The following is a 57158-nucleotide window of genomic DNA, read 5'->3' on the forward strand; positions in this document are numbered from 1 at the left end:
ATCCAGGGCTCGACGCCGGAACTCCGGCGGGTGGGCAGCAGGCATCTCACGGACTCCTTCCGAGACGATCATCGCCTCAACTCAGTTGTCCGGGAAACCGGGTCAGGCTCCGATGCTCTGGGGCTAGTTCTCAGACGGGCCATAGCATATGGGCATGACCAGCAGCAGACGGCGCCCAATCATCTGGCTGCTGGTACTTGTACTTGCCGAAGCTCTCTTCGGAATCGGCGCAAACATCGCTTCCAACGTGCTTCCTCAGGCGTTGCCCTGGCTTCTCGCGCCTGTCGTTCTTTGGCCCGCTCTCGGTTTGATCTTCCTGGTGGTTCTTGTCTTGACGGTGATCATCATCCGGCGTGAGGATGCAGGATCCGATCTGGGGGCGATGCCCTTGACCACCGTGGTTGGCGCCTTGCCAAGCAGACCAATCGCGTGGGTTCCGCCGCGGGCTCCACTCAAGCAGCTTCGGAAGGATGGCAGGAGCACGCGGCATGGACCGCGCACAACTGTACTGGCCGGTGAGAGCGGGGCGGGCAAGACTCAAGTCGCCGCTGAACACGCCCGGCGCAGAGCTCGAGACGGGTGGTTGGTGATCTGGGTAGATGCTTCGAGTGTGGCGGGAACAGAACTCGAACTCGTCACCGCGGCACGGGCCATTGGGATTGCCACGAAGAAGTGGGAGATCCAAGTCGCCGCTGATCTGCTTCGTGACCATTTGCAGTCAACTAGGCGGCCGTCCATCGTTGTGTTCGACGGTGTGATAGACCGAGACGTGTTGGAACGCTGGACTCCGTCTGCCGGGCAGAGCCACATCGTTGTCACATCACGCTTTCATCGCCTGGAAGATCTCGGAAATGTGATTCAGATCACTGGCTTCACCCAACGCCACTCCGCCAGGTATCTGCGGGCTCGCCTGCCAGAGGCTTCCAGCGCCGATAGGCAGTCTTTGGCAGCTACTGTTGGATTACTTCCCGCCGCGTTGTGGGCTGCAACTGGAGTCATTCGAAGTGAGAAGCTGCCGATCAGCGAGTACATGGCGCAATTTGCCGCCGAGGAACTCGCCACGGTCTTGCGGGACCCAAGTCGTACCGATACCGCCAGTAGCATCACGGCAGCCGTTGGCCGGTCAGTCGAGTCGTTCCGAGTACATAAGGATCAGCTCCATAGGGATCTTTCGTCTCGGGACTTCCTTTCAGTCGCTTCTTTGGTTGCGCCCGTGGAATTCGACCCGCGCCTGCTTGATCCACACCATACGGGCGAGGGCACGCGGGCGCTTGCGGGTCTCGTGGACTGGTCTCTAGGCGTTTGGAATGTCAACGAACGCAGCGTCACTCTTCACGAATTACCGGCCAGGTTCGTTCGAGAACAGGTGACTTCGCAGGAGATGACGAGGATCTCGGCGCGCTTCATTGAACTCGTAGAAAGTGCTCGGGGTGCTGAGGGCGCCAAAGGTTCCGGGGACCGCATGCCGCTCGCCCAATACCTCATGAGAGCGACGGAGTCGTTCTGGCGCAATGGGGTCGCACTGATGCGTGATGATGCGGCGAAAGAAGAGCTCCTGGAGCTACGGCTGTCGTTCGCCGAATGGTCCTTCGATCAAGGCGATTTCGCAAGCTCCCAGGATATTTCGATGTCCATAGTCGATAACTCGAAGCCCGCTTCCGATCGGCAAAGTTCGGCCCTCCACCTGTCAGCGCTGGATCGTGCTTCCCATGCTCAACTCGCTGCCGGGCACAAGCAAGCTGCGATCGATCTCTACCGGCTGAGCGTCGTTCGCCACATCGCGTCTGTCGGCAAGTCAGCGCCGACAACGGTGCGGGCCGAACTGGGACTGGGCAACGCGCTTCGCTCCGACGGCAAGACACGTGAGGCGGTCGCTGTGTTCAGCTCGCTTCTTCGTCGGCGGCTTCCAGCGGACCTCAAGAGCGAGGCAGAGGGAGGACTTGCGTTCGCTCTCCTCCGAGATGGGCAACCGGAACGGGCAGCGAGGCTTCTCCGAAAGGTGGTCGCTGAGCGGAGGCTTCGCTTGGGCGACGACGATCTTTCGACGCTCATCGCGATCAATAATCTTGGTCGCTGCCGGCTCGAAATGGATGACCCTGCTGCTCTTCCGTTGCTCGAATCTGCTTACAGTGGGAAGCGCGAATTGTTGCAAACTGACCACCCGCAGACGCTAATATCGGGTCATTATTTGGGACTCGCCGAGATTCGCTTTGGAGACGCTCGCAAGGGGCGTCTCCTTCTGCAGGAGGTTTTGGAGCAGCGGGCCAAGGTGCTCGGAGGGAATCATCCGGATACTCTCGAAACCCGAAAATGCCTGGGGAGATGAGAGGGGTCGTGCCTCGTCCCCGGGCGCGCTTCGAGATGAAAATGTAGGGTGGGATCGCAGCGAGTATCACATGGAATCGTTTCCATAGCGACCGGGGGCCGTAGCAACAGGAGCAGGGAGGCGCGCGACATGGCGCTTGGACGTGGCTTGCCTCACCTGGCAGGTGCTACCGAGCTCGAGCGGTGGGCCGATACTCGAGCTGCTCAGGATGAGCTCCCCGTCCTGGTGCGTCGCCTCGTCCGCGCTGAGAACGATCAAGTCCGGCGCGTGGAGATGCGAGGCGGAGAGGGAGTCGGATTGACCGGGTACGACGGCTTCGTTGAAGCGTCGCGAGCGACATCGTTCGTACCTGAAGGCCTGAGCGTCTGGGAGATGGGTGTCGGTGGTGATCCTGAGAAGAAGGCGCAGGATGACTACCGAAATCGACGCAAGGATGCTGGCGGGGTCGAGCGGTCTGAGACCACCTTTGTCTTCGTCACGCCGCGACGGTGGGAGAAGAAGAAGGATTGGGAGCAACGGCGTCGTGCCGAGAAGATCTGGCGTGATGTCCGGGTGCTTGATGGGGATGACATCGAGCAGGCGCTTGAGCTGTGCCCCGCCGTGCAGGTCTGGCTATCTGAACTGCTCGGAATGGATCCCTTCGGAGCTACGTCGATTGAGGATTGGTGGACTCGGTTCTCGCGTGGATTCAGTCCCGTCCTAACCAGTGCGGTTGTACTGGCCGGAAGGGAAGATCAGGCGTCGGCGCTCACGCGTCGTCTCACTGGTGAGGTAGGTCGCACTTTCATCCGAGCGGCCAGTGTCGACGATGGGCTCGCTTTCGCGGTCTGCTCGATGATGATGATGGAGCCTGAAAACTCAGAACCCATGTTGGCTAAGTCCCTTCTTGTGCATGATGGGGCCACGCTGAGGCGACTAGAGCAGACTTCGCGCCTCCTCATCCTTCTGCCGTACGAAGAGCACTTGCAGAGGGACGCGCATCTGATCAACAACCACCATGTTGTCTTCGTGACGACTGATCTCGATGGGGATGTCGACGTCGACCTCCCGCCCCTCGACCACCTCGCGCTTCGGACGGCCCTCCGCGAGGCTGGAGTGCCGGACGTCAACCTTGATCGGTATATGCGGGCGGGCAATAAGAGTCTTCTGGCGCTACGGCGTGTATCCACCCAGTTGCGGGATCCCGACGCGTGGCGCACCGATCTCGAGGATCGATCGCTTCGCCGTTCTTGGCTTGCAGGTGCATGGACCCGCACCCGCAGTGGCGATGTTGAAGCCTTGGAGACGCTTGTTGGAGCCGGGGTTGATGTCCTTGAGGAACGGCTGACGGCGGCCGTTCGGCAGCCTGACCCGCTATTCACAAAGGTCGGGAATACGTGGGCCGTAACTGCTCCGGAAGATTCGTGGAGGGTGGCGCGGAACGTAATCTCCGAGAAGGATCTTGATGCGCTCGAGCACGCGATTCAGACCGTCTTGGGCGCGATCGATCCTAGGCTCGAACTCCCCGCCGAAGAACGCTGGATGGCATCCATTCACGGTAAGAACCGGATCCACTCCAGCGATCTGCGTAAGGGGCTAGGTCGATCGCTCGCGCTTCTTGGAGCCCACGGAGATGAACTCCGGTTGTCCGGGGGCCGGACTGCTCGTCAGTGGGCAGAGCGGGTGGCTTGGAATCTGTTCGAGCGGGCGACCGAGGACGAGACAGCTCAACTGTGGGCGTCTATGGAAGACGTTGTGCCGTTGCTTGCGGAAGCCGCTCCCGATCCATTCCTTCGAGCGTTGGCCAAGAGCGCGAACGGGACGAACCCACCGGCTGTACGGCTCTTCCAGGACATCGGTGATCAGCACTGGAACGCAGGCAGTCCCCACACCGGATTCCTTTGGGCCCTGGAGGGACTGGCGTGGTCGGAGCAGTATCTGGGCTATGCGGCTGAGGTGCTGGCACAGCTGGCAGAACTCGATCCGGGCGGCCGACTGAGCAATCGCCCAGCTGCCAGTCTCGAAACGATCTTCAGGCTGTGGTATCCGCAAACCTCCGCACCTGTCGCTACTCGCGTACAGACTCTGGATGCGTTGCTCCGGCGTCACCCGGATGTTGCGTGGAAGCTGCTCATCGATCTGATACCCGAACCGTCGGCGTTTGGTGTCCAAAGCCATCGCCCCGAATTTCGCGCCTGGGGAGGACCCAGCGAGCCGAACGTCCCACGAAGTGCACTTGTCGAGATGGTGAAGGCGATCGTTGACCGACTTGTGTCGCTCGCATCGAAGGAGCCGAGCCGGTGGGTTTCCGTTCTTCCGAAGCTGGCATACATGCCACGAGAGTCACGACAGGATGCCCTACGCGCCCTCGGAACCGTTGATCCGCAGGATCTCAGCGGAGAGGAAGGGCTGCTGCTCTGGGAGGCCATCGATCGCCTCGTGCGCCACCAAGAGGAGCAGGAACGCCGTGACGCTGAATGGTCGATGGACGCCGATTCTCTTACTGGTCTGGCCGTCGTTCGCGACCGGTTGCGTCCCGCATATCCGAGTGAAACGCATCGGTGGCTGTTCGACGATTGGCATCCGAACATCGGAGAGAGCTTCGAGGAACACCTTCAAGCCTACGATCGCACGCTTGGCGAGGTTCGCGAGCGGGCGATCTTGGATATTCTGCAGCGCGAAGGTCGCGATGCAGTTGTTTCTCTCGCGGAACGCGTAAAGCTCCCCGCGACCGTCGGCTTCTCGCTGGCTCGTGCGAGTGATGACGATGATGCGGCTGTGTTGGCGCTTCTTGAGAGTTCGAATCAAGCACACCTCCAGTTCGCGGACGGATACGCTCGGGGGCGCTTCAGCTCTGACTTCACCCCCATCCGAGAGTGGGTCGATCGGTTCACTGGGCATCCATCCGTGCAGGCGCGGCTGCTTTTGTTGAGCGCAGATGTTCGGGATGCATGGGGGCTGCTGGGAGAGTACGGCGCAGAGGTCGAACGCGCGTACTGGGCCGAGTTCATGCCGTACGGACGCGGCTCAGACTTCCCATTCGTCAATGAGTCTGTGCGCCAGTTGATCGAGCACGGGCGTGTAGCGGTGGCACTGGATGCGTTGAGTATGTACGCCACACGTCAGTCCGACCTCGACACAGATCTGGTCATTCGCGCGCTGAGCACCTTCGGAGACGCCGAAGACGCAGAGTCGGCACGTGTATCCAGTTACGACATCTCTGGCTTGATCCAGTACCTGAAGCAGGAGGGCGTTAGCGAAGAGACTGTTGCGAGCCTGGAATGGAGATACCTCCCGCTCCTTCATGACGACGCCCATACGTTGTCCCTCGAAAATCTTCTTGCCCGTAGTCCTCAGACCTTCGTGCAGCTCATAGAACTCATCTTCCGACGGGCGGATGAGGACCCCGATCGTCAGCCGCGAAAAGCCAGTCCCACCGTTGCTTCTAACGCGTACCGACTCCTCCGCGCATGGAAAGTTGTCCCTGGGACCACCCCCGATGGCACCGTGGACGGAAGCGCATTCAACGAATGGCTCGACGAAGCTCGCAGGCTTCTGGTTCAGGCCGGCCAGATTGAGATCGGTGAGCTTCAGATCGGAGAAGTCCTCGCCCACGCTCCTGTAGACCCTGACGGTACGTTCCCGACTCTGCCTGTCCGGGACGCACTCGAAGCGGCTCCCAACGATCGGCTGGAGCGCGGATTCAGCATCGGTCTCTACAACAAGAGGGGCGTGACGTCACGTGGAATGACGGAGGGAGGGGACCAGGAATACGCTTTGGCGGATCGATACGACTCCTGGGCAGCTGGGGTGCAGGCGACACATCCACGCACGGCGTCCGTGCTACGTGACGTCGCAAACGGCTACCGAGACGAAGGCCGCCGCAACGACGAAGAGGTCAAGCGACACCTCGAAGGTCTCGACTTATGAAGAGTTACTCGCCCCTGACTGCACAGCAGAATGCTCCAACACGCAATCGTCAGGGGAGCCAATCTGAATCTGTGAACAGAAGCCGCGGTCAGAGCGCCGAGGCTGCACGACCAGGTTGGACACGAAGGCGTCGATAACGGTGCGCTGCCGACTGACGGATAACGACGTCAGCTCCGGCAGCTACCTTCGGCGGTATCAGTTTCGGAGCCGCACCCACTCTGTTCCGCGGAACCCCATTCCAGGGATAGGGCGCCGCTGCGACATCCCTGCGAGTCAGCCGCGAGGACCAGCGAAACTGGCTCCCCCGGTCCCCATCGGGAACCTCGGCGCCACGACCCGGTCGCCGTACTCTCGGTGACTCACTGCGTTTCCCTCGTTCCCACGATCGGCTCCAGTCACGCCAAGACGCCGCAGATGAACCCTGCGAAGATACTCATCCGTGTCAGCGCCCGTGTGACCGCCTGCTGCGACAGCGAATGCCGTCGCGAGCTCAAGAATCTGAAGGGTGACGGTCACGGCTATCTCGTTCCGGTCCATGAAAGGCGCTTCGTCGAACGTGCCGATGACGTTCGGCAGGAACCACCCTCGCCCGTGGGTTGCACCCGAGCCCAGCGCCCAGTCCCAGAAGCCGACCCGCAGGTAGCGTCTGTACGCGTCGGTGGCGTTGAACTTCACGTTCTCGGTCGCTCCGTCGAGGCGCAGGTTCACCGTGAACTCGGGACGTCGCGAGTCCGGCGTGCGCTCGACGCCGTGGCTCGTGAAGAACTCATGCATCGTCGGGATCTGTTCGCGTGCATCATGCGCGTCGCGCTTACCGTGGACGCCGAACGCCTCCGCCGTCCGGAGGTTGTCCTCGACAGATTCGATCTGGAACGCCGCCATACGCAAGAGTGTTCGCGCCGGCGGGACCTCAGGGTCGTAGATGTAGCAGAACCGCATCACGATCTCGCCCGCCGATCTGGCGAGGACCATCGCACTCATCGGCGCCGACGCGGCGGACTCGAAGATCGTGATGATCCCGTTCACGAGGTCAGCGACGGCCCGGATAGAGCGTTCCATGTCGATCTTGCTCTGAAGCACGACCGAGCCCAGGAACTCCGCGTGCTCTTTAGCGTGCACGTACTCGTTCAGCACTGTGCGCGGCGCGCCCGGTCGTCTGTCGCCGGCGACCGCGAGCACATCGGTAATGCACTGCAGCGAGTCATCCATCGTCGTCCGCAACAGACGCGCGCACCACTGAGGCGACCCGACTTCGCGACGAGTACTCGACGATGCCGCTTCCGACGAGGCATCAGTTGTCATGGCCCCTCCTGCGCTCGAACCTCAGCGGACAGAGCCTCCAGCGCCCGTGCCCCGTCCCAGAAGTGCGCATCGAGCCACTCACCAGCGTCCGTCGAACCGCGGTGTTTGACTCGGGCTCTCGTCGTCTTCATCGACAGGAGGGTATCGTGATGGTCGCTGCGAATCCGACCTTCTTCGTGAGCGGCATCGACGAGCTCTGCGAAGCTCATGCGCGTCGCCCTGGGGATCCCGAAGGACTTCAGCATCAGCTCCGCGGCAGTGTGCATCTCCTCCAGCAGCACCTCGGGCGCGACCTCGTCGAAGTGCCAAGACGCCAGCAGATCCATCGTCACGAGCAGGCGATCCATCAGATGGGGAGCGTCGCGAGGGAAGAGGTCATGAATGACGCCCGTGGCAGGCATCGTGCGCCCGCGCAATGTAGGGACCCAGTCCTCGTCGTACCGGTCGTACATCATGCCGCGGTATCGGTTGAGGATCTCGACCAGACCGTTGGCTGTCCGGCGCCGCGCTGCGGGGGAGCGCTCGCTCGGTGTCGCCTCCGCGATCGTCGGCAGGTCGCGGCGCAACCGCTCAAGGAGGATGTCCAAAACGTACGTGTTGGCGTTGAAGCAGATGTATGCGCCGTCTTCGTACACCTCAGTCTTGACGCGCGCGCCAAGCTTTCGAGCGCGAAGCCGGATGGCGACGAAGCACGCCCGAACGATCGGCATGTCGCGTTGAGATGCCCTGAAGGTCGCATCGAAGCCAGCCACTCAGCGGACCGCCATTCCCGGGCGCTGCCCAGGTCCACTCACGGAGCGTAGGGCGGTCTCGAAGAGGGTGGTGTCGAAGATGACAGCGAGCATTCTCCCATCATGGCGTGGCCAGCATCTTGGCGACGCGAAGTCCACCGCTTACGACCTGTCGACTCGCAAAGGAGCCCGGCTCCGGTCGCCCGGCGCGCGACACAGCTGCCCGATCGTTGGCTGTGGGACTCCGCGAATCGGGATATCCGGCAGGAGGACACGCCTTCTACGGTTGATCGCGTGAGCTTTTTACTCTGCCGCCCGAGCGGCGGTTCGAACGCTGCTGGCTGAGCGCCTGGTTACGGGCTCTCTTGTCTAGGCTCACCACACCACACCACAGCCAACGTGGGGAGGGCGGCATTCTGCTTGCGGCTGCTACTAGCGGGGCGGCACCTGGGCGTACAGCCGGAGCGCCCGACGTCGCTCGTACGCCACGAAGTCCGGGACGTAGCCCGGATGCTCGACCGACACTATGTGCCGCCAGCTGTCTGGGTCAAAGCCGATCATCCAGTCTGCTTCGTACCGTGTTTCGGTGAGCGGAGTCGCCCACGTCGTCGCGTCCTTCGGGCTTCGGAGAACAGCACTGTTCGGAGGCATGGGGAACCCCTTGGTGACGTTCTCAACGTTTGCCGCTACGTCTCCCTGGAGATAGGTGAACCCTGCAGCGATGTCACGATCCACCTGCTCGGGCGTTTCGACGAACGGTGAGAAGGAGAGCTGATCAGCGAAGGTAAACCCGACAAGGTAATGCGCCCCCTCCATGGAGAACTGCCCGACGACGACTCGCAGATCGCCGTTCGGGCAGCGCCCGTTGAGCCAGGCGTTCGCGGCCGCGATGTCGTCAACCGGCTCCTCGGGGTGCAAAGGGTCACCGACCGCCGGCTGGCTTTTGAGCGGGAACCCGGTCCACTCACCGCGGTGATCCCGGTGCACGATCTGTGGCGCGATGTCGGCGAAGAGCCGGAGCACAGTAAGCATCGTGCTCGTCAGCTCCTTGCCCTCCAAGTTCGCCTGATACGCGGGTTGCAGGCGCTGCGTACGCTTCTCCAGCTCGGCATGCGTTGCGGCAGGGATGGGGCGCCAACGGCCGTAGGTCCGCATGCCGTGGATACCGCCGATGATGACGTCCTCGCTCGGCGAGACCTCAAACATCAGGTGTTGGTCTACGTTGCGGGCGTACTTGACCGCATTGAGGAGCTCGGCGCCAGGCGTGGGCGTCGGCGTGAACAGCGCCTGGTAAGTGGCACTGTCACTGATCTGTTTCGTGAGCAGGTCGTTGAGGTTTTGCACCCGGCCGAGCCAGTTGCGAGCGCATACGCCGAGGTCACCGCCCCGGGCGGTCTCGGCGTAGTACGCGGCGACGTCGTTCTGGATGTCCTTCATGACCTGGCGGAGGCGTGGCTCTTCCCCAGGCGTGATGGTCAGCGGCGAGGTGCTCATCGGTCGTGTCCTCAGGGCTTGGGCGGGTTCGCTAATACTCCCAGACTTTTGCCGGTCTGGTAGAGCCGGGCTCCGCGGGACCTCCGGCCTAAGCCGGAAATGGGGGTTCCGAAAGCGCAACCCGACGTGTGAGACCAGCCCTCAACTCAGCCGTCGACCGCTCAAGCCGCTAGCCTCATGAATTGGCTGGTCAGATGGAACATTCTGAAGCGAAAATGTATGGGGATTGCAGCGAAGACGACACTGCTGGCCGCGCTCGTCGCGGAGTGCGGGCACCAGCGCGTGATCACGGTCGAGGAGACGTTCGAGCTCGGCGTGCGAGCACCCGACCTCGTCGCCCTCCAGGGGCGGCAGGCGAGCCTGGAGGGCGCCGGTGAGATCGCCCTGCGGCGCCTGGTGAAGGAGGCGCTGCGGATGCGGCCGGATCGGCTCGTCGTCGGCGAGGTGCGCGACGCGGAGGCGCTCGACCTCGTGCTCGCCCTGAACACGGGCGTTCCCGGCGCGGCGACCGTGCACGCGAACTCGGCCCCGGACGCGCTGGAGAAGCTGAGCATGCTGCCGCTGCTCGCCGGACGCAACATCGATCGGGCCTTCATCGCGCCCGCGCTCGCCGCGTCCGTCGACCTCGTCGTGCACTGCCGGCGGGAATCCGACGGGAGGCGCCGGGTGGTCGAGGTCATCGCCCCGACCGCCGTCGAACCCGACGGTCGCATCGGCTACCGAGCCGTCTCCGCGGGTACCCACGTCGACGAGGCCGTCGCGTGACTCTGCTGCTGGGTGCGCTGCTCGCAGCCGGTGTCGTTCTCGCAGCCAGCCCGTGGCTGTGGCCGGCCGGCGCGGGGCCGGTGCGGCTGCCGCGCGCCGGGGTGCCGACGCGGCTGCTGCGCGAGGCGGGATTCCGCGCCGACGTGCGGGTGTTCGCGCTCGTGGTGCTCTCCGGCGGCCTCGTCTCGGGTGCGGTCGCGTGGCTGATGACCGGCGCCGTCGCCTTCGTGCTCGTACTGAGCGTGGCGGGCGCTGCGGCGCCGGTGGTGTTCCTGCGTTCGCGCCGTCAGCGCCTGCTCCGGATACGGCGCGGTCTCTGGCTCGACGTGTGCGATCTGCTCATCGCCTCGATCCGTGTGGGCATGCCGCTGCCGGATGCCGTGGCGGCGCTGGAGCGGGCGGCGCCGGGGCCGCTGCGTCCGGCCTTCGCGGCGTTCGCGCGCGATCTGCACGGCACGGGGCGTTTCGATGATGCCGCCGCGAAACTCAAGGACGCGCTCGCGGATCCAGTCGGGGACAGGATCATCGAGACGCTGCGGATGGCCCGCGAGGTCGGCGGAACCGAGCTCAGCACCGTGCTGCGCGCGCTGTCGGGTTCTGTGCGGGCGGAGGCGGCACTGCGCGCCGAGGTGGAGGCGCGGCAGTCGTGGATCCGCGGTGCCGCGGTGCTGGGGGCGATCGCTCCCTGGGTGATCCTGGTGCTGCTCCTGCTGCGGCCCGAAGGCTCGCGAGCCTATGCCACTCCCGAGGGGATCGCCCTGATCCTGGGCGGTGCCGTGGTGTCGTTCGTCGCGTTCCGGATCATGCTGCGGATCGGTCGGCTGCCCGAGCAGCGGAGGTGGTTCCGGTGAGCGCGATCTCGGGGCTGGCCATCGCCGTGCTGTTCGGTGGCGCGTTCGCCGCCGGCGTCCTCCTCGTCCTCGCGGCCTTCCCGCGGTGGCGCTGGGCGGATCTGGGTGCGCGGATCGCGCCGCACCTGCGGGACATCGTCGACCTCGCCGAGCCGACCCCCCGGCTGCCGTGGCGGATGCCCGCGGGCGGGTCGTGGTCGACCCGGCTCAAGGGCGCCCTGGGACTGTTCGGCGGGGGAGACGCCGGGGTGACCCTGCGGATGGCGCAGGCCGGGCTGAGCGGCGGGTCGGGCGCCTTCCGCAGCCGACAGCTGATGTGGGTGCTGACCGGGCTGGCCGCGGGGGCCGCCGCCACCGTCGTCCTCGCTCTGATCGGACGGCTGTCGGCACCGGTCGCGCTGCTTCCGCTGCTGTCGGCGGTGACCGGCGGTGTGACCTGCGACGCGCTGCTCGGCGCCCGGGCGAGAGCGCGAGTTTCCCGTCTCGTCGAGGAGCTGCCGACCGTGCTCGAGTTCCTCGCGCTCTGCCTGTCCGCCGGAGAGGGCCTGCCCGACGCGCTGCGCCGCGTGGGCGCGGCCGGGTCGGGTGAGCTCAGCGCCGAGCTGCGCGGCGTCACACTCGCCGCGAACACGGGATCCTCGCTCGCGGACGCCCTCGGTGACGGCGCGCATCGGCTCCAGATCCGGCCACTGACCCGTGCCGTCGATCAGATCGTCGCCGCCCTGGAACGCGGCGCCCCGCTGGCTGCCGTGCTCCAGGCACAGGCCTCGGACGCGCGGGAGGAGACCAAGCGCGGCCTGATCGAACAGGCCGGCCGCAAGGAGATCCTGATGCTCCTGCCGCTGGTCTTCCTGATCCTTCCCCTCAGCGTCCTCTTCGCCGTGTTCCCCGGCGTCTTCATCCTGCGGCTCGGCATCGGCTGATCCGGTCCGAGCGCCTCCCTGAAAGGAACCTCACATGCTCGCTGAACGTGCGCCCGCGTCGCCCGCCCGTCCGGACCCGTCGTCTCTCGATCCGTCCGAGGACCCGGAACGGGGTGACGTCCCCGGCTGGGTGCTGATCACCTTGATGACCGCGGGGCTCGTCGTCTTGATCTGGGCCGTGGCGGGGCCCGCGCTCACCAACCTGTTCGAGCAGGCGATCGCGCGCGTGAGCGGGCTCTGATCCGACATGAACGGTGTGATGCGAGGGAGCGGTGCTCCCGGTGACGATCGCGGTTCCGGGCCGGTCGAGTTCGTGCTGGTGGGTGCGTTGCTGACGCTGCTCACCCTCGCCGTGCTGCAGCTCGCGCTCGCGATCTACGTGCGCAACGTCGTGCACGATGCGGCCGTCGAGGGCGCGCATATCGCGGCTCTCGCCGACACGGAACCCGGTGAAGGTGCTCAGCGCACCGAGGCGGTCATCGCCCGTGCCCTCGGCGCCGACGACGCCCGGGACGTCAGCGTGCGTGAGACGACGGCGCTGGGTGTGCCCACGATGGAGGTGACGGTGCGCACCACGCTGCCGGTCATCGGCCTGCTCGGGGTGCCGTCGGCACTGGAGGTGACCGGCCGTGCTCCCGTGGAGTCGTTCGCCGCAGCCGGGTGAGATGTCGTCACCGCTCTCGGAGAGACGTCGGCTGCGGCACTCCAGCGAGACAGGATCCGCAGCCGTGGAGTTCATCGGACTGGGCGTGATCCTGCTGGTTCCGCTCCTGTACCTCGTGATCGCCCTCGGTGCGATCCAGGAGGAGATGCTCGGAGTCGAGTCCGCCGCGCGGCACATGGCCCGGACCATGAGCGCGGCGACGGACGGGGCGGATGCGACCGCTCGCGCCGACGCCGCCGTGCGGTCCGCGATCGCGGAGTACGAGATGGATCCGGACACCGTCGAGGTCGACATCCGATGCGCGCCGCGCGGCGCGGAATGCCCGTCCGCCGGTGCGACCGTCGTGGTCACGGTCACCGCGAAGGTCGCGCTGCCGTTCCTGCCGCCGATGTCCGGCAGGGACCGGATCGGCGCCGTGCCGGTGCAGGCTTCATCGGCGTACAAGGTCTCGCGCACGTGGACAGGCGGATGAGCGTGGTGCGCGGATCGGAGACGTTCCAGGGACGGGCGCAGGGCGCTCGCCGACGGAACCTGCTCGCCGATGAGCGGGGGAGCACGGTGCCCCTCATCCTCGGATACCTGGTGCTCGCGATCGCCCTGATCTGGGTATGCGTGTGCGCCACGGATCTCTACATCGCGCAGAAGCGCCTCGACTCCGTGGCGGATGCGGCGGCGCTCGCCGGAGCGGACGGCTTCCGGCTGCAGGTGGACGGCGCGGGGATCCGTGCGCGGCTCGATGATGCGGACGTCGCGGAGCAGGCGGCCGCGGTGATCGCGGTGCTCGACGACGGCACGGAACTCGTCTCCGCGAGCAGTCCGGACGGGCTCTCCGCCCGCGTGACGGTGAAGGCCACTTGGTCGCCGCCGCTGCTCAGCGACCTCGTGCCGGCGGTGGTCTCGATCCGCTCCACGGGGACGAGCCGCACCTCGCTCGAGTGAGCCCGATGGCGGCTCGCAAGAGGCGCGACCGCTTCGTCGTCGCGCTCAGCTGCGATGCGCCCGATAGACCGTCAGCGCACGACGCGCCGCGCGCACACGCAGGTGATCGCTCGCCTCGCCCACCTCGCCGTCGCGCGCGATGCGCTCGGGTCCGCCGGGGAGGCCGATCTCGAACTCCGGAGCGGACACCTCGTGGTATTGCTTCACCCGGGCCAGCTGTCCGGTGAGTGTCGCGAGCAGGACGACGAAGCGCGACCAGCGGCCGGACACGTCGAGGATCCGCAGATCGATCAGGCCGTCCTGAAGGTCTTCGCGCACGGTGGGGGCGAAGCCGTGCGGCTGGTACTGGCCGTTCCCGATGAACAGCAGACTCGATTCCCGGGTCCTGCCGTCGACTGTCACGGAGACCGCGCGGTCCTTGCGCATCGTCCGCCACCCGGCGACGAGCGCCGCGAGCGGCTTGCCGATCTTCTTCTCCCTCCCCTCGCGGATGCGCACGAAATCGGTGTAGGCGCCGACGCTGGCCGTGTTGAGGAAGATCTGGTCGTTGAGGTAGCCGACATCGACCTTCGTCGCCGTGCCGCGCCGGATCGCGCGCACCGTGTCCTTCACGCGGTCGGCGCCGATCGTGCGGGCGAAGTGATTGAAGGTTCCGCCGGGGAACACCGCGAGCGGGAGATCCCTCTCGATCGCGGCCTGCGCGGCGGCGGCCACGGTGCCGTCGCCGCCGGCGACCGCGAGCACGTCCGCTCCGGCGGCCGCTCGGCGCATCACCGCCGCGACGTCGTCGGACTCGTGCAGCTCGACGATCCCCATGTCGGGCAGCGCCCGCCGCAGGACGCGCGTGAGATCTGCGCCGCGCCCGCTGTGGGACGCCGGGTTGACGACCAGCGTGACGCCCTTGCCACGGGGGCGGGGCTGCAGCTGGTCGAGCTCGCGAGGGGCGGACACGGCCGGCGTCGGCACGGGAGGCACGAGCCGTCGACCGATGGCCGCGACCGTGCTGCCCAGGACGAGACCCGCGGCGACATCCGAAGGGTAGTGCGCTCCGGTGGCGACCCGGGAGAAGCCCACGAGTCCCGCGAGCACCTGGAGCGGCACGCCCGCCGCCGGAAGCTCGGCGCTGACCCCGGCGGCGAAGGCCGCAGCGCTCGCCGCATGCCCGCTGGGGAACGAGGAGGAGTGCGGCGTCCTGCGGGACAGCCGGCCGAGCGGGACGAGCGTCTGGATCGGACGTTCGCGACGATGCAGGCGCTTGGCGAGCTGGTTCGCGATGAGGCTCGTCGCCCCGAGGGTCACGACCCCGCGCAGGCCGGCGCGCCGCGCGCGGCTGCGTCCGGTCAGATAGAGGCCACCCGCGATCCCGAGCCACAGCAGAGAGTGGTCGGCGGCGTTCGTGAGCCGAGGCATCCAGCGGTCCAGGACCGGGCTGGGCGTCGTCGCGACCGCGGAGAAGACAGCCGCGTCCAGTGCGCGCACCTGCTCTCGTGCCTCGGCAGCCGCGTCGCGGATCGGGCGGGGGCTTCTCCTGCGTGTCATCGGACACCTCCTCGATCCACGGTAGCGAAGAGCCGGTGTCGGAGCGCCCGCTGCGGGGCGCTAGAGCGTGGTCCGTCGCGGCACGAACCGGGGGATGAACCGCAGGAACCCGATGGCGCCGATGATCCCGATCGCGCCCATGGCGGCTGCTCCGATCGCGAGCGAGCTGATCGCCGCGATCCCCGAGAACAGCAGGGGAGCGATCGCGCCGCCGGCGTCGGTGAGCGTGCGCCAGGAGCCGAGGAACGCGGCGGGCTCGGACTGCGGGGCGACGTCGGCTCCGAGCGTGAGCAGTATTCCGCTGGAGAGCCCGTTGCCGACGCCGAGCACCGCGGCGATCATGCCGAACCAGAGCACGCTCGTGCTCGCGTCGTGCGTGAGGGAGAGCACGAGGAAGCCGGCGCCCATCAGCACCATCGCCGGCAGCGCGGCCCAGAGGCGGCCGAAGCGGTCCATGACCTGACCGCTCGCGTAGAACAGGGCGAAGTCGATCGCGCCGGAGACGCCGACCACCAGGGCGATCGACGAGGCGTCCAGCCCGATCGAGACGCCCCACAGCGGCAGCACCACCTGGCGGGCGGAGCGCACGGCCGAGAGGCTCGCCGCGGCGAGGCCCAGGCGCCCCAGCACCCCGCGGTTGCGCCACATCGTGCGGAAGACGCCCGCGCGCTCGATCGTGGGGATCGATCCGCTCACCGCCTCACCGGTGTCCTCGACATCGCCGGGATCGCGATCGGCGGCCGCGGCCTGCGCCTCCGGATCCGGCCCGAACAGCACGAGCAGGATCAGCGCGACCAGCAGCACGACGAAGAACCACAGGGCGGCGTTCTCGGTGTGGAACAGAGCCAGCAGCGCGGCGGCGATGAAGGGCCCCACGAACATGCCGGCACGGAAGGAGCCGCCCAGCAGCGACAGCGCGCGGGCGCGGAACTCGACGGGAACACGGGTCGTCATGAACGCGTGCCGGGCCAGTCCGAACGCCGCCGCCGACATGCCGACCACGAACACGGCGACCGTGAACACGACGAGGCTCGGCGCGAGCGCTCCCGCGACCACGCCGATGAGGGAGAGGGCACCGGCGATCACCATCGTGTACCGCTCGCCGACCCGCGACACCAGCCAGCCCGCGGGGATGTTGCCGCACAGCTGTCCCACCACGAGCGCCGAGGCGATGAGACCCGCCGACGCGAGCGTCGCGCCCCTGCTCGCCGCGATCACGGGGATGAGCGGCACGACCGCGCCCTCGCCGAGCGAGAAGAGGAGGGTGGGCAGGTACACCATCGGGCCGAACTTCCACAGCACTGAGATCGCCCGTTCCGCCACGACTCCACGGTAGACCCGTGCGCGGATGCCGGGTCGCGCACCCGCGGGCGGCGACGATCTGGCCCGAGGGTTCGTCAGGGCATCGCTGCGCGCGATACTCTGAGGTGCCATGCTCGAACTTGATCTCTCCGCCGAAATCGCGGCCCTCCGTCAGACCTTCGGCGACATCCGCGAGGTCGCCGACGTCGAGGGACTCCGCGCCGACATCGAACGCCTCAGCGAGGAAGCGGGCGCGCCCGACCTCTGGGACGACCCCGAGAAGGCGCAGAAGGTGACGAGCGCCCTCAGCCACCGCCAGGCGGACCTCAAGCGCGTCACCGAGGTGGAGCAGCGTCTCGACGACCTCGAGGTGCTGGTCGAGCTCGCCAACGAGATGGAGGACGAGGACTCCGCCGCCGAGGCGCGCGCCGAGCTCGCCTCCCTCACCGACACGGTGAATCAGCTCGAGGTGCAGACCCTGCTGGACGGCGAGTACGACGAGCGTGCCGCGATCATCACGATCCGCTCGGGTGCGGGCGGCGACGACGCCACCGACTTCGCCGAGATGCTGCTGCGCATGTACCTGCGCTACGCCGAGCGCCACAAGTTCCCGGTCAAGGTCATGGACACCTCCTACGCCGAGGGCGCGGGCATCAAGTCCACGACCTTCGAGGTCGATGCGCCCTACGCCTTCGGCACCCTCTCGGTGGAGGCGGGCACCCACCGCCTCGCCCGGATCAGCCCGTTCGGATCCGCCGACAAGCGCCAGACGTCGTTCGCCGCCGTCGAGGTCATCCCGCTCATGGAGGAGGCTACCGAGGTCGACATTCCCGAGGGCGACATCCGCGTCGACGTGTTCCGCTCCTCGGGTCCCGGCGGCCAGTCGGTCAACACGACCGACTCCGCGGTGCGCATCACGCACCTGCCGACCGGCATCGTCGTGTCGATGCAGAACGAGAAGTCGCAGATCCAGAACCGCGCCGCCGCCATGCGCGTGCTGCAGACCCGCCTGCTGCTGCTGCAGAAGGAGGAGGAGGCCGCCAAGAAGAAGGAGCTCGCCGGCAACATCACGGCGAGTTGGGGCGACCAGATGCGCTCCTACTTCCTCTACGGCCAGCAGCTCGTCAAGGATCTGCGCACCGGACACGAGTCCGGCAACCCTGCGACGGTCTTCGACGGCGACCTGGACGGCTTCATCTCGGCAGGGATCCGCTGGCGCAAGCGCAAGGACGAAGACGACTGATTGCCGTCGGACTCCCGGTTGCTCAGCGCCTTCCCAGGTGACGGAGCACGGGAATCCCCGTAGGGTGGTCTCCCGATGACGGTGACACGGAGAATCCCGATGACTCTGACCCGGAAGACGGCGGCCGGCTGCGCCATCGCAGCGCTGATCCTTCCTGCGGCGGCGACGGCGGCGTTCGCCTTCCCTCCCGCGGACCCGTCCGCCGGGCGCAGCGCGGTGTCGCTCGTCGTGGATCCGCAGAGTTACACGGTCGCGTCCGCCGCTCAGGAGCAGACCCTCTCCCGCGCCGCGTTCGAGGTCTACACGCCGCCGGCGCCGCCCGCCGCACCCGCTGCCTCCGAGGCGCCCGCGTCCTCGGCGACGGCCGCATCGGCATCCGCCGCGCCGCAGTCGTTCTCCGGTGAGGCCGTCGTCGCCTACGCCGAGACCTTCGTCGGCGTGGTCCCCTACGGCTGGGGCGCCGACCCGAGCGACTCCTTCGGCTGCGACGGACTGGTCCAGTACGTGTTCGGCCACTTCGGGATCAGTCTTCCCCGCGGCGCCGACAACCAGGCCGCGCTCGGCACCGTGATCTCCGCCGACGAGGCGCGGGCCGGGGATCTGGTCTGGTGGCCGGGGCGGCACATCGGCATCTGGGACGGCGCCGGGGGCATCATCGACTCGCCCGACTGGGGGCGCTACGTCGAACACCACGCGCCGTGGGCGAGCTCGGGCCCGCCGATCTACATCCGGCTCTGAGCGCCCGGCGCGGCGCCGCGGATCACGGCGCCGTCTTGCAGGCCGTGACCGCCTCCATGGTCGTCTGAACGACCAGCTGCCGCTCGGTCTCGTCGGACTGGATGTCGCGTCCGTCCGCCACGTTGATGAGACTCTCGGTCGAGACCTCCGAGTCGACGAGATGCTGTCCGATGCACAGCGCCTCATCGTCGGTGTACTGGCCGCTGGCGCCCGCCGCGTCCATGATGACGAGGAACCCGTCGGCGACCTCCTGAGCGGAGGGCCTGTCCGCGGCATCGGTGGTCGTGGTGCCCGGATCCGTCGCCGCATCGGATGCCGCCGGAGCGGATCCGTCGAACTCGTCCGGATGCGTGCTCGCATAGCCGAGGAAGACCGTGAACAGCACGATGCCGGAGACGATGCCCGCGACGATCGAGAGCGCGATCCCCACGATTCCCGGCCACTTCGCGCCCCGGAGGAACAGCGAGACGATCGAGAGCACGAATCCGATGCCCAGCAGGATCCAGCCGAACAGCATGATCGGCGGAATCCAGGAGACGATCGCGCCGACGGCGGTGACTCCCAGCGCGATCCAGCCGAGCACCCCGACGCGCTTGGTCCCGGGCGTGGGTGCGGCCATCGCGGGGACGGCCGTCCCGGGCACGGCCATCTGGGGTGCGGCCATCTGCGGCGCGCCCATCGAGGGGGCGGGGGAGCCCGGAACGACCGGAGGGGTCGATGGCTGCTGCGGGCCGGCGTACTGGTCGGTCCACTGCCGGCCGTCCCACCAGCGTTGCCTTCCGGATCCGTCGTCGTACCAGCCTGCCGGCGTTTCCATGGAGCCCCTCCCGTTGGCGAGGATCGCGCCCCATCGGCGATATCCTCAGCGTTCCAATAACACTCGCACAGAGTCTTCCCAGAATCATCCGGGACAGCAAACTCGCCGGACCGGGATCCCGCCGACTCGGCGCCGCCAACCCGCCGCGCGGGGGTGTCGCTCGCGGGCTGCGGGCCACGCCCGCTTAGGCTCGACACGCCATGATCCGATTCGAGAACGTCACCAAGCGCTATCGCGGCACCAAGCGTCCCGCGCTCTCCGGGGTCGATTTCGAGGTGCAGCGAGGCGAGTTCGTCTTCCTCGTCGGCGCGTCGGGATCCGGGAAGAGCTCCTGTCTGCAGCTGATCCTCCGCGAGGAGTCGCCGACCTCCGGCCGCGTCGCCGTGCTCGGGCGCGACCTCAAGTCCATCGCGAACCGCAAGGTCCCCTACTTCCGTCGCAGCATCGGGTCGGTCTTCCAGGACTTCCGTCTGCTGCCGTCGAAGACCGTGTACCAGAACGTCGCGTTCACCCTGCAGGTGACCGGCGCCTCGCGGGGCTTCATCCAGCAGGCGGTGCCCGAGGCCCTCGCGCTCGTGGGCTTGAGCGGCAAGGAGAAGCGCCTGCCGCACGAGCTCTCCGGCGGTGAGCAGCAGCGCGTGGCGATCGCCCGGGCCATCGTCAACCGCCCGCAGATCGTGCTCGCCGACGAGCCGACCGGCAACCTCGACCCCGGCACGTCCGTCGACATCATGCAGCTGCTCGCGCGCATCAACGCCGGCGGCACCACGGTGGTCATGGCCACGCACGAGGCGGCGTTCGTCGATCAGATGCAGCGCCGCGTGATCGAGCTGCGCGACGGCGAGATGGTGCGCGACGAGGTCGGCGGCGGCTACGGCGACACCTCCAACGTGCCGCGTCTGGAGCCCGAGGCGATCCGCGGTGCGGCGGCGACCGCCGCGCTGCAGACCGTGCGGGAGGTGCACCGCGAGACCGAGGCCGCGATCGCCGAACCGGTGGCCGCCCCCGCGCCCGCCGATGCGCCGAGGAATCCGCGACCGACGGCCTCGACGGCCGACGACGCGCCGCCGGCTTCGCCGCCGATCGTCGTCCCGCCTGTGGACCTCGCCGAACTCGGGGTCGCCGACCGGCTCGGGCTCGATACCGGCGACGACGAGGAAGTGGGTCCCGTGTCATGAGGTTCGGACTCATCCTCGGCGAGGCGCTGACCGGCCTGCGCCGCAACGCCTCCATGGTCATCTCCGTCGTGCTGGTGACGTTCGTGTCCCTCACGTTCGTCGGCGCGGCGATCCTCATGCAGGCCCAGATCGGCACGATGCGGGCCTACTGGCAGGACCGCGCGCAGGTCGCGATCTACATGTGCTCCTCGGTCTCCACGTCGCCCGGGTGCGTCGGCGGCGTCGCGACGGAGGATCAGATCAAGGCCGTCCAGGCCGAGCTCGACGGCGACACGCTGAAGCCGCTGATCGCCAAGAGCTCGTTCCAGACGGCGGACGAGGCCTACCAGGAGACGCTGAAGCTCGTCGGCAAGGACTACGCCGGTGTGCTCACCCCCGATCAGGTCAACGCCGTCTTCAAGGTGAACCTCAAGGACCAGACCCAGTCGGCCGTGATCGCGGAGGCCTTCAGCGGCCTCAAGGGCGTGGACGAGGTGAAGGACCAGCTCGAGTACCTGGATCCCCTCTTCAACGCGCTCACCGTCGCGACGTACATCGCCGTCGGGATCGCGGTGCTGATGCTCATCGCGGCCGTGCTGCTGATCGGCACCACGATCCGATTGTCGGCGTACGCGCGACGGCGGGAGATCGGGATCATGCGCCTGGTCGGAGCGTCGAACCGCTTCATCCAGACGCCGTTCGTCCTGGAGGGCGTGTTCGCCGCCGTGATCGGTTCGGTGCTCGCGAGCGCCGCGGTGCTGCTGGGCGTCCACTTCGGCGTGCAGGAGTACCTGACGAAGCGGGTCGCGTTCATCACCACCTGGGTCGGCCTCAACGAGGCGCTCCTCGTCGTCCCGGTGCTGATCGGCATCGGCGTGATCCTCGCGGCGCTCAGCGCCGGGTTCGCGATCCGCCGGTGGCTCCGCGCCTGATAGGCTGACAGGCTGCCGTGCGCCCGCGCGGCGCAGAATCAGGAGATCGCCATGCCCAGGGAACGCGGGGAGAAGGTCATCGCGACCAATCGTCGCGCACGTCACGACTACAACCTCGAGAAGTCGTACGAGGCGGGACTCGTGCTCACGGGCACCGAGGTGAAGTCGCTGCGCCAGGGGCGCGCCAACCTGACGGACGGATACGCGTTCATCAAGGGCAACGAGGCGTTCCTCGATGCGGTACACATCCCGGAGTACTCGCAGGGGCACTGGACGAACCACTCGGCCAAGCGGATCCGCAAGCTCCTGCTGCACAAGGAGGAGATCGCGAAGCTCTCGCACGCGGTCTCCGCCGGTGGCTACACGCTCATCCCGCTGCGCCTGTACTTCTCGGATGGGCGCGCCAAGGTCGAGATCGCCCTCGCGAAGGGCAAGCGCGAGTACGACAAGCGGCAGACCCTGCGTGAGCGTCAGGACACCCGCGAGGCGGAGCGCGCGATGCGCTCCCGCAACCGCCTGGGGGAGTGACCTCTTCGCGCGCGGGCGTCTGAGCCCGAGCTACGGGGCAGGATCGAACCCGAACACCTCGCCGAGGAAGCGCAGTTCGGCCTCCGCCGCGGCGATGATCGTCTCCGCCCGCCGGAATCCGTGCCCCTCTCCGGGGAACAGCAGGTACTCGTGCCGCACGCCGCGCGCGGCGAGCGCATCGCGGATCGCCTCGGACTGCGACGGCGGGACCACCGCGTCATCCGCCCCCTGCAGGATCAGCACGGGCACGTCGATCCGGTCCGCGTGGGTGAGCGGCGAGCGGTCGATGTACGTCTGCTCGGCCTCGGGCAGCGGCCCGACCAGTCCGTCCAGGTAGTAGCGCTCGAAGTCGTGCGTCTCCTCCGCGAGAAGGCGGAGGTCGACGACCCCGTAGCGATCGATCCCCGCGGCGAACACCCCGCCGCGCACGAGTGCGGACAGCACGGTCCATCCGCCGGCGGAGCCGCCGCGGATGGCGATGCGCGCCGGGTCCGCGATGCCGGCGTCGGCGAGACCCTGCGCCGCGGCGAGGACGTCGTCCACGTCGACGACGCCCCACTGGCCGTCGAGCCGCTCGCGGTAGGCCCGGCCGTACCCGGTCGACCCGCCGTAGTTCACCTCGAGCACGCCGATCCCGCGGCTGGTGAACGCGGTGATCCAGCTCGCCTGGGCTCCCGTCGCGTGCGCGGTGGGGCCGCCGTGCACCTGCACGATGTACGGGGGAAGGACGCCCGGCTCCGCACTGACGTCGGGGTTGGCGGGCGCGTGGTCGAACGCATGCACGGGGCCGTGCGGTCCCGTGAAGGTCACCGCGCGCGCCCCCGGCACCCAGGCCGGATCCACCGCGTCGCCGGCGCGGACCGCCCGAACGGTGCCGGCGTCGACGTCGAGCTCCCAGAGACCGGGGGTGACCCGCCGCCCCTGACCCGTGACGAGCACTCGGGAGCCACGGGCATCCTCGAGGCTGAGGTCGGCGTCGAACGGCACGTCCAGCTCGCGGAGGAGCGCGCCGTCCCGGTCCAGCAGGACCAGCGAGTCCGAGCCGTTCGTCCGGACCGCGAGGATCCGTCCGTCGTCCAGGATCCGGAACCAGCGCTGGCCGAGCACCCAGAGCCCGCCGCCGGTGTCGGCGTCGGCGCGCGAGAAGTCCTCGCGGGTTGCGGGGGGTGTCGGGATCGGAGGCGCCGGCTGCGCGCCGATGCGTGCGCGGTGCAGATTCCACCGGCCCGTCGCATCATCGGCGAACAGCAGCTCGTCATCCGAGACCCATTCGGGCTGCAGCGCCGCCCGGCTCGGGATCGCGCCGTCGGCGCCCGAGGCGAGATCCACGACGCAGGCGAGGGCGGCGTCCCAGGGCATGCGCGTGTCCGGCCAGACCACATAGGCGAGGCGGGATCCGTCGGGTGAGAGCGCGGGGTGGGCGTAGAAGCCGCCGTGGGAGACGATCACGCGGACGGCCTCGTCGTCCTCCGCCCCGGATCCGTCGACGGGGATCTCCACGATGGCACGCACATGCGGGTCGGGGCGCAGGTCCTCCCGCACGGCGAAGAGACGCCCCTGCTGCAGCCGGAGTCCTCCGTACTGCGCTCCCGAGGGCGTCAGCGGTACGGGTGCGACGGCTTCCGGATCCCACCGGCGCACGCGCTGATCGTCGCCGTCGACGAAGAACAGCGTGCCGTCATCTGCCACGGTCCACGCGCCGCCGCCGTACTCGTGCACGCGGGAGCGCGCGCTCCACGGCGCCGGCAGCACCTCGTGCACCGTGCCGTCGGGCGCGGTGCGGAGCACGCGCATGCGTCCGCGCTCCTGCGGCACCGACTCGCTCCACCAGATCCCGTCCGCGGCGAACCGTGCGCCGTCGATCCGCACGCCGGCGGCGGCGAGGTCGGCCGAGGTCAGCGGGGAGGGCCAGGAACCGTGTGCAGAGCTCATGCTTCGAGCCTAGAAGAGCGCGCGGCGGGCGCGGGCGCGGATCCGGCCGGGTGCGGTTCGCGGAGAGCGCGACACATGATGAAACACAGAATGCGTCACCCCTCGGCGCCGCCTACCGTGGGGGGACCACCCCGATGCAGGAGAGAGATGTCCTTCGATGCGCCGCCGTTCGCCCCGATCGGGGTCGTCGCGCCGCGCGTGCCGATCTCCTTCGAGCTGTATCCGCCGCGCACCCCGGCGCCGGTCGAGGCGCTGCATGAGACCATCCAGCAGCTCGCCTCGGTGACGCCGCGCTTCATCTCCGTCACCTACGGCGCCGGCGGCTCCGTGGGGGGCCGCTCGCTCGACGTGCTGCGCTACATCCGCGAGCACACCTCGGTCGAGCCGCTGGCGCACCTCACCTGCGTCGGCAGCACGTACGCCGGGGCCTCCCGGCTGATCCGGGAGTTCCTCGACGCGGGGATCCTCAGCTTCCTCGCCCTGCGCGGGGATCCGCCGATCGACGAGAGCGCGCCGTTCCTCGGCGACCTGGAGAGCTCGGCTCAGCTCGTGCAGCTCATCGACCGGGCGCAGGCCGAGCGTGCGCCCTACCAGGAGCGCCCCATCCCCGGCGTCCCGGGCGCCGTGCAGGTGACCCCGCGCCGCAAGGTGAACATCGCGGTCGCCGCCTATCCGAACGGGCACCCGCGCTCGACCTATCGGAACCAGGACATCGACGCGCTGCTGGCCAAGCAGGCGGCGGGGGCGACGCTCGCGATCACGCAGCTCTTCTTCCATCCCGACGACTACTTCGCCTTCGTCGAGCGGGCCCGCCGCGCCGGGGTGACGATCCCGATCCTGCCCGGGATCATGCCGATCACCTCGCCCGCCCGGCTCCGCCGTGTGCTGGAGCTCAGCGGCGAGGAGCTGCCCGCCGAACTGTCCATCGCGCTCGAGGTCGAGCCCACCGCCGAGGGGCGCACCGAGATCGGCATCGCCCAGGCGGCCGCCCTCGTTCGCGAGCTCGTCGACGGCGGCGCACCCGGCGTGCACCTGTACGCCTTCAACCAGCACCGCACCGTGCTCGACGTGCTCGAGAACGCCGGCGTGCTCCAGACCGTCGGCGCGCGCTGAGCCGCACCTTCCCCCTTCCGTCAGAGAGGACCGTCATGACCGCATTCCCCGAGGGCACCGTCCTGGGCTACCCCCGCATCGGCCGTCGCCGCGAGCTCAAGAAGGCCGTCGAGGCGTTCTGGGCCGGGCGGATCGACGAGGCCGAGCTCGAGCGCACCGCCGCCGAGCTGCGCGCGACCACCCGGGAGCGCCTCGCCGCGCAGGGGCTGGGCCGTGACGACTCGGCGATCCCCGAGTCGTTCTCGTACTACGACCAGGTGCTCGACGCCGCCGTCACGGTCGGCGCGATCCCGGCGCGCTTCGAGGATCTCCGCTCCGAGGACGGCACGATCGGCCTGCCCGCCTACTTCACCGTCGCCCGCGGCGAAGGCGAGCGCGCGCCGCTCGAGATGACGAAGTGGTTCGACACGAACTACCATTACCTCGTGCCGGAGATCGGCCCCGACACCGTGTTCTCGCTGTCCAGCGACCGCATCGTGCGCCAGGTGCAGGAGGCGGCGGAAGCCGGCTTCCGCACGCGTCCGGTGGTCGTCGGCCCCGTCACCTTCCTCGCCCTCGCCAAGGCGGCCGACGAGGCGCCCGCGGGCTTCGACCCGCTGTCGCGCCTGGACGACCTGCTGCCGGTGTACGCCGAGCTGCTCGGCGCGCTCAAGGCCGCGGGTGCGGAGTGGGTGCAGCTCGACGAGCCGGCCCTCGTGAGCGAGTCCCTGCCCGCCTCGGTCGCCGAGCTCGGCGCCGCCGCCGCACGCGCCTACGGCGTCCTCGGCGGGCTCGCCGAGCGCCCGGCGATCTTCGTCGCCGCGCCGTACGCGGCGCTCGACGCGAACCTCGAGGTCCTCGCCGGGGCCCCGATCGAGGCGATCGGCCTCGACCTGGTGCGCGGCACCGTGCCCGCTGCCGTCCCCGGACTCGCGGACAAGGTGCTCGTCGGCGGCGTGATCGACGGTCACAACATCTGGCGCGGCGACCTCGCTGCGGCCTTCGACACCCTCGAGGCGCTGCGCGGTCTCGGCGCGGCCGGCGTCTCCGCCGCGACCTCCACGTCGCTGCAGCACGTGCCGCACGACGTCGAGGACGAGACGAAGCTCGATGCCCGGCTGGTGAGCTGGCTCGCCTTCGCCGACCAGAAGGTCGCCCAGGTCACGACCCTCGCCACGGGTCTCGCCGAGGGCCGCGACGCGATCGCCGCCGAGCTCGACGCCGCGTCCGCCGCTCTCGCCGATCGCCTGAGCGCCTCCGGCGTGCGCGTCGAGGCCGTGCGTGCGCGGACCGCGGGCCTCACCGAGGGCGACTTCAGCCGCGGGGACTACGACGCCCGCGTCGTGGCGCAGGAGAACGCGCTGAACCTGCCCGCGCTGCCGCTCACCACGATCGGATCCTTCCCGCAGACCGGCGAGATCCGTCGCGCCCGTGCGCAGTTCACCCGGGGCGAGATCACCGCCGACGAGTACGACGGCTTCCTCCGCGACGAGATCGGCCGTGTCGTCGAGCTCCAGGAGGAGCTGGGCCTGGACGTGCTCGTGCACGGCGAGCCCGAGCGCAACGACATGGTGCAGTACTTCGCCGAGAACCTCGACGGCTTCGACGTCACCGAGAACGGCTGGGTGCAGTCCTACGGATCCCGCGCCACGCGTCCGTCGATCCTGTGGGGGGACGTCTCCCGCCCCGCGCCGATCACGGTCGCCTGGTCGCAGTACGCCCAGTCCCTCACGGCGAAGCCGATGAAGGGCATGCTGACGGGTCCCGTCACGATCCTGGCGTGGTCGTTCGTGCGCGACGACCAGCCGCTCGCGGAGACCGCGAACCAGGTGGCGCTGGCGCTGCGCGACGAGATCGCCGATCTCGAGGCCGCCGGCATCGGCGTGATCCAGGTCGACGAGCCGGCGCTGCGCGAGCTGCTGCCGCTCAAGAAGGCCGACCAGCCGGCCTACCTCGACTGGTCCGTCGCCTCGTTCCGTCTCTCCACCGCCGGTGCGGAGACCGCCACGCAGGTGCACACCCACCTCTGCTACTCGGAGTTCGGCGTGGTCATCGACGCGATCCGCGCTCTGGACGCCGACGTGACGTCGATCGAGGCCGCCCGCAGCCGCATGGAGGTCGTCACCGACATCGCCGCCTCGGGCTTCGACCACGGCATCGGCCCGGGCGTCTACGACATCCATTCGCCGCGCGTGCCGGAGACCGCCGAGATCGAGACGCTGCTGCGTCGCGCCGTCGAGGAGATCCCCACGCGTCAGCTCTGGGTCAACCCGGACTGCGGCCTGAAGACGCGTGGCTACGAGGAGACCAACGCCTCGCTGCGCAACATCGTCGAGGCCACCCGTCGCGTCCGCGAGGACGTGTCGGTCGCGGTCTGACCGTGTAGGTCGTCCTGCTCGTCGAGGCCCCCTCACAGCGCCGAGGCCCCCTCTCAGATCCGGATCTGAGAGGGGGCCTCGGTGCGCAGAGGGGGTATCGGCGCGGATGGCGCGATGGCGCGATGGCGCGATGGCGCGTGAGGATCAGACCGCGCGCAGCACGGCCACGACCTTGCCCAGCACGGTCGCGTCATCGCCCAGGATGGGCTCGAACGCGCTGTTGCGCGGCAGCAGCCACACGTGACCGTCGCGGCGGCGGAACGTCTTGACGGTGGCCTCGCCGTCGAGCATCGCGGCGACGATCTCGCCGTTCTCGGCCGTGCCCTGGGAGCGCACGACCACCCAGTCCCCGTCGCAGATCGCGGCGTCGATCATCGACTCGCCGGAGACCTTCAGCATGAACAGGTCGCCCTTGCCGACGAGCTGGCGGGGGAGGGGGAAGATCTCCTCGACCTGCTGCTCCGCCGTGATCGGCACACCCGCCGCGATCCGGCCGACGAGCGGCACCAGGGCCGCGTCGCCGACCGACGGCGCCGTGTCGGCGGGGTTCTCCGTGGAGGTCCCCGGGAGGTCGATCAGCACCTCCATGGCGCGGGTCTTGCCGGCGTCGCGGCGCAGGTAGCCGCTCAGCTCGAGCTGGCCGAGCTGATGCGTCACGCTGCTCAGCGACTTGAGGCCGACGGCGTCGCCGATCTCGCGCATGCTCGGCGGGTAGCCGTACCGGGCGATCGAGGTCTGGATGACCTCGAGGATCGCCATCTGCTTCGCACTGAGGCTCTTGCGGCGCCGCGTCCGCGGGGCCTCGGAGCCGGGGGTCGCGCCGTCGCTCATGCCATCTCCTTCGTGTGCGTCCGGCCTTCGCGGAGCCGTTCGATCCCGCCTGTCCGGGGGCGGCGGTTCGAATGTCGGTGGTCCGTGATGGGGTCTTGTTATCGAAACCGTATCCGAGACCGGAGCGGAATCGGTAGATCTGTTCGAGCGTGTCGATGAATTCGGATCCCCGATTTTCGAAGAACGCTTGACAGATGTTCGAACTCGAAAGTAGTTTCGGAACGTAGGTTCGCCTCTCCAGAGGCCCAGACCCCCGGAAGCTCACACAGAGGAGCTATCGGGATCCGGGGAGAGGCGGACCCGCACACAACAGAGGAGAAGCACCATGAGCAGCATCACCTTCGCCGCACCGGTCCCCGCCACGCGTCTGCGGATCACCGCCCGCGGTCGGCGCGTGCTGGCGGCGCTGGTCGCGCTGCCGGTGGCCGCCGGGATCGCCTTCGCCGCACTGAGCGGGGGATCGGCTCTCGCCTCGGGCGAGCACACCGCGGGAGGCGCGTTCGCGACGGTCACGGTGCAGCCCGGGGACACGCTGTGGTCGATCGCGGGCGAGATCGCACCCGACGCGGATCCGCGCGACGTCGTGGCTGACATCTCCCAGCTCAACATGATCGGCGGCGGCGTGATCGAGGTCGGTCAGCACCTGGCGATCCCCGCGCAGTACAGCGCGACGCAGCGCTGACTCGCACCGCGCCGGACTCGGCACCCGTGCTCCGCCGGAGCTCTGCAACCGCCGACATCTGTGCGCCGGTGCACATCCGAGCCGCCTAGCATGGCAGGGTGACTGCCTCGCTCGACGACTTACCCCTTCGTGACGACCTCCGCGGGCTCCGCCCGTATGGAGCCCCGCAGGCGCCGCTGCCCGTGGCGCTGAACGTGAACGAGAACACCCATCCGGTGCCCGAGAGCGTCGCGAGCGACATCCTCGACGACATCGCGGTGGCGCTGCGCGACGTGAACCGCTACCCGGACCGCGAGTTCACCGAGCTCCGGGAGGCGTTCGCGGGCTACCTCGGCCACGGCCTCGAAGCCTCGAACATCTGGGCGGGCAACGGATCCAACGAGGTGCTCCAGCACATCCTCCAGGCGTTCGCCGGTCCCGGGCGCACGGTTTTCGGCTTCGCCCCGACGTACTCGATGTACCCCCTGCTGGCCCAGGGGACGGGTGCGACCTGGGTCGCCGGCACGAGGCACCCCGACTACGAGATCACCGTCGACGAGGCGGTCGCGCAGGTGCGCGAGCACGACCCCGACGTGATCCTGCTCTGCGCGCCGAACAACCCCACCGGGACGCCCCTTCCGCTCGAGGTGGTCGAGGCCGTCTACGACGCCGCCCGCGGCATCGTCATCGTGGACGAGGCGTACCAGGAGTTCGCTCCCAAGGACTCGCCCTCCGCGCTGTCCCTGCTCGACGGGCGGCCGCGGCTGGCCGTCTCGCGCACGATGAGCAAGGCCTTCGCCTTCGCCGGGGCGCGGGTCGGCTACCTCGCCGCGGACCCCGCGTTCATCGACGCGCTCCGTCTGGTGCGGCTGCCCTACCACCTCAGCGCGCTGACCCAGGCGGCGGCGATCGCGGCGCTGCGCAACGCGCCGATCATGCTGGGGATGGTCGATGAGATCGTCTCCCAGCGGGATCGCATCACCGCGACCCTCGAGGCGCTGGGATACGCACCGCATCGCTCCTGGTCGAACTTCGTGCTGTTCGGCGGCGTGACCGACCCCGCCGCGACCTGGCGCGCGCTCTACGACAAGGGGGTCCTGATCCGTGATGTCGGGATCCCGAATCACCTGCGCGTCACGGCCGGCACCGAGGCCGAGACCACCGCGTTCCTGGACGCGCTCGCCTCGATAGGATCGGCCTCATGACCGCTCGTTCCGCCCGCCGCACCCGCTCCACCTCCGAGTCGACGATCGAGCTCGAGCTGAACCTGGACGGCACCGGTCAGAGCCACATCGACACCTCGGTGCCCTTCTTCGATCACCTGCTCACCGCGTTCGCGAAGCACTCGCTGACCGACCTCACGGTGCGCGCCTCGGGCGACATCCACATCGACGCGCACCACACGGTGGAGGACGTCGCGATCGTGCTCGGCCAGGCGATCCGGGAGGCCCTCGGCGACAAGAGCGGGATCTCCCGCTACGGCGATGCACTCGTGCCCCTGGACGAGGCGCTCGTGCAGGCCGTCGTCGACATCTCCGGGCGGCCGTACCTCGTGCACGAGGGCGAGCCGGCGGGCTACGAGCACCACCTCATCGGCGGTCACTTCACGGGTTCCCTCGTGCGGCACGTCTTCGAGGCCATCGCCTACAACGCCGCCCTCACCGTGCACGTGCGCGTGATCAGCGGCCGCGACCCGCACCACATCGCGGAGGCCGAGTTCAAGGCGTTCGCGCGTGCGTTCCGGCAGGCGAAGGCCCTCGACCCGCTGGTGGTCGGTGTGCCGTCGACCAAGGGCGCCCTGTGAGCGCGTCCGCCGAGGGGCGTCGCCCCACCGTCGCGGTGTTCGACTACGGCTCCGGCAACGTGCACTCGGCCGTGAAGGCGCTCATCCGCGCCGGCGCGGACGCCCGGCTGACCGGCGATCGCACGGAGGCCCTCGAGGCGGACGGACTCGTGGTCCCTGGTGTGGGCGCGTTCGCCGCCGTCCGCGAGGCCCTGGCCGCTCACCGCGGCGATGAGATCATCGAGCGTCGCCTCGCCGGCGGTCGCCCGGTGCTGGGGATCTGCGTCGGCATGCAGGTGCTGTTCGCCGGCGGGGTCGAGCGCGGGGCCGAGGTCGACGGGCTCGGCGAATGGCCGGGAGTGGTGACGGAGCTCGATGCTCCGGTGCTCCCGCACATGGGCTGGAACACCGTCGAGCCGGACGAGGGCAGCGTGCTGTTCCGCGGCATCGAGCACGAGCGGTTCTACTTCGTGCACTCGTTCGCCGCGCAGTCCTGGGAGCTGGAGGTCATGCCCCCGTTCCCGCAGCCGCGGCTCACCTGGGCGGAGCACGGATCGCGATTCCTCGCGGCTGTCGAGAACGGACCGCTCTCGGCCACGCAGTTCCACCCGGAGAAGTCCGGCGATGCGGGGATCCGGCTTCTGGGCAACTGGATCTCCACGCTCTGACCTCCGCGGCCGTGCGGCGGAGGGGATTGGTGCCCCACCGTCGCCCCGACTACTCTCTTCTCTCGTGCCGAGCCTGCAGCGGGCCGGCGCACCGTGACCCGAAGGACGACATGAACGAGTTCGCGCAGTCCCCCTCCCTGACCCTCCTCCCGGCCGTCGACGTGGCCGGCGGTCAGGCCGTGCGCCTGACCCAGGGCGAGGCCGGAAGCGAGACCAGCTACGGCGATCCGCTCGACGCGGCCGCCGAGTGGGTCGACCAGGGCGCCGAGTGGATCCACCTCGTCGACCTCGACGCGGCGTTCGGCCGCGGCAGCAACGCGCCCATCCTGCGTCGCGTCATCAAGCAGTTCCGCGGTGTCAACGTCGAGCTCTCCGGCGGGATCCGCGACGACGCGAGCCTCGAGGCCGCGATGGAGTCGGGCGCCGCCCGGATCAACCTCGGCACGGCCGCGCTGGAGAACCCCGAGTGGGCCGCCGATGTGATCGCCCGGTACGGCGACGCGGTCGCGGTCGGCCTCGACGTCCGCGGCACGACGCTCGCGGCGCGCGGCTGGACCAAGGAGGGCGGCGACCTCTGGACGGTGCTGGACCGCCTGGAGGACGCGGGCTGCAGCCGCTACGTGGTCACGGACGTGACGAAGGACGGCACCCTCAAGGGCCCGAACCTCGACCTGCTCCGCGAGATCACCGCGCGCACCCCGAAGCCCGTCGTGGCCTCGGGCGGCATCGCCAACCTCGACGACATCGCCGCGCTGCGCGAGCTCGTGCCGCTCGGCGTCGAGGGCGCGATCGTCGGCAAGGCGCTGTACGCCGGTGCGTTCACCCTGGCCGAGGCGCTGGATGTCGCCGGATCCTGACGACACCGCGTCCGCGGCGTGCGACCACGACCACGGCCCGCACGCCTCGGCCGGGACCGGAGACTCCGCCGGCGTGCCCTGGGCCGGTCGCTCGTTCCAGGAGAACACCCGCGCCGGTGACGACGGGTCGGCGGATCCGGCGCTCTGGGATGCGCTGACGCGCTTCCGCGCGGGGGAGGGCTCCCAGGTCGAGGTCGTGGACGCGTTCCGCGCCGCGCGCGTGCTGGTGCCCCTCGTCGCGGAGAAGGGCGAGGAGGGTGTCGCCCCGTCCGGCCTGACCGTGGACAAGACGCAGGAGCTGTCGCTCGTGACGGTCGCGTCGCCGGACGGACGCACGGTCCAGCCGGCGTTCACGAGCGTCGACACCCTGCGCGCATGGGACCCCGTGGCGCGCCCCATCCCGGTCGAGGCCGCGCGGGTCGCGCTGTCTGCGTCGTCCGGCGACGCCGAGCTGATCGTGCTGGATCCCGGATCCGCGACCGAGTTCGTGCTGCGCCGCCCCGCCGTGTGGGCGGTCGCGCAGGGCCAGCCCTGGGAGCCGAGCTTCTTCTCGCCCGAGGTCTACGCCGGGCTGCAGGCGAGCGTCGGCAGCGAGCTCGCCGTGATCGACGTCGCCGTCTCGGCAGGCGACCCGGACGCGCGGCTGCGCGGCCCCGAGCTCGTGGTGACCCTCGAGCTCGTGCAGGGCATGGACCGCGAGACGCTGGACGCAGTGTTGGCGCGTCTCGCCCAGCGCTGGGCCGCGGACGACCGGATCGCCGTGCTGGTCGACTCGCTCACGGTGCGGCTGCGCGCCGGCGTCTGAGCTCCGCCCCGGAGGGCGGGCCCGGTCAGGTGACCGGGCCGGTCCACTTCTCGCCCGGGCCCTGACCGATCGGGTCGGGGATCACCGACGCCTCGCGGAAGGCGAGCTGCACCGAACGCAGGCCGTCGCGCAGTGAGCGCGCGTGCATGTCGCTGATCTCCGGTGCTGCGGCGGTGATGAGCCCGGCGAGCGCGTTGATGAGCTTGCGGGCCTCGTCCAGGTCCTTCTGCGACTCAGGGTCGTCGGCGAGGCCGACCTTGACGGCGGCGGCGCTGAGCAGGTGCACGGCGGCCGTGGTGATGACCTCGACGGCGGCGACGTCGGCGATGTCGCGGGCCGCTCCCGCGGCGCCGTCATCGGTCGTGGAGACGGGGGAGACGTGCTCGTGGCCGTCGGGCGCGGGAGTGCTCACTGTGCCGGCTTTCCGAAGGTCTTGCCTTCTGATAGACTTCTGCGGGCTCCGGGGCTTAGGCCCCGGCACGAAAGAGGATTCACTTCCCACCCGCGCTTGCCGCTCAAGGCTACCGGGTCCAGCACTCCGCCGATTCACGTCGGTAGCCCGAGTCATCTCGGGAGGCACCGCGCAGCGACAGCTGTGCAGGCGTCAGGGTGCCGCCGGCGTCTGAGTGCCGGCGGGTGGGACGATTCCGCTTTCGCCCGTGATCCGTCCGGATCGCGGTGGCCGAAACCATCGTCTAAGGAGTCCGCATCAGCGATCCCCGCACCAATGAGCGCATCCGCGTCCCCGAGGTCCGCCTCGTCGGTCCCGCGGGTGAGCAGATCGGCGTCGTCCGCATCGAGGCCGCGCTGCGTCTTGCGCAGGAAGCCGACCTCGACCTCGTCGAGGTGGCCCCGAACTCGAAGCCTCCCGTGGTCAAGATCATGGACTACGGCAAATTCAAGTACGAGGCTGCGCAGAAGGCGAAGGAAGCTCGCCGCAACCAGGCGAACACCATCCTCAAGGAGGTGCGCTTCCGTCTGAAGATCGAGGCGCACGACTACACGACCAAGCTCAAGCGCGCCGAGGGCTTCCTCAAGTCCGGCGACAAGGTCAAGGCGATGATCCTGTTCCGCGGTCGCGAGCAGTCCCGTCCCGAGCAGGGCGTGCGGCTCCTCCGCAAGTTCGCCGAGGACGTGGCCGAGTTCGGCACGGTGGAGTCCAACCCCACCATCGACGGACGCAACATGGTCATGGTGATCGCCCCGCTCAAGAACAAGTCCGAGGCGAAGGCCGAGCAGAACGCGGTGCGCGACGCGCAGCGCGCGGCCAACAAGCAGGCCGCCCGCGACGCCAAGGCGCCCGCGGCGCCGAGCGCCCCGGCCGCACCGGCCGCACCGGCTGAGTGATCCGCCGGATCCCGTAGCCCCACACAGACCTCCCGCTGCATGCGGGCAGAACCCTGTCGCCCACCTGGGCGCCATACGAAGGAAGAGAAGATGCCGAAGCAGAAGACCCACTCGGGTGCCAAGAAGCGCTTCAAGATCACCGGCAGCGGCAAGCTGAAGAAGCAGCAGGCCGGCATGCGCCACAACCTCGAGCTGAAGTCGAGCCGTCGCACCCGCCGCCTCAACCAGGACCAGGTGCTGTCGAAGGCAGACGCCAAGGTCGCCAAGAAGCTCCTCGGCCGCTGACGCGCCCGATCGCACGATAGGAATACACGAAAATGGCTAGAGTCAAGCGCGCCGTCAACGCTCAGAAGAAGCGCCGCGTCATCCTCGAGCGCGCCTCGGGTTACCGTGGCCAGCGCTCGCGCCTGTACCGCAAGGCGAAGGAGCAGGTCACCCACTCCCTCGTCTACGCGTACCGCGACCGTCGCAAGCGCAAGGGCGACTTCCGTCGTCTGTGGATCCAGCGCATCAACGCCGCTGCCCGCCAGAACGGCATCACGTACAACCGCTTCATCCAGGGCCTCGGTCTCGCCGGCGTCCAGGTCGACCGCCGCATGCTCGCCGAGCTCGCGGTGAACGAGCCGGCGACCTTCGCCGCTCTCGTCGAGACGGCCCGCAAGGCTCTGCCGGCGGACGTCAACGCGCCCAAGTCGGCTGCGTAAGCACGGTTCCTGAGCCCGTCGAAGGGCTCGAAGGGGCGTCGTCCGTGAGGACGGCGCCCCTTCCGTGTCCCTAGACTGTGAGCGTGCTGGAGAATCCCCGATCCCCGCGCGTGCGCGCCGTCGCCAAGCTGACCAAGCGCAGTGCCCGAACCGAGACCGGCCTGTTCCTCCTGGAGGGCCCGCAGGCGGTCCGCGAGGCGCTGTCCTACCGCCCGGACGCGATCGTGGAGCTCTTCGCGACGCCGACCGCATGGGACCGGCACACCGACCTGCGTCATGCCGCCGCCGAGGCCGACGTGCGCCTCGAGTACGTGACCGAGTTCGTCCTCGCGGCGATGGCCGACACCGTCACCCCGCAGGGCGTGGTGGCCGTCGCGCGGCAGACGCCGACATCGGTCCGCGACATCTTCGCCGCATCGCCGCGCCTCATCGCGATCTGCGAGGAGGTGCGCGATCCCGGAAACCTCGGCACGATCATCCGCGCCGCCGACGCCACCGGCGCGGACGCCGTCGTGCTCACCGGTCGCACGGTCGACCTGTACAACCCGAAGGTGGTGCGCTCGACCACGGGATCCCTGTTCCATCTCCCCGTCTCTGTCGGGGGCGATCTCGCCGACGTCGTCGCCCGCGCACACGCCGCGGGCCTTCAGGTGGTCGCCGCCGACGTGAAGGGCGACGATCTGCTCGCGGCGCGGGCGGAGGGGGCGCTGGCCCGGCCGACGGCGTGGCTGTTCGGCAACGAGGCGCGCGGCCTCGAGGACGACGCGCTCGAGCTCGCGGACCGGGCGCTGCGGCTCCCGATCTTCGGCCGCGCGGAGTCGTTGAACCTCGCGACCGCGGCGAGCGTGTGCCTCTACGAGAGCGCGTTCGCGCAGCGCGCCTGACCGGCTTCCCCGGCCGGGACGGCTGATACCGTGGTGCGGATCCGGTCGACGGAGCCGGGGCACGCGAGGGGACGGCGTTCATGAAGATCCTGATCGTCGAGGACGACGAGCGCGTGGCGGACGCCCTCGCCGGATTCCTGGGCCGCGCCGGCTACGCGGTGGAGCGCGCCGGCGACGGACGCGGTGCGCTCGAGATGCTCGGCACCGACACCGAGGCGGTCATCCTGGACCTCGGGCTCCCGGACATCGACGGGATCGAGCTGTGCCGTCGCATCCGCACGGTCAGCGGCGTGCCGATCCTCATCGCCACGGCGCGCAGCCAGGTGCACGAGCGCATCCGCGGGCTGCGGGCCGGGGCCGACGACTTCCTCGTCAAGCCGTACGACGTGCAGGAGCTCCTCGCCCGCATCGAAGCGGTGACGCGCCGCAGCCAGGCGATCGGCGGGGGGCTGGGCCAGGTCGGCATCGACATCGACGGCGTCCGCATCGACCTCGTCGCGCGCCGGGTGCTGGTCGACGGCGAGCCGGTGGAGCTGACCCGCAAGGAGTTCGATGTCATCGCGGTGCTGGCCCGGTATCCGGGCGTCGCCGTGCCGCGGGAGCGCCTCATCCGCGAGGTGTGGAACACCGACTGGCAGAGCTTCGCCCGTTCGCTCGAGGTGCACGTCGCCTCCATCCGCCGCAAGATCGGCCGTCCCGCGCTCATCGAGACCGTGCGCGGGATCGGATACCGCCTGACGGGCCTCTGACCGTGCGCCGTCGTCTGTTCGTCGTGTTCCTGGTGCCGCTGGCGGCGGTGCTGCTGCTGCTCGGCGGCGCGTACGGATGGGCGGCCTCGCGCAGCGTGCAGCAGTCCTTCTACACCCAGCAGATCGGCGATATCGGCACGTTCGTGACGAGCGCGCGCCAGGCGCTGCTCTCGGGCAGCGCCGAGGTCCTGGACGGGGAGCTGCGCCGCTACAGCGCGCTGTACGGAACACGGGTGGTCGTCGTCGACCGCTCCGGCCGACCCTGGTCGCCGCAGCAGGCCGACGCGGAGGTGCTCGACCAGCCGACCGCCGACAAGGTGCAGCTCGCGCTCTCCGGGCGGCGCAGCGACCTGCCCGAGCCGGTGCTGCTGCCGTGGCAGTTCGCGGAGCAGTCCCTCGTCGAGCCCATCTTCGACGGCAGCGACGTGATCGGCGCGGTGGTGATGTCCGCGAGCGTGGACGCGCCGCGCTCCGAGATCGTGCGGCAGTGGATCCTGCTCGGCGTCGTGAGCGTGCTCGCGATCGGAGTCGGCCTGCTCGTGGTCGTGCGTCTGGCCGGCTGGGTGCTGCGCCCGGTGCACCGGGTGGACGAGGCGATGGAGGCGATCGAACGCGGCGACATGGAGGCGCGGATCGCCGACGACACGGGCCCGCCGGAACTGCACCGGATGATCCTGCTGTTCAACCGGATGGCGGAGGAGATCGAGCGGGTGGTGTCGCGCCAGCAAGAGTTCGCGCTCAACGCCTCGCACGAGCTGCGCAACCCCCTGAGCGCGCTCCTGCTGCGGGTGGAGTCGCTCGCTACCGGCCTGGACCGCAGCTGGGACCGCGACGTCGAGGCGACCCGGGAGGAGGGACGCCGCATGACCCGGATCCTGGACACCCTGCTCGCGTTCGCGCGCGGCGCGGATCCGGCTCCGTCGCGCGATCCGATCGACCTCGTCGCCCTCGCGCGCCGCCGGGTGGAGTCCTGGCGGGACGCGGCGGCGGCGAAGGGCGTCGCCCTGGTCCTGCTCGCCCCCGGGCCGGGGGCGGGCGGCCGCGTGCTCTCCAGCACCGATGAGACGATCGCGGAGAGCGCGCTCGACGCGGTGATCGACAACGCGGTGAAGTTCTCGCCCGCGGGCGCGCAGATCGAGGTCACCGCGGCGCGCGTCCAGGACCGATGCGAGCTGACGGTGCGCGACCACGGTCCTGGACTGCCCGAGGAGGAGCTCGCGCACGCGACCGACCGGTTCTGGCGCAGCGATCGCACGCGCACCACGCCGGGCACGGGTCTCGGCCTCGCCATCGCCACCGATCTGCTCGCCACCGTCGATGCGGGCGTGCGGGTCGAGGCGGCCGACGGCGGCGGCCTCCGCGTGGTGCTGATGCTGCCCGGGACGGAGACGCGATGAGTGCGGAGGCCGGCCGTCGCGTGCGCGGGAGGACCCGGGCGGCGCGGGCGCTCGCCCTGGTGCTGTGCCTGCTGACCGTGCTCGGGCTGGCGGCCTGCGCCCCGGCCGATCGCGGCTGGGCGGACCGGCCGCAGGCGATCGCCGGCGGGGGAGCGACGGGCGTGTACTACGCGTACGGGCAGCGGTTCGCGGCCGCGCTGAGCGCGCACCTCGGCGCGACGTTCACCGCGCAGGCGACCAACGGATCCGTCGACAACCTGGAGCGCATCGGCGCGGGCACCGCCGTGCTCGGCTTCGCGCAGGGCGACGCCGTGGCCGACGCCGTCGCGGGCACCGGAGCGTTCTCCGAGCCCCTCCCGATCGTGGCGGTGGCGCGGCTGTACGACGAGTACGTGCACATCGTGGTGCGGGCGGGGTCGGACGTGCACGACCTCCGCGACCTCGCCGGACGCGCGGTCTCGCTCGGCGCGCGCGGCTCCGGCGTGGATCTCGTCGCCCGGCGGATCCTCGGGGCGGCGGACGTCGATCCGGCCGGCATCCGCAACCCGGAGCTCGGGCTGGAGGCCTCGATCGGGGCCTTGCGGCGCGGCGAGATCGACGGCTTCTTCTGGGTGGGCGGGCTGCCCACGCCCGGTATCGCCACGCTCGCCGCGGACACCCCGATCCGGCTGCTGTCGATCCCGCCGGCGGTCGTCGACGCGGTCAACGCCGCGCACGCGGGCGCGTACCGGCAGGCGGACTTCCCCGTCGGCGCCTACGGCATCGACGCGTCGACCGTGACGATGACGGTGCCCAACTACCTGGTCACGCGTGCCGACGCCCCCGAAGGGCTCATCCACGACGCGACCGCGGTGCTGTTCGAGCAGCGCGGCGAGATCGCCCGGGGCGCCCCGGCCGCCGCCCTGCTCGACCGTCGTCAGGCGATCTTCACGGACCCGATCGCCCTGCACGACGGCGCGGTGCGCTACTACCGCGAGACCCACGACTGAGGTCGCGACCCCCTCCTCCGGAACATCGTCGTCGCCGGCGGGAAACACCCCGGAAACCGGAGCGACGAAACCCTCAAGGAATCCTCAAGCGAGGCGTTCCGCGGGCCGCGGAGCCAATAACGTCATCGCGTCGGGGCCCGCAGGGTCCTGGCGATAACCCGAACCATCCGGCCATTCGATTCATCGGAGAGTCAGTCATGACCGACGTCACCCCTGCTGCCCTCGGCGCCCCTCTCGTGGTCGTGCAGAACGTGCAGAAGCACTACGGCGAATTCCAGGCGCTGACCGACATCGACCTCACCGTGCACAAGGGCGAGGTGGTCGTGATCATCGGTCCGTCCGGATCCGGCAAGTCCACGCTCTGCCGCACGATCAACCGCCTGGAGACGATCACCAGCGGTTCCATCACGATCGACGGCGAGGAGCTGCCCGCGGAGGGCAAGGGCCTCGCCCAGCTCCGCGCGGACGTCGGCATGGTGTTCCAGTCGTTCAACCTCTTCGCGCATCTGACGATCCTGGAGAACGTCACCCTCGGTCCCATCAAGGTGCGCGGGATGAAGAAGGCGGACGCCGAGAAGGAGGCCATGCAGCTCCTCGAGCGCGTCGGGGTCGCCAAGCAGGCCTCCAAGCTCCCGGCGCAGCTCTCCGGCGGTCAGCAGCAGCGCGTCGCGATCGCACGGGCGCTCGCCATGCACCCGAAGGTGATGCTCTTCGACGAGCCGACCAGCGCCCTGGATCCGGAGATGATCACGGAGGTGCTCGACGTCATGGTCGAGCTCGCCGCGAGCGGCATGACGATGATCGTCGTCACGCACGAGATGGGCTTCGCGCGCAAGGCCGCGAACCGCGTCGTGTTCATGGCCGACGGCCGGATCCTCGAGGAGGCCGAGCCCGAGGAGTTCTTCACGAACCCGCAGTCGGACCGGGCCAAGGACTTCCTGTCCAAGCTGCTCACCCACTGACCTGATCCCCGCACCACAGCACCTGCACCGAAGGAGAAGCACATGCGAAAGTCACGGATCCTCACCGGCATCGGCATCGCCGCCGTCGCCCTGATCGCCCTCACGGGCTGCAACAGCGGCAGCCCGACCAGCCCCGGCGCGACCGGGGAGGGCGTCGCCCCCACCAGCGACAAGCCGCTGTTCGAGGTCGCCAAGGACGTCAAGCTCGAGGGCAGCCCCACGTTCGACCGGATCACCAAGAACGGCAAGATCACGATCGGCGTCAAGGAGGACCAGCCGGGTCTCGGCTTCAAGGACGCGACCACGGGCGAGCGCACCGGCTTCGACGTCGACATCGCGCGCTGGATCGCCGCGTCGCTCGGCTACAGCGAGGACAAGATCGAGTTCAAGGCGATCCCCTCCGCGAACCGTGAGCAGTCGATCGTGAACGGCGACATCGACTACTACGTGGGCACCTACTCGATCACCGACAAGCGCAAGGCCGTGATCGACTTCGCCGGCCCCTACTTCGTCACGGGGCAGGGCCTGCTCGTCCGCAAGGGCGAGGACACGATCAAGAGCGAGAAGGACCTCGCCGGCAAGACCGTGTGCTCGGCGACCGGATCCACGCCGCTGCAGAACATCCAGGCGAACTTCCCCGACACCAAGACGGTCGGCCTCGACCTGTACTCCGCGTGCGTGGAGCAGCTGATCAACAAGCAGGTCGACGCGGTCACGACGGACCAGGCGATCCTCATCGGCTACGCCGCGCAGGATCCCGAGGAGCTCAAGGTCGTCGGCGAGCCCTTCACGACCGAGCGCTACGGAGCCGGCCTCGCCAAGGGCGACACCGCGCTGCAGACGTTCATCAACACGATGTTCACCGACGGAGGGGACACCTGGACCGCGATCTTCGAGAAGAACCTGGGGGCGAGCGGCCTGAAGGTCACTCAGCCCGCAGTCGACAAGTGATCCGGGGCGGCCGGCGGGGCTGATCCCCGCCGGCCGCGTCTTCCCTCCCGGCGTCCGCGGACGCCTCCGAACCCAGTCCTCGAACTCGAAGGAGAGATGGCGTGGATGCACTCCTGGGCAACCTCGACCTGTGGGGTCAGGCGACCCTCAATACGGTCCTGCTCTTCCTCGGCGGCGGCGCGCTGGCCCTCGTGCTCGGCACGGTCGTGGGCGCCATGCGCGTCTCGCCCGTCCCGATCGCGCGGGGCGTCGGCACCGTCTACGTGAACCTCGTTCGCAACACCCCGCTGACCCTGGTGTTCTTCTTCTTCGTGTTCGGATATCCGAAGCTCGACCTCCCGGAGATCCCGTTCATGCCGCTGGGCATCATCGCCCTCGGCATCTACACGGCCACCTATGTCGCCGAGGTGCTCCGCGCCGGCATCAACACGGTGCCCGTCGGGCAGGCGGAGGCGGCGCGTGCGATCGGCCTCTCCTTCGGACAGGTGATGACCCTGGTCGTCATGCCGCAGGCGTTCCGCTCGGTCGTGCCGCCCATGATGAGCGTGTTCATCGCGCTGCTGAAGAACACCACGGTCGCCGCGGGCTTCTCCATCGCCGAGCTCGCCGCCCTCCGCGCCACGGTCGCCGATTCGGCGAACCGGCCCGGCACGGTCATGGAGATCCTGCTCTGGGTCGCCGTCGTGTTCATCGTCCTCGTGTTCCTGCTGAGCCTCGTGCAACGGCACTTCGAGAAGAAGTGGAGGATCGTCCGATGAGCGGCGCATCCGTTCTCTACGACGTCCCCGGTCCCCGTGCGGTGCTGCGCAACCGCATCCTCGGTCTCGTGACGGTATTGATCGTCCTCGCCGTGGTCGGCTTCATCGTGTACCGCTTCGCGGCCACCGGCCAGTTCGACGCGAGCCGCTGGAACCTCTTCACCTACTCGCTCGTGTGGCAGGGCATGGCCCAGGCGCTGTGGGCGACGGTGAGCGCGTTCCTCGCCGCCGGCGTCGGCAGCATCGTGCTCGGCTTCGTGCTCGCGATCGGACGGCTCTCGGACCACGCCTGGGTGCGGGTCCCGGTCACCGTGGTGATCGAGCTGCTGCGCGCCGTGCCGGTGCTGGTCATGATGATGATCTTCTTCTACGGCGTGAACTCGATCCCCGGATCCACGTTCCGGATGTCGGCCTACGCCGCGGTCGTGATCGGCCTGGTGCTCTACAACGGCTCGGTGCTCGCCGAGGCGCTGCGCGCGGGCATCGAGGCGCTCCCGAAGGGCCAGAAGGAGGCCGGGTACGCGATCGGCCTGCGCAAGTCCGGCGTGATGGCGTTCATCCTGCTGCCGCAGGCGATCCGCGCCATGCTGCCGGTCATCGTCGCCCAGCTCGTGGTCACGCTCAAGGACACCGCGCTCGGCTTCATCATCACCTACCCCGAGCTCATCTACTACGCGAAGTACCTCAGCTCGCAGCCGGGCCGCCCGCTCCTGCAGGCCGGGCTCATCGTCGCCGTGATCTACATCTCGATGTGCCTGATCCTCTCCGGCATCGCGAAGTGGCTCGAGGTGCGCACCCGGCGCTCGCCGAAGATGAAGGGCTACACCCCGGATGCGGGCGGTGGCGATCCTCGGATCCACGACGGCAGCACCGTCACGGAGGTCATCGCGATGCAGCGCGGCGCGGGCAAGTTCGACGGCACCAGCACCGGTCCGAGCGTCTGAGCCTGCGGGTGCGCGCCGGTAGACTCGATTCTCGTGTCCGACAACGCACAGACTTCCCCTGAGATCACGCCCGAGGCGGTGGAGACCGCCGTCGAGGCCGCGCTCGCCGCGATCGGATCCGCGGCAGACACCGCCGAGCTGAAGGCGGCACGCGCCGCGCACGTCGCCGAGGGGTCGCCGCTCGCGATCCTCAACGCGTCGATGCGCCAGGTCGCGCCCGAGCACAAGGCGGCGTTCGGCAAGCTCATCGGCCAGGGCCGCGGGCGCGTCACGCAGGCCCTCGCGGCGAAGGAGGCGGAGCTGGCCGAGGCCGAGACCGCCGCGCGCCTCGAGGCCGAGCGGGTCGACATGACCGCGGTCGCCTCGCGCAACCGCGTCGGCGCCCGGCATCCGCTGACCCTGCTGCAGGATCAGATCAGCGACGTGTTCGTCGGCATGGGCTGGGAGATCGCCGAAGGCCCCGAGCTCGAGCACGAGTGGTTCAACTTCGACGCGCTGAACTTCGACGTCGACCACCCGGCGCGTCAGGAGCAGGACACGTTCTACGTGGATCCGCCCTCGCGTCACCTCGTCATGCGCACGCACACCAGCCCGGTGCAGGTGCGCTCGATGCTCGACCGCGAGGTGCCGATCTACGTGCTCTGCCCCGGGCGGGTGTACCGCACCGACGAGTTCGACGCGACGCACCTTCCCGTCTTCACGCAGTTCGAGGGCCTCGTCGTCGACAAGGGCATCTCGATGGCCCACCTCAAGGGCACGCTCGACCACGTCGCGCGCCAGCTCTTCGGCCCGGAGGCGAAGACCCGCTTCCGCACGAACTTCTTCCCCTTCACGGAGCCGTCCGCCGAACTGGACCTCTGGCACCCGACCTTCAAGGGCGGCGCGCGCTGGATCGAGTGGGGCGGCTGCGGCATGATCAGCCCCAACGTGCTGCGCGCGGCGGGGATCGACCCCGACGTGTACAGCGGCTTCGCGTTCGGCATGGGCGTCGAGAGGGCGCTCATGTTCCGCAGCGACGTGCAGGACATGCGCGACATGGCAGAGGGCGATGTCCGTTTCAGCGAGCAGTTCGGGATGGTGGTGTGATGCGCGTCCCGCTTTCGTGGCTGCGTGAGTACGTGGATGTGGCCGACTCGGCGACGCCGGACGACGTCTTCGCGGCGCTCGTCTCGGTGGGCTTCGAGGAGGAGGAGCTGCACGGCTTCGGCATCTCGGGTCCGGTCGTGGTGGGACAGGTGCTCTCCTTCGAGGAGGAGCCCCAGTCCAACGGCAAGACCATCCGGTGGTGCCAGGTCGACGTCGGTGACGCCCAGGGGGGCGTCCGCGGCATCGTCTGCGGCGCGCACAACTTCGCCGTGGGCGACAAGGTCGTCGTGACCCTGCCCGGCGCGGTGCTGCCGGGGCCGTTCCCGATCGCCGCGCGCAAGACCTACGGGCACGTCTCGGACGGCATGATCGCGTCCGCGCGCGAGCTGGGCCTCGGCGACGAGCACAACGGGATCCTCATCCTGTCCGAGCTCGGCATCGACGCGCCCGTCGGAACCGACGCGATCGCCCTGCTGGGGCTGGACGACGTGGCCGTCGACATCAACGTCACCCCCGACCGCGGCTATGCGTTCTCGATCCGCGGCGTCGCGCGCGAGTACGCGCACGCGACCGGCGCGGCCTTCCGCGACCCCGCGGAGCGCGACTTCGCCGAGCTCCAGCCCGGCACGGGCTTCACCGCCGTCGTCGAGGACGCGGCGCCGATCCGCGGCAACGCCGGGGCGACCGAGTTCGTGACGCGCGTGGTGCGCGACGTGGATCCGTCCCGTCCCACCCCGCCGTGGATGATCGCCCGCCTCACGCTCGCGGGCATGCGCTCGCTCGGCGTGCTCGTCGACATCACGAACTACGTGATGCTCGAGCTCGGCAACCCCGTGCACGGCTACGACCTGGACAAGCTCGACGGGAACATCGTGATCCGTCGTGCCGCGGAGGGCGAGACCATGGTCACGCTCGACGGCCAGGAGCGCACGCTCAGCGCCGAGGACCTCCTCATCACCGACGGATCGGGGCCGATCGGCCTGGCCGGCGTCATGGGCGGCGGCACCACGGAGATGAGCGAGACCACCCGCAACGTGCTGATCGAGGCTGCCACGTTCGATCCGATCACGATCGCGCGTTCGGCGCGTCGCCACAAGCTCCCGAGCGAGGCCTCCAAGCGCTTCGAGCGCGGTGTGGATCCGCTCATCCCGTTCGCGGCGGCGCGGCGCGTGGCCGACCTCATGGTCGAGCTCGCGGGCGGCACGCTGACCGACGAGGGCGGTGCGCTCTTCGCCGAGGTCTTCGTCTCGGGCATCGAGCTGCCGGCCGGCTTCGTGCAGGGGCTCATCGGCGTCGACTACACGGACGCCGAGGTGACCGGCGCCCTCGAGACGATCGGCGCCGAGGTGACCCCGGTCGACGCTTCGACGGGCTCAGGGACCGGCTGGAACGTGATCCCGCCGAGCTGGCGGCCCGACCTCACCGACAAGTGGACGCTGGCCGAGGAGGTCGCGCGCATCCACGGACTGGACCGGATCCCGTCCGTGCTGCCCACGCCGCCGTCCGGTCGTGGACTCACCGACCTGCAGCAGGGTCGGCGTCGCGTCGCGAACGCCCTGGCCGCCGCGGGGCTCGTGGAGACCCCGGCGTTCCCGTTCACGACGCAGGAGCAGAACGACCTGCACGGCTCCGCCTCGGGGGAGAGCATCCCCGGCGTGCGCCTGGCCAACCCGCTCGACGGGCAGGCGCCGTTCCTGCGCCGTTCGCTGCTTCCCGGCCTGCTGCAGATCGCGCACCGCAACCTCGCGCGCGGCCTCGTCGATCTCGCGATCTTCGAGACCGGCATCGTGTTCCTGCCCGAGCCCGGCGTCGTGTACGGCACCGACGAGGTGCCGCCGCTGGGCGCCAAGCCCTCGGACGAGACGCTCGCGGCGCTGAACGCCTCGATCCCGCCGCAGGCCCGCCATCTCGCGGCGCTGTTCACGGGGCACGTCACTCCCCGCCAGCCCGGGCGAGCTGCCGAGGAGTACGGACTCAGCGAGGCGCTCGACGCCGTGCGCGTCGTCGCCGAGGCGGCGGGCGTCCCGATCGAGGTCGTGCAGGGAACCCGTGCCGCGCTCCATCCGGGACGCACGGGCGTGCTCCGGGTGCGCGGCGTCGAGGTCGGCTACGTCGGTGAGCTGCACCCGCAGGTGTCCGCGGATGCGGATCTGCCGGGACGCGCGGTGGTGCTCGAGCTCGATCTCGACGGCGTCCTGGCACGGGCGGGGGAGCGCGTGGTCGCGGCCTCGCTGTCGACGTACCCCGCCGCGACCCAGGACGTGTCGCTCGTGGTGGACGCGGGGATCCCCGCGGCGGAGGTGAGCGCGGCGCTCTCCGAGGGTTCCGGTGCGCTCCTCGAGTCGGTCCGCCTCGTCGACGACTACCGCGGCGAGGGCGTTCCGGCCGGATCCAAGAGCCTCAGCTTCGCGCTGCGGTTCCGGGCAGAGGACCGCACCCTCACCGCCGCCGAGGCGACCGAGGCCAAGCTCGCGGGCGTCGCCGTGGCGACCGAGCGGTTCGGAGCCCAGCTCCGCGACTGAGACGCCGCATTCCGGGGAACGGATCCGTTACACGGCGGAAACATGTTCGACCTCATCCCGATACCCCCGGGAGATTAGAGTCTCGATGTTCCCTGACATCGGAGGCTCTCCATGCACGCGAGTCCGGCTGAGACCGAGAAGCTCCTGCTGGCCGTCGCGGGCATGGTGGCGAGGGATCGCCACGCGCGCGGCGTGCTGCTGAACCACCCGGAGACGGTCGCGCTGCTCAGCACCTGGGTGATCGAGCGGGCGCGCGAAGGCGCGCTCGTGGAAGACCTCATGCGGCGCGGGCGCGAGGTGCTGACCGTCGACGACGTGCTTCCCGGGGTCGCGGGCATGCTGCACGACGTGCAGGTGGAAGCCACCTTCCCGGACGGTCGCAAGCTCGTGACCCTGCACCATCCGATCCAGGAGCCGCCGGGTGCACGGGCCGAGGACGCGGACGTCTCCGCCGAGGCGCCCGGCGCGCACCGCATCCTCCCGGGGGCGATCGAGGTGAACGTGCGCGACGCGGCGGACGCGGTGAAGAGCCTGGTGTTCCTGAACACGGGCGATCGCCCCATCCAGGTCGGATCGCATGTCCACCTGCCGGACGTCAACACCGCGCTCGCCTTCGACCGCGCCGCGGCGCGGGGCTTCCGGCTCGACATCCCGTCCGGGACGTCCCAGCGGTTCGAGCCCGGAGCCTCGCGCGAGCTCGCCATCGTCGCCGTCGCCGGAGCGCGCCGGGTTCCGGGCCTGCAGCGCGGGAACACGGGCCGCGCGGCATTCGGCGCGCACTCAGGGCAGGACGCCTGATGCGTCTGGATCGGGAGCGCTACGCCGCGATCTACGGGCCGACCGCGGGCGACCAGGTGCGTCTCGGCGACACGGATCTCTGGATCGAGATCGAGCAGGATCTCACCGTCGGCGGCGAGGAGGCCGTCTTCGGCGGCGGGAAGTCGATCCGCGAGTCCATGGCGCAGTCCACCGCCACCCGGGCCGAAGGCGCGCTGGACACCGTGATCACCAACGCGATCGTGCTCGACTGGTGGGGCGTCGTGCGCGCCGACGTCGGCCTCCGCGACGGCCGGATCGTCGCCCTGGGCCGTTCGGGCAACCCGGACATCGCCGACGGCGTCCATCCGGACCTCGTGATCGGCCCGTCGACCGACGTGATCTCGGGGGAGGGGCGGATCCTCACCGCGGGCGGGATCGACTCGCACGTGCACCTGCTCTCGCCGTCGCAGATCCATGAGGCGCTGGCGACGGGGATCACGACGATCGTCGGCGGGGGCACCGGTCCCTCGGAGGGGTCGAAGGCGACCACGGTCACCCCCGGGGCGTGGCACCTGGAGACCATGCACCGGTCGCTGGACCGCCTCCCCGTGAACGTCCTGCTGCTCGGCAAGGGCAGCACCGTCTCGCAGGACGCCCTGCGCGAGCAGGCGCTCGCCGGCGCCGCCGGATACAAGATCCACGAGGACTGGGGAGCCACGCCCGCCGCGATCGACGCCGCGCTCACAGCCGCCGAGGAGTGGGGTCTGCAGGTCGCGCTGCACTCCGACTCGCTCAACGAGACGGGCTACGTGCAGTCCACCATCGACGCCATCGGCGGGCGCGGCATCCATGCGTTCCACGTCGAGGGCGCCGGCGGAGGTCACGCCCCGGACATCCTCGCGATCGCCTCGCTGCCCAACGTGATCCCCGGATCGACCAACCCCACGCTGCCGCACACGGTGAACACCGTGGCCGAGCACCTCGACATGCTCATGGTCTGCCACCACCTCAACCCGGCGGTTCCGGAGGATCTCGCCTTCGCGGAGTCGCGGATCCGGGCCACCACGATCGCCGCCGAGGACATCCTGCACGACATGGGGGCGCTCTCCGTCACCTCCTCCGATGCCCAGGCGATGGGACGGATCGGCGAGGTCGTCACGCGCACCTGGCAGGTCGCGCATGTCATGAAGCACCGCCGTGGACGTCTCGGCGAGAGCCTGCCCGCCGACAACGAGCGTGCGCGCCGCTACGTCGCCAAGTACACGATCAATCCGGCGATCGGACACGGGATCGACCACGAGGTCGGGTCGGTCGAACCCGGCAAGCTCGCCGATCTCGTGCTCTGGGACCCGCGGTTCTTCGGCGTGCGCCCGGAGATCGTGATCAAGGGCGGCGGTCTGGTCTGGGGCGCGCTCGGGGATCCGAACGCGTCCATCCCGACGCCGCAGCCGGTGCTGATGCGCCCGGCGTTCCTCGACGCGATCGGCGCAGACCTGTCGGTGACGTTCGTCTCGCCCGCCGCGCTCGCCGACGGCCTTGCGGAACGGCTCGGACTGCGCCGCCGGCTCGCGGCCGTGCGCAGCACGCGGGCCGTCACGAAGGCCGATCTGAAGAACAACGACGCCCTCCCGCGCATCGACATCCGTCCCGACACGTTCGCGATCTCGATCGACGGCGAGACCGTGGTCCCCGCCCCCGTGGATCGGCTGCCCCTCGCTCAGCTGTACGCGATGTTCTGATCCCGGCCGCATTCATTCCGATCATGGCTGCTCCGGTGTCCACCCCCGTACGCTCCGCGTCGCTGACCGTGGCGATGCTGCTCGCCGACGGTCGGCTGCCGTCCGGCGGGCACGCGCATTCGGCGGGCCTGGAGCCGGCCCTGCTCGCGGGGATGCCCCCGGCGGACGTCCCCGCCTTCCTCGCGGGCCGCGCCCGGACGACGAGCCTCGTCGACGCGGGGACGGCGGTCGTCACGCGACATCGGCTGCGCGGCGCGCCGTCGGATCGCGGGCTCGGCGAGATCGTGGACCACTGGGCGGCTCGCACACCGAGTCCGGCCCAGCGCGAGGCGTCCCGGCTCCTCGGGCGGGGCTGCCTGCGCCTGGCCCTGCGGGTCTGGCCCGATTCCCGGGCCGTGCAGGCGTGCGCCGCGCTCGCGGCTCCACCGAGGCCCGTGGTGATCGGCGCCATCGCCGCGGCGACGGCCATGGATCCTCGTGACCTCGTCCGGCTCGTCGTGTACGAGGACGCCCAGACGGCCGCGGCGGCGCTGCTCAAGCTCGCACCGGCCGACCCGGCCGCGCCCGTCGGCTGGGTGCTGGCCGCGTGCGCGGCGGCCGAGGACCTCGTCGATGCCGTCGCCGCCCTGACCCGTCCTGCCGACATCCCCGCCGGCAGCGCCCCTCAGTCCGAGGGATGGGCGCAAGCCCATGCCCTCACGAACCGGAGGTTGTTCCGTGCCTGATCCCCTCGTTCCCCGCGCCCTTCGTCTCGGCATCGCCGGCCCGGTCGGCGTGGGCAAATCCACTCTCATCGCGACGGCCTGCCGCGTGCTCGCGGACGAGCTCGCGCTCGCCGTGATCACGAACGACATCTACACGGACGAGGACGCCCGCTTCCTCCGTTCCGCAGGCGTCCTGGATCCGGAGCGGATCCGCGCGGTGGAGACGGGAGCCTGCCCGCACACGGCGATCCGTGACGACGTCACGGCGAACCTGCTCGCCGTCGAGGACGTCGAGCGCGACTTCGCACCGCTCGACCTCGTGATCATCGAGTCCGGCGGCGACAACCTGACGGCGACCTTCTCGCCGGCGCTGGTGGACGCGCAGATCTTCGTGCTCGACGTCGCCGGCGGCGGAGACGTCGCGCGCAAGGGAGGGCCGGGGATCGCGCGCGCCGACCTGCTCGTGGTGAACAAGACCGACCTCGCACCCTATGTCGGCGTCGACGTGACGCAGATGGTGCACGACGCGTCGGATGCGCGGGAGGGCCGGGAGGTGCTCGCGCTCTCCCGCAACGACCCCGGCTCCGTGGCGCGACTGAGGGCCTGGATCCTGGACATGCTCGCGGCGCACCGTTCCGGCGCGCACGAGCCCCAGGATCCGGGACCGATGGCGCCGCACTTCCACGCCGACGACAGCGAGGCCGGCGGCTACGTGCACCGTCACGACGGCGACGGGACCCACGCGCACGCGCACCCGGCATCGCGGTGACGGTCGCCCTCGGCGCAGCGACCACCGTCGTCCAGGTCGCGGCGGGCGCTGATCGCGCCCGCGTCGTGCTGCGCTCCGGCGCGATCGCCGCACGCATCCTGGAGCGTCGTCCGCGCTACGCCCGCGTCGGGCTCGTCGCCGCCGGCGCGCTCCTGCTCGGGGGCGATGCCGTCGATCTGCGGATCTCGGTCGACCCCGGCTGCACGCTGGAGCTGGAGGACATCGGCGGCACGGTCGCCTACGACGGTCAGGGGCGACGCGCCTCGTGGTCGGCGCGCATCGAGATCGGGGACCACGGGACCTGCACCTGGCACGGCCAGCCCTTCGTCGTCGCCGACGGCGCCGACGTCGACCGGCGCACCGATGCGCAGCTCGGCGACGGCGCGGCGCTCCTGCTGCGGGAGACGCTCGTCCTGGGACGTGTCGGAGAGCGGGGCGGCGCGATCAGGGTGCGCACCGGGATCGCCGTGCAGGACACGCCCGTGCTGATCGAGCACCTGGACGTGACGGGCCGGGCACCGGTCCCCGGAGTCCTCGGCGCAGACCGTGTGCTCGACAGCGTGGTGCTGATCGGGCGTGAGCCTGCCGAGGACCCAGAGTCCTGGCGCAGGGACGGAACGGCCGTGCTCCGCCCCGAGCACGGGGGACTCCTGATCCGGTCGATCGTCGGCGCTGCGCATCTCGGTGACGTCACCCCGGCATGGCACGCGCTGCGCGAGGAGCTGTTCCGTGCGGCCTAGCCCGACGGCATATGTCGTGGCCGGGCTGCACGTGCTCGGCTGGGGAGCGCTGCTGCTGACCGCCGTCTCCCCGCTCGGCATCGGCCTGGGCGTCACGGCGTATCTGCTGGGACTCCGGCATGCGTTCGACGCCGACCACATCGCCGCGATCGACAACACGACGCGCCGGCTCCTCGCACGCGGGCGCCGGGCGCGCGGCGTGGGACTGTGGTTCTCCCTCGGCCACGCGACGATCGTCTCTGCACTGTGCGTGCTGCTGGCGCTCGGAGTCGGCGCACTCGCGAAGAGCCTGGAGGATCCCGGTTCGCCTCTGCAGGTCTGGACGGGGGTGATCGGCCCGGTCGTGTCCGGCGTCTTCCTGCTCCTCATCGGCGCGGCGAACATCCTGCTCCTGCGCCACCGGCGGCAGACGGGGAGCCACCGGCACGGCGGCCCCGCGTGGGCGCTGCTGGGGCGGTTCGACGCTGTGGTCGACCGGCCGTCGCGGATGTACGTCGTGGGGCTGCTGTTCGGGCTCGGGTTCGACACCGCGACGGAGGTCGGGCTCCTGGCGCTCGCCGGGACGGCGGCCTCCCGCGCCGTGCCCTGGTCGACGATCCTCATCCTCCCCGTGCTGTTCGCGGCCGGCATGTCGCTGCTGGACTCGGCCCAGGGGGCGATGTCACGGCGTGCGTATTCGTGGGGTGCGGAGGGTGGCGAGAGCAAGGTGCGCCGCTACGACCTGCTGGTCACGGGGGCATCGATCGTCGGGGCGCTCGTGATCGGCGTCGCCGAGCTCGCGGGGGTGGCGCTGCGCAGTCTGCCGCATCCGGGCGGGTTCGCGCGCGCGCTGGGCGAGCTCGATCTGAACGTGCTCGGGCTCGTGCTCACCGGGGCGCTGATCGTGTTCTGGGCGGGTGCCGTGGCCTGGTCCGGCCTGGAGCGCCGGCGGCCGTCCGTGCAGCGATCGCCGGGGGACTGAGAATCCCCGGGCGCCGGACCGGAGACGCATGGCTAGACTGACCGGCAGTGACACGGGGTGCCGCATCCGCGGCTGAGATCACACCCGTCGAACCTGATCTAGGTCGTACTAGCGAAGGGATGTCGCGATGAGCGCGCGTCTGGAAACGTCGTCCGAGTCCGTGGTGGGATCCGCCGCGGACCTTCTGCGGGAGCTGCGGGGGGAGCCCCCGCTCGTGCACTGCATCACCAACTCGGTGGTCACCGGGTTCACCGCCAATGTGCTGCTCGCCCTCGGCGCCGCGCCGGCGATGGTGGACATCACGGGCGAAGCCGGCATGTTCGCCGCGATCTCGTCCGGTCTCCTGGTGAACCTCGGCACCCCCACGCCCGAGCAGCGGTCGGCGAGCCTCGAGGCCGTCGGAGGGGCGCGCACGGCGGGCACGCCCTGGGTGCTCGACCCGGTGGCCGTGGGGGCTCTCCCGGTGCGGACCGCGCTGGCGCAGGATCTGCTGGGCCTGCGTCCCACGCTCATCCGCGGCAACGCGTCCGAGATCCTCGCGCTCGCCGGCCTCAGCCAGGGCGGGCGCGGCGTGGACGCGCTCGACGCGACGGAGGCGGCGGCGGACGCGGCTCGCGACCTCGCGCGACGGACCGGGGGAGCGGTCGCCGTCTCCGGCCCGGTCGACCTCCTCGTCGACGCCGAGCGCACGATCCGCGTCGCGAATGGCGACGCCCTGCTCACCCGGGTCACCGGGGGCGGTTGCGCCCTCGGCGCCGTCATGGCCGCGTTCCTCGGTACGGCGCGACGGACCGGGCACGACCCGCTGGTCGCCGCGACGGCGGCGACCCTCGTCTACACCGTCGCCGCCGAGGACGCGGCGGAGGGTGCAGCCGGACCCGGATCCTTCGCCGTCCGGCTCCTCGACGCGCTCTCGGCGGTCCGTCCGGAGCATCTCGCCGTCCGCGCTCGCGTCGAGGCGGGGCAGGGAGTGGCCGCATGATCGGGGCGGAGGTCCTCACCGCGCCGCAGGAGGCCGCACCCGAGGCGGTGCCGGCCCGCCGTGCTGCCCGTCTCCGCCGCGACGATCTCGCGCTCTACCTCGTCACGGATCCGGCGCTCTGCGGGGAGCGTGGCGTGGCCGCGGTCGTCGACGCGGCCGTCTCCGGCGGGGTGCGGATCGTGCAGCTGCGCGACAAGGACGCCGACGACGCGTCGATCGTGGAGCAGCTGTGCGCGCTGTCCGAGGTCATCGCAGGGCGGGCGCTGCTCGTCGTGGACGACCGCCTCGACGCCGTCGTGGAGGCGCGTCGCCGCGGAGCCCGCGTGGACGGGATCCACCTCGGGCAGTCCGACGCCTCGCCGCTCACCGCGCGCTCCCTCCTGGGCCCCGACGCGATCGTCGGGCTCACCGCGAACACGCCAGCGCACCTCGACGCCGTGCGGGCGCTTCCCTCCGGCACCGTGGACTACCTCGGCGTCGGCGTCATCCATCCGACGAGCACCAAGCCCGACCACCCGGCTCCCCTCGGCGTGGCGGGGTTCGCCGCGTTCGCCGCCGACAGCCCGCTGCCCTGCGTCGCGATCGGCGGCATCGAGCGCGCCGACGTCGCTGCGCTCCGCGCCGGCGGCGCAGCGGGGGTCGCGGTGGTGTCGGCGCTCTGCGCCGCCCCGGATCCGCGGGTCGCCGCACGCAAGCTGCTGCGCGCGTGGGGCGCGGGCGGGGTCGCGCGCGTGCTCTCGATCGCCGGCAGCGACCCCTCCGGGGGTGCCGGGATCCAGGCCGACCTCAAGTCGATCGCCGCGAACGGCGGCTACGGCATGGCCGCGATCACCGCGCTGACCGCCCAGAACACCCGGGGCGTCCGCGGCGTGCACGTGCCTCCCGCCTCGTTCCTGCGCGCCCAGCTCGATGCCCTCGGCGACGACGTGCGCGTCGACGCGGTGAAGATCGGGATGCTCGCCGACGCGGAGGTGATCGCCGAGGTCGGATCCTGGCTGCGCGTGCATCGCCCGCCGACCGTCGTGCTGGATCCCGTGATGGTCTCCACGAGCGGCGACCGGCTCCTGGATGCGGCAGCGGAGCAGGCGCTGTGCGCGCTGCTGCCGCTCGCCGACCTGATCACGCCGAACCTTCCGGAACTGGCCGTCCTCGTGCGCGAATCCGCCGCAGCGAGCTGGGCAGGCGCGCTCGCCCAGGCGCAGCGGCTCTCTGCGGAGACCGGCGCTCTGGTGCTCGTGAAGGGCGGGCATCTCGGCGGAGACGAGGCGCCCGACGCGCTCGTCGGCCCGTTCGGGCCGGTGCGGGAGTACCCCGGATCCCGGATCCGCACCGCCAGCACGCACGGCACCGGCTGCTCGCTCTCCGCCGCGCTCGCGACCCGGCGGGCCGCGGACCGCGACTGGCGCGAAGCGGTGACCGAGGTGCGGTCGTGGCTCCGCGAGTCGATCGCCGCCGGAGCCGGACTGCAGGTCGGATCCGGTCACGGCCCGGTCAGCCACTTCGCCGGGCTGTGGCGTCGCGGCGGGCTCGAGGCGCATCCCGCTCGCGAGGAGGTCGCCGCAGCGTGGTGGTCGTGGGTGGCGCCGGGCCGGCGCGCCGTAGACCCCCAGGCGGGCGAGCGCCCCCGCCGCCCCCGGCGGCAGCCGGGGGCCCCCGTGCGGGGGGGGCGCCCGGAGGCCCCCCCCGCCCCCGTGGCGGCCCCCGCGGGGTGGTGGCCGCCACGGGCGCCGAGCGGGCGGCCCCGCCACGACCTGCCGTTCCTGCGCCGCCTCGCCGACGGAAGCCTGCCGGAGGCCCCGTTCCGGGCGTACCTCGCGCAGGACGCCCTGTATCTGCGCGACTATGCGCGCACCCTCGCCGAGGCGGCGCGCCTCGCGCCGGACTCCGCGGAGCAGGCGTTCTGGGCGCACTCCGCCGAGCAGTCCGTCATCGGGGAGCTGCAGCTGCACGCCAGCCTGCTGTCGCCGGAGGGGATCGGCGCGGCCACGTTCCGCGCGGAGCCCGTGCCGGCGACGACCGCCTACCTCGACCATCTGCGGGGTGCGGCGTTCGACGGCGACTACCGGGTGCTCATCGCGGCTCTGCTGCCCTGCTTCTGGATCTACGCCGACGTCGGCACCCGGCTGCATGCGCAGGCGAAGGCAGACCCGGTGCGCCCTTACGCCGTGCACCCCTTCGCGGAATGGCTCGACGAGTACGCGGATCCGCGGTTCGCCGAAGCCACCGAGGAGGCGATCCGGATCGTCTCCGCGCACGCCGCCGCGGCCGACCCGGTCACGCGCGAGCGGATGCGGGTCGCCTTCGTGCGCTCGAGCGAGCACGAACGCGCCTTCTTCGCCGCAGCCGACCTCCGCGATTGAGGGGATCCGCCCGGTCTCCGGTGCGATGACGCAGGGCCGGGCCCTCGATTTGGACGAGGGCCCGGCCCCGCGATAGGGTCTCCGCATGCTTCCGGCTCCGCACACGACCACCCCGACGGGTGTCACCGTGGTGCGTCGACGCCGCTCGGGCGACCGCCGACTCTAGGCGACCCTGCGCTCCCGCGTCGTACGCGGTCGAGCGCCGGCGTCGCCGCCTCCGGCCCCGCATCGCACTCCTGCCGCGCGCCGTCTTCTTGGGCGTCCGCGGCAGACCCGACCGTTAAGGTGGAAGCATGACGTATTCCGTCGCCGTCTCCGGCGCATCCGGCTATGCGGGCGGCGAGATCCTTCGCCTGCTCGCGAGCCATCCCGACGTCGAGATCCGCACCGTCACGGCGCACTCGAACGCCGGCCAGAAGCTCTCCGAGCACCAGCCGCATCTGCGCTCCCTTGCTCACCTGACCCTGCAGGACACGACGCCCGAGATCCTCGCCGGCCACGACATCGTGTTCCTCGCACTGCCGCACGGGCAGTCGGGGCAGTACACCGATGCGCTCGGCGACGTCCCGCTCGTGATCGACGCGGGGGCCGACCACCGACTGACGTCGCAGACCGCCTGGGACGCCTTCTACGGCGGAGCGTTCCACGAGCCGTGGAGCTACGGCGTGCCCGAGCTCCTGGTCGATGGAGGAAAGCAGCGCGAGCACCTCCGCGGCGCGACCCGGATCGCGGCCCCCGGCTGCAACGCCTCCACCGTGAGCCTGAGCCTCGCCCCCGGCGTCGCGGCCGGCGTGATCGACCCGTCCGACATCGTGACGGTGCTCGCCGTCGGTCCCTCCGGCGCCGGCAAGAGCCTCAAGCCGCACCTGCTGGGCAGCGAGATCCTCGGATCCGCCAACCCCTACGCGGTGGGCGGCACGCACCGGCACATCCCCGAGATCCGTCAGGCGCTCGCCGCCGCGTCGGGCCCGTCGACCGTCTCCGGGATCGTGGATCCGGAGGGGATCCGGATCTCCTTCACCCCCGTCATCGTGCCGATGGCGCGCGGGATCCTCGCCACCTCGACCGCGCCGATCGCGCCCGGTGCCACCGACGCCCAGATCCGCGAGGCGTGGGAGAGCGCCTACGACGGAGAGACCTTCGTGCAGCTGCTGCCGGAGGGATCCGTCCCGCGCACCGCCGACGTGCTCGGCGCCAATACGGCGCTCCTCGGCCTCGCGATCGACCGCGCCGCGAACCGCGTCGTGGTGGTCACCGCCGTCGACAACCTCGTCAAGGGCACCGCAGGCGCCGCCATCCAGTCCATGAACATCGCGCTCGGTCTCACCGAGACCACGGCGCTCACCATCAACGGAGTCGCCCCATGAGCGTGACCGCACCCCAGGGATTCGAGGCGGCCGGCGTCGTCGCGGGCCTCAAGTCCACCGGCAAGCCCGATGTGGCCCTGGTGGTGAACCGCGGGCCCCGGAAGGTGGGCGTGGCGGTGTTCACCAGCAACCGGGCCAAGGCCAACCCGATCATCTGGTCGCAGGAGGTCGTGAAGGACGGCATCGTCGAGGCCGTCGTGCTGAACTCCGGCGGCGCCAACTGCTTCACGGGACCGTTCGGGTTCCAGACCAGCCACCTCACCGCCGAGCGCGCCGGAGAGCTGCTGGGCGTCAGCGCGGGGGACGTGGTGGTCTGC

The 57158-nt window shown here is 70.1% G+C and carries 54 protein-coding genes, 1 pseudogene and 1 riboswitch (1 of these 56 running past the window's edge); of the genes and pseudogenes, 46 read left to right on the forward strand and 9 right to left on the reverse strand.

Features of this window, described 5'->3' with window-relative positions; genetic code table 11:
- Positions 1-154 precede the first annotated feature (154 nt).
- A complete protein-coding gene (locus WFJ01_RS17645; RefSeq protein WP_336629869.1) occupies positions 155-2326 on the forward strand; it encodes a tetratricopeptide repeat protein in 2172 nt (723 codons plus the stop codon).
- Positions 2327-2623: 297 nt separating this feature from the next.
- Entirely contained in the window at positions 2624-6235 is a 3612-nt protein-coding gene (locus WFJ01_RS17650) for a hypothetical protein (RefSeq protein WP_336629870.1), read from the forward strand.
- A gap of 273 nt (positions 6236-6508) precedes the next feature.
- Here WFJ01_RS17650 and WFJ01_RS17655 read toward each other — a convergent pair whose 3' ends face one another.
- From WFJ01_RS17655 to WFJ01_RS17665, 3 genes are all read right to left on the reverse strand, one after another.
- Positions 6509-7444 (reverse strand): hypothetical protein, encoded by a 936-nt coding sequence (locus tag WFJ01_RS17655; protein WP_336629871.1) that lies wholly within the window; start codon positions 7442-7444, stop codon positions 6509-6511.
- Between the two features lie 89 nt (positions 7445-7533).
- Positions 7534-8289, reverse strand: a complete 756-nt coding sequence (locus WFJ01_RS17660; protein WP_336629872.1) for a hypothetical protein — start codon at positions 8287-8289, stop codon at positions 7534-7536.
- Between the two features lie 411 nt (positions 8290-8700).
- The gene (locus WFJ01_RS17665; RefSeq protein WP_336629873.1) at positions 8701-9762 is read right to left on the reverse strand and encodes a hypothetical protein; all 1062 of its coding nucleotides are present in this window, start codon (positions 9760-9762) and stop codon (positions 8701-8703) included.
- A gap of 219 nt (positions 9763-9981) precedes the next feature.
- Between WFJ01_RS17665 and WFJ01_RS17670 the strand changes: the two genes are divergently transcribed.
- From WFJ01_RS17670 to WFJ01_RS17700, 7 genes are all read left to right on the forward strand, one after another.
- Entirely contained in the window at positions 9982-10527 is a 546-nt protein-coding gene (locus WFJ01_RS17670) for an ATPase, T2SS/T4P/T4SS family (protein WP_442928068.1), read from the forward strand.
- Positions 10524-11378, forward strand: coding sequence for a type II secretion system F family protein (locus tag WFJ01_RS17675; RefSeq protein WP_336629874.1), 855 nt, complete (start codon positions 10524-10526; stop codon positions 11376-11378). The genes WFJ01_RS17670 and WFJ01_RS17675 overlap by 4 nt, the downstream gene beginning before the upstream one ends.
- Positions 11375-12301 carry a type II secretion system F family protein gene (locus WFJ01_RS17680; RefSeq protein ID WP_336629875.1) on the forward strand — a complete coding sequence of 309 codons (927 nt, stop codon included), beginning with the start codon at positions 11375-11377 and terminating at the stop codon, positions 12299-12301. The genes WFJ01_RS17675 and WFJ01_RS17680 overlap by 4 nt, the downstream gene beginning before the upstream one ends.
- A gap of 34 nt (positions 12302-12335) precedes the next feature.
- Positions 12336-12542, forward strand: coding sequence for a hypothetical protein (locus WFJ01_RS17685; protein WP_251447157.1), 207 nt, complete (start codon positions 12336-12338; stop codon positions 12540-12542).
- A gap of 6 nt (positions 12543-12548) precedes the next feature.
- Complete coding sequence (locus WFJ01_RS17690; protein WP_336629876.1) at positions 12549-12965, forward strand: TadE/TadG family type IV pilus assembly protein; 417 nt, start codon at positions 12549-12551, stop codon at positions 12963-12965.
- 64 nt (positions 12966-13029) lie between these two features.
- The gene (locus WFJ01_RS17695) at positions 13030-13437 is read left to right on the forward strand and encodes a TadE family protein (RefSeq protein ID WP_251447161.1); all 408 of its coding nucleotides are present in this window, start codon (positions 13030-13032) and stop codon (positions 13435-13437) included.
- Positions 13434-13904: a pilus assembly protein TadG-related protein gene (locus WFJ01_RS17700; protein WP_251447163.1), complete on the forward strand. Its 471-nt coding sequence runs from the start codon at positions 13434-13436 to the stop codon at positions 13902-13904. Before WFJ01_RS17695 ends, WFJ01_RS17700 begins: the two co-directional genes overlap by 4 nt.
- A 45-nt stretch (positions 13905-13949) precedes the next feature.
- Here the strand turns inward: WFJ01_RS17700 and WFJ01_RS17705 are convergent, their stop codons facing one another.
- Both WFJ01_RS17705 and WFJ01_RS17710 read right to left on the reverse strand, forming a co-directional pair.
- Positions 13950-15443: a bifunctional phosphatase PAP2/diacylglycerol kinase family protein gene (locus tag WFJ01_RS17705; protein ID WP_336629877.1), complete on the reverse strand. Its 1494-nt coding sequence runs from the start codon at positions 15441-15443 to the stop codon at positions 13950-13952.
- A 60-nt stretch (positions 15444-15503) separates the two neighbouring features.
- Entirely contained in the window at positions 15504-16724 is a 1221-nt protein-coding gene (locus WFJ01_RS17710) for an MFS transporter (protein ID WP_336629896.1), read from the reverse strand.
- Between the two features lie 151 nt (positions 16725-16875).
- On the opposite strand from WFJ01_RS17710, the gene prfB reads away from it, so the two are divergent.
- The gene (prfB, locus tag WFJ01_RS17715) at positions 16876-17988 is read left to right on the forward strand and encodes a peptide chain release factor 2 (RefSeq protein WP_251447169.1); all 1113 of its coding nucleotides are present in this window, start codon (positions 16876-16878) and stop codon (positions 17986-17988) included.
- Positions 17989-18087: 99 nt separating this feature from the next.
- Positions 18088-18726: a C40 family peptidase gene (locus WFJ01_RS17720; protein ID WP_251447172.1), complete on the forward strand. Its 639-nt coding sequence runs from the start codon at positions 18088-18090 to the stop codon at positions 18724-18726.
- Positions 18727-18748: 22 nt separating this feature from the next.
- Here the strand turns inward: WFJ01_RS17720 and WFJ01_RS17725 are convergent, their stop codons facing one another.
- Positions 18749-19543, reverse strand: a complete 795-nt coding sequence (locus tag WFJ01_RS17725; RefSeq protein WP_336629878.1) for a DUF2510 domain-containing protein — start codon at positions 19541-19543, stop codon at positions 18749-18751.
- A gap of 200 nt (positions 19544-19743) precedes the next feature.
- Between WFJ01_RS17725 and ftsE the strand changes: the two genes are divergently transcribed.
- From ftsE to smpB, 3 genes are read left to right on the forward strand one after another with little or no spacing between them, the layout of a single operon-like run.
- Entirely contained in the window at positions 19744-20721 is a 978-nt protein-coding gene (gene ftsE, locus WFJ01_RS17730; protein WP_251447178.1) for a cell division ATP-binding protein FtsE, read from the forward strand.
- Positions 20718-21632 (forward strand): permease-like cell division protein FtsX, encoded by a 915-nt coding sequence (ftsX, locus tag WFJ01_RS17735; protein WP_251447181.1) that lies wholly within the window; start codon positions 20718-20720, stop codon positions 21630-21632. The genes ftsE and ftsX overlap by 4 nt, the downstream gene beginning before the upstream one ends.
- A gap of 51 nt (positions 21633-21683) precedes the next feature.
- Entirely contained in the window at positions 21684-22160 is a 477-nt protein-coding gene (gene smpB / locus WFJ01_RS17740) for an SsrA-binding protein SmpB (protein WP_251447183.1), read from the forward strand.
- Positions 22161-22190: 30 nt separating this feature from the next.
- On the opposite strand, the gene WFJ01_RS17745 is transcribed toward smpB, so the two are convergent.
- Positions 22191-24092, reverse strand: a complete 1902-nt coding sequence (locus WFJ01_RS17745; protein ID WP_336629879.1) for a S9 family peptidase — start codon at positions 24090-24092, stop codon at positions 22191-22193.
- A 147-nt stretch (positions 24093-24239) separates the two neighbouring features.
- Here WFJ01_RS17745 and WFJ01_RS17750 point away from each other — a divergent pair, with 147 nt between their 5' ends.
- Together WFJ01_RS17750 and metE are read left to right on the forward strand one after the other, a co-directional pair.
- Positions 24240-25205 (forward strand): methylenetetrahydrofolate reductase, encoded by a 966-nt coding sequence (locus WFJ01_RS17750; RefSeq protein ID WP_251447188.1) that lies wholly within the window; start codon positions 24240-24242, stop codon positions 25203-25205.
- A gap of 35 nt (positions 25206-25240) precedes the next feature.
- A complete protein-coding gene (gene metE, locus WFJ01_RS17755; protein WP_336629880.1) occupies positions 25241-27562 on the forward strand; it encodes a 5-methyltetrahydropteroyltriglutamate--homocysteine S-methyltransferase in 2322 nt (773 codons plus the stop codon).
- 144 nt (positions 27563-27706) lie between these two features.
- On the opposite strand, the gene lexA is transcribed toward metE, so the two are convergent.
- The gene (lexA, locus tag WFJ01_RS17760; protein ID WP_251447192.1) at positions 27707-28393 is read right to left on the reverse strand and encodes a transcriptional repressor LexA; all 687 of its coding nucleotides are present in this window, start codon (positions 28391-28393) and stop codon (positions 27707-27709) included.
- Positions 28394-28718: 325 nt separating this feature from the next.
- Between lexA and WFJ01_RS17765 the strand changes: the two genes are divergently transcribed.
- From WFJ01_RS17765 to WFJ01_RS17790, 6 genes are all read left to right on the forward strand, one after another.
- Positions 28719-29075, forward strand: a complete 357-nt coding sequence (locus WFJ01_RS17765; RefSeq protein WP_251447195.1) for a LysM peptidoglycan-binding domain-containing protein — start codon at positions 28719-28721, stop codon at positions 29073-29075.
- 98 nt (positions 29076-29173) lie between these two features.
- Positions 29174-30259, forward strand: a complete 1086-nt coding sequence (locus WFJ01_RS17770) for a histidinol-phosphate transaminase (protein WP_292888581.1) — start codon at positions 29174-29176, stop codon at positions 30257-30259.
- Positions 30256-30858, forward strand: coding sequence for an imidazoleglycerol-phosphate dehydratase HisB (gene hisB / locus WFJ01_RS17775; protein ID WP_251447199.1), 603 nt, complete (start codon positions 30256-30258; stop codon positions 30856-30858). Before WFJ01_RS17770 ends, hisB begins: the two co-directional genes overlap by 4 nt.
- Positions 30855-31505 carry an imidazole glycerol phosphate synthase subunit HisH gene (gene hisH, locus WFJ01_RS17780; protein WP_251447201.1) on the forward strand — a complete coding sequence of 217 codons (651 nt, stop codon included), beginning with the start codon at positions 30855-30857 and terminating at the stop codon, positions 31503-31505. Before hisB ends, hisH begins: the two co-directional genes overlap by 4 nt.
- Before the next feature lie 110 nt (positions 31506-31615).
- The gene (priA, locus tag WFJ01_RS17785) at positions 31616-32362 is read left to right on the forward strand and encodes a bifunctional 1-(5-phosphoribosyl)-5-((5-phosphoribosylamino)methylideneamino)imidazole-4-carboxamide isomerase/phosphoribosylanthranilate isomerase PriA (RefSeq protein ID WP_251447203.1); all 747 of its coding nucleotides are present in this window, start codon (positions 31616-31618) and stop codon (positions 32360-32362) included.
- On the forward strand, positions 32346-33167 hold the full coding sequence (locus WFJ01_RS17790; protein ID WP_336629881.1) for an SseB family protein: 822 nt from the start codon (positions 32346-32348) through the stop codon (positions 33165-33167). The genes priA and WFJ01_RS17790 overlap by 17 nt, the downstream gene beginning before the upstream one ends.
- A 25-nt stretch (positions 33168-33192) precedes the next feature.
- On the opposite strand, the gene WFJ01_RS17795 is transcribed toward WFJ01_RS17790, so the two are convergent.
- Entirely contained in the window at positions 33193-33579 is a 387-nt protein-coding gene (locus tag WFJ01_RS17795) for a DUF1844 domain-containing protein (protein ID WP_251447207.1), read from the reverse strand.
- 323 nt (positions 33580-33902) lie between these two features.
- Here WFJ01_RS17795 and infC point away from each other — a divergent pair, with 323 nt between their 5' ends.
- The 24 genes and pseudogenes from infC to argJ form a co-directional block, all read left to right on the forward strand.
- Positions 33903-34514, forward strand: coding sequence for a translation initiation factor IF-3 (infC, locus tag WFJ01_RS17800; protein WP_442928079.1), 612 nt, complete (start codon positions 33903-33905; stop codon positions 34512-34514).
- Between the two features lie 90 nt (positions 34515-34604).
- Positions 34605-34799: a 50S ribosomal protein L35 gene (rpmI, locus tag WFJ01_RS17805; RefSeq protein WP_182253581.1), complete on the forward strand. Its 195-nt coding sequence runs from the start codon at positions 34605-34607 to the stop codon at positions 34797-34799.
- A gap of 32 nt (positions 34800-34831) precedes the next feature.
- On the forward strand, positions 34832-35218 hold the full coding sequence (gene rplT, locus WFJ01_RS17810) for a 50S ribosomal protein L20 (RefSeq protein ID WP_045249837.1): 387 nt from the start codon (positions 34832-34834) through the stop codon (positions 35216-35218).
- A gap of 83 nt (positions 35219-35301) precedes the next feature.
- Positions 35302-36102, forward strand: coding sequence for a TrmH family RNA methyltransferase (locus WFJ01_RS17815; RefSeq protein ID WP_251447209.1), 801 nt, complete (start codon positions 35302-35304; stop codon positions 36100-36102).
- Positions 36103-36182: 80 nt separating this feature from the next.
- Positions 36183-36851 (forward strand): response regulator transcription factor, encoded by a 669-nt coding sequence (locus WFJ01_RS17820; RefSeq protein ID WP_251447211.1) that lies wholly within the window; start codon positions 36183-36185, stop codon positions 36849-36851.
- A gap of 2 nt (positions 36852-36853) precedes the next feature.
- Positions 36854-38248 carry a sensor histidine kinase gene (locus tag WFJ01_RS17825; protein WP_251447213.1) on the forward strand — a complete coding sequence of 465 codons (1395 nt, stop codon included), beginning with the start codon at positions 36854-36856 and terminating at the stop codon, positions 38246-38248.
- Positions 38245-39237 (forward strand): TAXI family TRAP transporter solute-binding subunit, encoded by a 993-nt coding sequence (locus tag WFJ01_RS17830; protein ID WP_292888569.1) that lies wholly within the window; start codon positions 38245-38247, stop codon positions 39235-39237. The genes WFJ01_RS17825 and WFJ01_RS17830 overlap by 4 nt, the downstream gene beginning before the upstream one ends.
- 197 nt (positions 39238-39434) lie before the next feature.
- Positions 39435-40199, forward strand: a complete 765-nt coding sequence (locus WFJ01_RS17835) for an amino acid ABC transporter ATP-binding protein (protein ID WP_251447217.1) — start codon at positions 39435-39437, stop codon at positions 40197-40199.
- 42 nt (positions 40200-40241) lie between these two features.
- Positions 40242-41150: a glutamate ABC transporter substrate-binding protein gene (locus tag WFJ01_RS17840; protein WP_336629882.1), complete on the forward strand. Its 909-nt coding sequence runs from the start codon at positions 40242-40244 to the stop codon at positions 41148-41150.
- Between the two features lie 101 nt (positions 41151-41251).
- Positions 41252-41908 (forward strand): amino acid ABC transporter permease, encoded by a 657-nt coding sequence (locus WFJ01_RS17845; RefSeq protein ID WP_251447221.1) that lies wholly within the window; start codon positions 41252-41254, stop codon positions 41906-41908.
- Positions 41905-42852, forward strand: coding sequence for an amino acid ABC transporter permease (locus tag WFJ01_RS17850; RefSeq protein WP_336629883.1), 948 nt, complete (start codon positions 41905-41907; stop codon positions 42850-42852). The genes WFJ01_RS17845 and WFJ01_RS17850 overlap by 4 nt, the downstream gene beginning before the upstream one ends.
- Before the next feature lie 27 nt (positions 42853-42879).
- Positions 42880-43938 carry a phenylalanine--tRNA ligase subunit alpha gene (gene pheS, locus WFJ01_RS17855; protein ID WP_442928069.1) on the forward strand — a complete coding sequence of 353 codons (1059 nt, stop codon included), beginning with the start codon at positions 42880-42882 and terminating at the stop codon, positions 43936-43938.
- Positions 43938-46460 (forward strand): phenylalanine--tRNA ligase subunit beta, encoded by a 2523-nt coding sequence (gene pheT, locus WFJ01_RS17860; RefSeq protein ID WP_336629885.1) that lies wholly within the window; start codon positions 43938-43940, stop codon positions 46458-46460. The genes pheS and pheT overlap by 1 nt, the downstream gene beginning before the upstream one ends.
- A gap of 111 nt (positions 46461-46571) precedes the next feature.
- Positions 46572-46871: pseudogene (locus WFJ01_RS17865) on the forward strand (urease subunit gamma); the annotation flags it as partial.
- A 90-nt stretch (positions 46872-46961) separates the two neighbouring features.
- A complete protein-coding gene (locus WFJ01_RS17870) occupies positions 46962-47258 on the forward strand; it encodes an urease subunit beta (RefSeq protein WP_336629898.1) in 297 nt (98 codons plus the stop codon).
- Positions 47258-48958 (forward strand): urease subunit alpha, encoded by a 1701-nt coding sequence (locus WFJ01_RS17875; protein ID WP_442928067.1) that lies wholly within the window; start codon positions 47258-47260, stop codon positions 48956-48958. The genes WFJ01_RS17870 and WFJ01_RS17875 overlap by 1 nt, the downstream gene beginning before the upstream one ends.
- Positions 48959-48981: 23 nt before the next feature.
- Positions 48982-49683: an urease accessory protein UreF gene (locus WFJ01_RS17880; RefSeq protein ID WP_336629886.1), complete on the forward strand. Its 702-nt coding sequence runs from the start codon at positions 48982-48984 to the stop codon at positions 49681-49683.
- A complete protein-coding gene (ureG, locus tag WFJ01_RS17885) occupies positions 49649-50431 on the forward strand; it encodes an urease accessory protein UreG (protein ID WP_336629887.1) in 783 nt (260 codons plus the stop codon). The genes WFJ01_RS17880 and ureG overlap by 35 nt, the downstream gene beginning before the upstream one ends.
- Positions 50428-51171: an urease accessory protein UreD gene (locus WFJ01_RS17890; RefSeq protein WP_336629888.1), complete on the forward strand. Its 744-nt coding sequence runs from the start codon at positions 50428-50430 to the stop codon at positions 51169-51171. The genes ureG and WFJ01_RS17890 overlap by 4 nt, the downstream gene beginning before the upstream one ends.
- The gene (locus WFJ01_RS17895) at positions 51161-52132 is read left to right on the forward strand and encodes a HoxN/HupN/NixA family nickel/cobalt transporter (protein ID WP_336629889.1); all 972 of its coding nucleotides are present in this window, start codon (positions 51161-51163) and stop codon (positions 52130-52132) included. Before WFJ01_RS17890 ends, WFJ01_RS17895 begins: the two co-directional genes overlap by 11 nt.
- A gap of 43 nt (positions 52133-52175) precedes the next feature.
- A riboswitch (TPP riboswitch) is annotated at positions 52176-52269 on the forward strand.
- On the forward strand, positions 52260-53114 hold the full coding sequence (gene thiM / locus WFJ01_RS17900) for a hydroxyethylthiazole kinase (protein ID WP_336629890.1): 855 nt from the start codon (positions 52260-52262) through the stop codon (positions 53112-53114). (Overlaps the previous riboswitch by 10 nt.)
- Entirely contained in the window at positions 53111-55474 is a 2364-nt protein-coding gene (locus tag WFJ01_RS17905; protein WP_336629891.1) for a bifunctional hydroxymethylpyrimidine kinase/phosphomethylpyrimidine kinase, read from the forward strand. The genes thiM and WFJ01_RS17905 overlap by 4 nt, the downstream gene beginning before the upstream one ends.
- 293 nt (positions 55475-55767) lie before the next feature.
- A complete protein-coding gene (gene argC, locus WFJ01_RS17910) occupies positions 55768-56841 on the forward strand; it encodes an N-acetyl-gamma-glutamyl-phosphate reductase (RefSeq protein WP_336629892.1) in 1074 nt (357 codons plus the stop codon).
- Positions 56838-57158, forward strand: the beginning of a protein-coding gene (gene argJ / locus WFJ01_RS17915) for a bifunctional glutamate N-acetyltransferase/amino-acid acetyltransferase ArgJ (RefSeq protein ID WP_336629893.1). It continues 837 nt past the right edge of the window; 321 of the gene's 1158 nt are visible here — the first part of the coding sequence; it begins with the start codon at positions 56838-56840; its stop codon lies off the right edge, out of view. The genes argC and argJ overlap by 4 nt, the downstream gene beginning before the upstream one ends.

Origin of the sequence: Microbacterium sp. MMO-35 (assembly GCF_037147555.1) — a bacterium.
Taxonomy (GTDB): Bacteria; Actinomycetota; Actinomycetes; order Actinomycetales; family Microbacteriaceae; genus Microbacterium.

Excerpts from the sequence above, each read along its gene's own strand:
- WFJ01_RS17645 (WP_336629869.1), top strand. The coding sequence starts at position 155 with ATGACCAGCAGCAGACGGCGCCCAATCATCTGGCTGCTGGTACTTGTA.
- WFJ01_RS17655 (WP_336629871.1), bottom strand. The coding sequence starts at position 7,444 with ATGGATGACTCGCTGCAGTGCATTACCGATGTGCTCGCGGTCGCCGGC.
- WFJ01_RS17665 (WP_336629873.1), bottom strand. The coding sequence starts at position 9,762 with ATGAGCACCTCGCCGCTGACCATCACGCCTGGGGAAGAGCCACGCCTC.
- WFJ01_RS17670 (WP_442928068.1), top strand. The coding sequence starts at position 9,982 with ATGGGGATTGCAGCGAAGACGACACTGCTGGCCGCGCTCGTCGCGGAG.
- WFJ01_RS17685 (WP_251447157.1), top strand. The coding sequence starts at position 12,336 with ATGCTCGCTGAACGTGCGCCCGCGTCGCCCGCCCGTCCGGACCCGTCG.
- WFJ01_RS17690 (WP_336629876.1), top strand. The coding sequence starts at position 12,549 with ATGAACGGTGTGATGCGAGGGAGCGGTGCTCCCGGTGACGATCGCGGT.
- WFJ01_RS17700 (WP_251447163.1), top strand. The coding sequence starts at position 13,434 with ATGAGCGTGGTGCGCGGATCGGAGACGTTCCAGGGACGGGCGCAGGGC.
- WFJ01_RS17705 (WP_336629877.1), bottom strand. The coding sequence starts at position 15,443 with ATGACACGCAGGAGAAGCCCCCGCCCGATCCGCGACGCGGCTGCCGAG.
- WFJ01_RS17710 (WP_336629896.1), bottom strand. The coding sequence starts at position 16,724 with ATGGTGTACCTGCCCACCCTCCTCTTCTCGCTCGGCGAGGGCGCGGTC.
- prfB (WP_251447169.1), top strand. The coding sequence starts at position 16,876 with ATGCTCGAACTTGATCTCTCCGCCGAAATCGCGGCCCTCCGTCAGACC.
- WFJ01_RS17720 (WP_251447172.1), top strand. The coding sequence starts at position 18,088 with ATGACTCTGACCCGGAAGACGGCGGCCGGCTGCGCCATCGCAGCGCTG.
- WFJ01_RS17725 (WP_336629878.1), bottom strand. The coding sequence starts at position 19,543 with ATGGAAACGCCGGCAGGCTGGTACGACGACGGATCCGGAAGGCAACGC.
- ftsE (WP_251447178.1), top strand. The coding sequence starts at position 19,744 with ATGATCCGATTCGAGAACGTCACCAAGCGCTATCGCGGCACCAAGCGT.
- ftsX (WP_251447181.1), top strand. The coding sequence starts at position 20,718 with ATGAGGTTCGGACTCATCCTCGGCGAGGCGCTGACCGGCCTGCGCCGC.
- smpB (WP_251447183.1), top strand. The coding sequence starts at position 21,684 with ATGCCCAGGGAACGCGGGGAGAAGGTCATCGCGACCAATCGTCGCGCA.
- WFJ01_RS17745 (WP_336629879.1), bottom strand. The coding sequence starts at position 24,092 with ATGAGCTCTGCACACGGTTCCTGGCCCTCCCCGCTGACCTCGGCCGAC.
- WFJ01_RS17750 (WP_251447188.1), top strand. The coding sequence starts at position 24,240 with ATGTCCTTCGATGCGCCGCCGTTCGCCCCGATCGGGGTCGTCGCGCCG.
- metE (WP_336629880.1), top strand. The coding sequence starts at position 25,241 with ATGACCGCATTCCCCGAGGGCACCGTCCTGGGCTACCCCCGCATCGGC.
- lexA (WP_251447192.1), bottom strand. The coding sequence starts at position 28,393 with ATGAGCGACGGCGCGACCCCCGGCTCCGAGGCCCCGCGGACGCGGCGC.
- WFJ01_RS17765 (WP_251447195.1), top strand. The coding sequence starts at position 28,719 with ATGAGCAGCATCACCTTCGCCGCACCGGTCCCCGCCACGCGTCTGCGG.
- hisB (WP_251447199.1), top strand. The coding sequence starts at position 30,256 with ATGACCGCTCGTTCCGCCCGCCGCACCCGCTCCACCTCCGAGTCGACG.
- priA (WP_251447203.1), top strand. The coding sequence starts at position 31,616 with ATGAACGAGTTCGCGCAGTCCCCCTCCCTGACCCTCCTCCCGGCCGTC.
- WFJ01_RS17790 (WP_336629881.1), top strand. The coding sequence starts at position 32,346 with ATGTCGCCGGATCCTGACGACACCGCGTCCGCGGCGTGCGACCACGAC.
- rpmI (WP_182253581.1), top strand. The coding sequence starts at position 34,605 with ATGCCGAAGCAGAAGACCCACTCGGGTGCCAAGAAGCGCTTCAAGATC.
- rplT (WP_045249837.1), top strand. The coding sequence starts at position 34,832 with ATGGCTAGAGTCAAGCGCGCCGTCAACGCTCAGAAGAAGCGCCGCGTC.
- WFJ01_RS17820 (WP_251447211.1), top strand. The coding sequence starts at position 36,183 with ATGAAGATCCTGATCGTCGAGGACGACGAGCGCGTGGCGGACGCCCTC.
- WFJ01_RS17830 (WP_292888569.1), top strand. The coding sequence starts at position 38,245 with ATGAGTGCGGAGGCCGGCCGTCGCGTGCGCGGGAGGACCCGGGCGGCG.
- WFJ01_RS17835 (WP_251447217.1), top strand. The coding sequence starts at position 39,435 with ATGACCGACGTCACCCCTGCTGCCCTCGGCGCCCCTCTCGTGGTCGTG.
- WFJ01_RS17840 (WP_336629882.1), top strand. The coding sequence starts at position 40,242 with ATGCGAAAGTCACGGATCCTCACCGGCATCGGCATCGCCGCCGTCGCC.
- WFJ01_RS17850 (WP_336629883.1), top strand. The coding sequence starts at position 41,905 with ATGAGCGGCGCATCCGTTCTCTACGACGTCCCCGGTCCCCGTGCGGTG.
- pheT (WP_336629885.1), top strand. The coding sequence starts at position 43,938 with ATGCGCGTCCCGCTTTCGTGGCTGCGTGAGTACGTGGATGTGGCCGAC.
- WFJ01_RS17875 (WP_442928067.1), top strand. The coding sequence starts at position 47,258 with ATGCGTCTGGATCGGGAGCGCTACGCCGCGATCTACGGGCCGACCGCG.
- WFJ01_RS17880 (WP_336629886.1), top strand. The coding sequence starts at position 48,982 with ATGGCTGCTCCGGTGTCCACCCCCGTACGCTCCGCGTCGCTGACCGTG.
- ureG (WP_336629887.1), top strand. The coding sequence starts at position 49,649 with ATGCCCTCACGAACCGGAGGTTGTTCCGTGCCTGATCCCCTCGTTCCC.
- thiM (WP_336629890.1), top strand. The coding sequence starts at position 52,260 with ATGAGCGCGCGTCTGGAAACGTCGTCCGAGTCCGTGGTGGGATCCGCC.
- WFJ01_RS17905 (WP_336629891.1), top strand. The coding sequence starts at position 53,111 with ATGATCGGGGCGGAGGTCCTCACCGCGCCGCAGGAGGCCGCACCCGAG.
- argC (WP_336629892.1), top strand. The coding sequence starts at position 55,768 with ATGACGTATTCCGTCGCCGTCTCCGGCGCATCCGGCTATGCGGGCGGC.